Origin of the sequence: Clostridium sp. NSJ-49 (assembly GCF_014287725.1) — a bacterium.
GTDB classification, from domain to species: domain Bacteria; phylum Bacillota; class Clostridia; order Clostridiales; family Clostridiaceae; genus Clostridium; species Clostridium disporicum_B.
This window is the reverse complement of the sequence record NZ_JACOOP010000025.1, coordinates 1-55,167: the sequence shown is the minus strand read 5'-3', so window position 1 is coordinate 55,167 and position 55,167 is coordinate 1. Positions and strand designations below refer to the sequence as shown.

At 28.4% G+C, this 55,167-nt stretch carries 51 protein-coding genes, 1 pseudogene and 1 other annotated feature; of the genes and pseudogenes, 43 read left to right on the top strand and 9 right to left on the bottom strand.

The window, feature by feature from the left end:
• Nucleotides 1-521: 521 nt before the first annotated feature.
• Nucleotides 522-1,217: an AraC family ligand binding domain-containing protein gene (locus H8S10_RS10290; RefSeq protein ID WP_186838812.1), complete on the bottom strand. Its 696-nt coding sequence runs from the start codon at nucleotides 1,215-1,217 to the stop codon at nucleotides 522-524.
• A 225-nt stretch (nucleotides 1,218-1,442) separates the two neighbouring features.
• Between H8S10_RS10290 and H8S10_RS10285 the strand changes: the two genes are divergently transcribed.
• From H8S10_RS10285 to H8S10_RS10230, 12 genes are all read left to right on the top strand, one after another.
• The gene (locus H8S10_RS10285) at nucleotides 1,443-3,773 is read left to right on the top strand and encodes a family 78 glycoside hydrolase catalytic domain (protein WP_186838811.1); all 2,331 of its coding nucleotides are present in this window, start codon (nucleotides 1,443-1,445) and stop codon (nucleotides 3,771-3,773) included.
• Nucleotides 3,774-3,860: 87 nt separating this feature from the next.
• Entirely contained in the window at nucleotides 3,861-5,168 is a 1,308-nt protein-coding gene (locus H8S10_RS10280; RefSeq protein WP_055266864.1) for a PTS transporter subunit EIIC, read from the top strand.
• Nucleotides 5,169-5,209: 41 nt separating this feature from the next.
• Nucleotides 5,210-6,994 (top strand): PHB depolymerase family esterase, encoded by a 1,785-nt coding sequence (locus H8S10_RS10275; protein ID WP_186838810.1) that lies wholly within the window; start codon nucleotides 5,210-5,212, stop codon nucleotides 6,992-6,994.
• Nucleotides 6,995-7,156: 162 nt separating this feature from the next.
• Nucleotides 7,157-8,119: an AraC family transcriptional regulator gene (locus tag H8S10_RS10270; protein ID WP_186838809.1), complete on the top strand. Its 963-nt coding sequence runs from the start codon at nucleotides 7,157-7,159 to the stop codon at nucleotides 8,117-8,119.
• A 101-nt stretch (nucleotides 8,120-8,220) separates the two neighbouring features.
• On the top strand, nucleotides 8,221-8,385 hold the full coding sequence (locus tag H8S10_RS10265; RefSeq protein WP_148315771.1) for an aspartyl-phosphate phosphatase Spo0E family protein: 165 nt from the start codon (nucleotides 8,221-8,223) through the stop codon (nucleotides 8,383-8,385).
• Between the two features lie 30 nt (nucleotides 8,386-8,415).
• The gene (rhaB, locus tag H8S10_RS10260) at nucleotides 8,416-9,831 is read left to right on the top strand and encodes a rhamnulokinase (protein WP_186838808.1); all 1,416 of its coding nucleotides are present in this window, start codon (nucleotides 8,416-8,418) and stop codon (nucleotides 9,829-9,831) included.
• A 1-nt stretch (nucleotide 9,832) separates the two neighbouring features.
• The gene (rhaA, locus tag H8S10_RS10255) at nucleotides 9,833-11,089 is read left to right on the top strand and encodes an L-rhamnose isomerase (protein WP_186838807.1); all 1,257 of its coding nucleotides are present in this window, start codon (nucleotides 9,833-9,835) and stop codon (nucleotides 11,087-11,089) included.
• A gap of 68 nt (nucleotides 11,090-11,157) precedes the next feature.
• The gene (rhaD, locus tag H8S10_RS10250; protein WP_186838806.1) at nucleotides 11,158-11,976 is read left to right on the top strand and encodes a rhamnulose-1-phosphate aldolase; all 819 of its coding nucleotides are present in this window, start codon (nucleotides 11,158-11,160) and stop codon (nucleotides 11,974-11,976) included.
• Nucleotides 11,977-12,231: 255 nt separating this feature from the next.
• Complete coding sequence (locus H8S10_RS10245; RefSeq protein WP_186838805.1) at nucleotides 12,232-13,602, top strand: MATE family efflux transporter; 1,371 nt, start codon at nucleotides 12,232-12,234, stop codon at nucleotides 13,600-13,602.
• A 77-nt stretch (nucleotides 13,603-13,679) separates the two neighbouring features.
• Entirely contained in the window at nucleotides 13,680-14,108 is a 429-nt protein-coding gene (locus tag H8S10_RS10240; protein ID WP_186838804.1) for an N-acetyltransferase, read from the top strand.
• Between the two features lie 543 nt (nucleotides 14,109-14,651).
• Nucleotides 14,652-15,407, top strand: coding sequence for an AIM24 family protein (locus tag H8S10_RS10235; protein WP_055266878.1), 756 nt, complete (start codon nucleotides 14,652-14,654; stop codon nucleotides 15,405-15,407).
• A 362-nt stretch (nucleotides 15,408-15,769) separates the two neighbouring features.
• Complete coding sequence (locus H8S10_RS10230) at nucleotides 15,770-16,441, top strand: hemolysin III family protein (protein ID WP_055266888.1); 672 nt, start codon at nucleotides 15,770-15,772, stop codon at nucleotides 16,439-16,441.
• A gap of 90 nt (nucleotides 16,442-16,531) precedes the next feature.
• Here H8S10_RS10230 and H8S10_RS10225 read toward each other — a convergent pair whose 3' ends face one another.
• Nucleotides 16,532-17,308, bottom strand: coding sequence for a sulfite exporter TauE/SafE family protein (locus H8S10_RS10225; protein ID WP_186838803.1), 777 nt, complete (start codon nucleotides 17,306-17,308; stop codon nucleotides 16,532-16,534).
• Nucleotides 17,309-17,581: 273 nt separating this feature from the next.
• Between H8S10_RS10225 and H8S10_RS10220 the strand changes: the two genes are divergently transcribed.
• Complete coding sequence (locus H8S10_RS10220; RefSeq protein WP_186838802.1) at nucleotides 17,582-18,409, top strand: polysaccharide deacetylase family protein; 828 nt, start codon at nucleotides 17,582-17,584, stop codon at nucleotides 18,407-18,409.
• Nucleotides 18,410-18,576: 167 nt separating this feature from the next.
• On the opposite strand, the gene H8S10_RS10215 is transcribed toward H8S10_RS10220, so the two are convergent.
• Nucleotides 18,577-19,239 carry a hypothetical protein gene (locus H8S10_RS10215; RefSeq protein WP_055266896.1) on the bottom strand — a complete coding sequence of 221 codons (663 nt, stop codon included), beginning with the start codon at nucleotides 19,237-19,239 and terminating at the stop codon, nucleotides 18,577-18,579.
• Nucleotides 19,240-19,523: 284 nt separating this feature from the next.
• Here H8S10_RS10215 and H8S10_RS10210 point away from each other — a divergent pair, with 284 nt between their 5' ends.
• The 5 genes and pseudogenes from H8S10_RS10210 to H8S10_RS10190 form a co-directional block, all read left to right on the top strand.
• The gene (locus H8S10_RS10210; protein ID WP_186838801.1) at nucleotides 19,524-19,916 is read left to right on the top strand and encodes a DUF3887 domain-containing protein; all 393 of its coding nucleotides are present in this window, start codon (nucleotides 19,524-19,526) and stop codon (nucleotides 19,914-19,916) included.
• Nucleotides 19,917-20,068: 152 nt separating this feature from the next.
• A complete protein-coding gene (locus H8S10_RS10205) occupies nucleotides 20,069-20,674 on the top strand; it encodes a hypothetical protein (protein ID WP_055266900.1) in 606 nt (201 codons plus the stop codon).
• Nucleotides 20,675-20,872: 198 nt separating this feature from the next.
• Complete coding sequence (katG, locus tag H8S10_RS10200; protein ID WP_055266902.1) at nucleotides 20,873-23,068, top strand: catalase/peroxidase HPI; 2,196 nt, start codon at nucleotides 20,873-20,875, stop codon at nucleotides 23,066-23,068.
• A gap of 162 nt (nucleotides 23,069-23,230) precedes the next feature.
• Nucleotides 23,231-24,604 carry an MATE family efflux transporter gene (locus H8S10_RS10195; protein WP_186838800.1) on the top strand — a complete coding sequence of 458 codons (1,374 nt, stop codon included), beginning with the start codon at nucleotides 23,231-23,233 and terminating at the stop codon, nucleotides 24,602-24,604.
• 252 nt (nucleotides 24,605-24,856) lie between these two features.
• Nucleotides 24,857-25,015: pseudogene (locus H8S10_RS10190) on the top strand (FAD-binding protein); the annotation flags it as partial.
• A gap of 231 nt (nucleotides 25,016-25,246) precedes the next feature.
• On the opposite strand, the gene H8S10_RS10185 reads toward H8S10_RS10190, so the two are convergent.
• Both H8S10_RS10185 and H8S10_RS10180 read right to left on the bottom strand, forming a co-directional pair.
• Nucleotides 25,247-26,623: an MATE family efflux transporter gene (locus tag H8S10_RS10185; RefSeq protein ID WP_186838799.1), complete on the bottom strand. Its 1,377-nt coding sequence runs from the start codon at nucleotides 26,621-26,623 to the stop codon at nucleotides 25,247-25,249.
• Nucleotides 26,624-26,714: 91 nt separating this feature from the next.
• Entirely contained in the window at nucleotides 26,715-27,137 is a 423-nt protein-coding gene (locus tag H8S10_RS10180; RefSeq protein WP_055266906.1) for a MarR family transcriptional regulator, read from the bottom strand.
• Between the two features lie 253 nt (nucleotides 27,138-27,390).
• On the opposite strand from H8S10_RS10180, the gene H8S10_RS10175 reads away from it, so the two are divergent.
• Genes H8S10_RS10175 through H8S10_RS10165 form a run of 3 tightly spaced genes read left to right on the top strand, consistent with a single transcriptional unit; the run spans nucleotide 27,391 to nucleotide 29,300 of the window.
• Nucleotides 27,391-27,741 carry a cupin domain-containing protein gene (locus H8S10_RS10175; RefSeq protein WP_347707676.1) on the top strand — a complete coding sequence of 117 codons (351 nt, stop codon included), beginning with the start codon at nucleotides 27,391-27,393 and terminating at the stop codon, nucleotides 27,739-27,741.
• Nucleotides 27,742-27,772: 31 nt separating this feature from the next.
• Nucleotides 27,773-28,315, top strand: a complete 543-nt coding sequence (locus H8S10_RS10170) for a flavodoxin family protein (protein WP_186838797.1) — start codon at nucleotides 27,773-27,775, stop codon at nucleotides 28,313-28,315.
• A gap of 19 nt (nucleotides 28,316-28,334) precedes the next feature.
• Nucleotides 28,335-29,300 carry an aldo/keto reductase gene (locus H8S10_RS10165; protein WP_186838796.1) on the top strand — a complete coding sequence of 322 codons (966 nt, stop codon included), beginning with the start codon at nucleotides 28,335-28,337 and terminating at the stop codon, nucleotides 29,298-29,300.
• Nucleotides 29,301-29,581: 281 nt separating this feature from the next.
• Here H8S10_RS10165 and H8S10_RS10160 read toward each other — a convergent pair whose 3' ends face one another.
• The gene (locus tag H8S10_RS10160; RefSeq protein ID WP_186838795.1) at nucleotides 29,582-30,523 is read right to left on the bottom strand and encodes an alpha/beta hydrolase; all 942 of its coding nucleotides are present in this window, start codon (nucleotides 30,521-30,523) and stop codon (nucleotides 29,582-29,584) included.
• A 126-nt stretch (nucleotides 30,524-30,649) separates the two neighbouring features.
• Here H8S10_RS10160 and H8S10_RS10155 point away from each other — a divergent pair, with 126 nt between their 5' ends.
• The 17 genes from H8S10_RS10155 to H8S10_RS10075 all read left to right on the top strand — a co-directional run bounded on the left by H8S10_RS10155 (nucleotide 30,650) and on the right by H8S10_RS10075 (nucleotide 45,497).
• Nucleotides 30,650-31,156: a TetR/AcrR family transcriptional regulator gene (locus H8S10_RS10155; protein ID WP_186838794.1), complete on the top strand. Its 507-nt coding sequence runs from the start codon at nucleotides 30,650-30,652 to the stop codon at nucleotides 31,154-31,156.
• A 79-nt stretch (nucleotides 31,157-31,235) separates the two neighbouring features.
• Nucleotides 31,236-31,550 carry a nucleotide pyrophosphohydrolase gene (locus H8S10_RS10150; RefSeq protein WP_186838793.1) on the top strand — a complete coding sequence of 105 codons (315 nt, stop codon included), beginning with the start codon at nucleotides 31,236-31,238 and terminating at the stop codon, nucleotides 31,548-31,550.
• Between the two features lie 397 nt (nucleotides 31,551-31,947).
• Nucleotides 31,948-32,604 carry a leucyl/phenylalanyl-tRNA--protein transferase gene (gene aat, locus H8S10_RS10145; RefSeq protein WP_186838792.1) on the top strand — a complete coding sequence of 219 codons (657 nt, stop codon included), beginning with the start codon at nucleotides 31,948-31,950 and terminating at the stop codon, nucleotides 32,602-32,604.
• Between the two features lie 11 nt (nucleotides 32,605-32,615).
• The gene (locus H8S10_RS10140; protein ID WP_186838791.1) at nucleotides 32,616-33,377 is read left to right on the top strand and encodes a sugar phosphate isomerase/epimerase family protein; all 762 of its coding nucleotides are present in this window, start codon (nucleotides 32,616-32,618) and stop codon (nucleotides 33,375-33,377) included.
• A 266-nt stretch (nucleotides 33,378-33,643) separates the two neighbouring features.
• Nucleotides 33,644-33,826 carry a DUF4177 domain-containing protein gene (locus H8S10_RS10135; RefSeq protein ID WP_186838790.1) on the top strand — a complete coding sequence of 61 codons (183 nt, stop codon included), beginning with the start codon at nucleotides 33,644-33,646 and terminating at the stop codon, nucleotides 33,824-33,826.
• A gap of 187 nt (nucleotides 33,827-34,013) precedes the next feature.
• The gene (locus H8S10_RS10130; RefSeq protein WP_055266924.1) at nucleotides 34,014-35,117 is read left to right on the top strand and encodes a histidine kinase; all 1,104 of its coding nucleotides are present in this window, start codon (nucleotides 34,014-34,016) and stop codon (nucleotides 35,115-35,117) included.
• Nucleotides 35,118-35,127: 10 nt separating this feature from the next.
• Nucleotides 35,128-35,766 carry a response regulator transcription factor gene (locus tag H8S10_RS10125; protein WP_055266926.1) on the top strand — a complete coding sequence of 213 codons (639 nt, stop codon included), beginning with the start codon at nucleotides 35,128-35,130 and terminating at the stop codon, nucleotides 35,764-35,766.
• Nucleotides 35,767-35,818: 52 nt separating this feature from the next.
• On the top strand, nucleotides 35,819-35,971 hold the full coding sequence (locus tag H8S10_RS10120; protein ID WP_156334266.1) for a hypothetical protein: 153 nt from the start codon (nucleotides 35,819-35,821) through the stop codon (nucleotides 35,969-35,971).
• Between the two features lie 31 nt (nucleotides 35,972-36,002).
• Complete coding sequence (locus H8S10_RS10115) at nucleotides 36,003-36,707, top strand: class I SAM-dependent methyltransferase (RefSeq protein WP_186838789.1); 705 nt, start codon at nucleotides 36,003-36,005, stop codon at nucleotides 36,705-36,707.
• An 82-nt stretch (nucleotides 36,708-36,789) separates the two neighbouring features.
• Nucleotides 36,790-37,293, top strand: coding sequence for a GNAT family N-acetyltransferase (locus H8S10_RS10110; RefSeq protein WP_186838788.1), 504 nt, complete (start codon nucleotides 36,790-36,792; stop codon nucleotides 37,291-37,293).
• A 456-nt stretch (nucleotides 37,294-37,749) separates the two neighbouring features.
• Entirely contained in the window at nucleotides 37,750-38,685 is a 936-nt protein-coding gene (locus H8S10_RS10105) for an ABC transporter ATP-binding protein (RefSeq protein WP_186838787.1), read from the top strand.
• 8 nt (nucleotides 38,686-38,693) lie between these two features.
• Nucleotides 38,694-39,839, top strand: a complete 1,146-nt coding sequence (locus H8S10_RS10100; RefSeq protein ID WP_186838786.1) for an ABC transporter permease — start codon at nucleotides 38,694-38,696, stop codon at nucleotides 39,837-39,839.
• A complete protein-coding gene (locus H8S10_RS10095) occupies nucleotides 39,814-40,962 on the top strand; it encodes an ABC transporter permease (RefSeq protein WP_186838785.1) in 1,149 nt (382 codons plus the stop codon). Before H8S10_RS10100 ends, H8S10_RS10095 begins: the two co-directional genes overlap by 26 nt.
• Nucleotides 40,963-41,220: 258 nt before the next feature.
• Complete coding sequence (locus tag H8S10_RS10090) at nucleotides 41,221-42,477, top strand: DNA polymerase IV (RefSeq protein ID WP_186838784.1); 1,257 nt, start codon at nucleotides 41,221-41,223, stop codon at nucleotides 42,475-42,477.
• 9 nt (nucleotides 42,478-42,486) lie between these two features.
• Nucleotides 42,487-42,750: a hypothetical protein gene (locus tag H8S10_RS10085; protein WP_207731871.1), complete on the top strand. Its 264-nt coding sequence runs from the start codon at nucleotides 42,487-42,489 to the stop codon at nucleotides 42,748-42,750.
• 19 nt (nucleotides 42,751-42,769) lie between these two features.
• Nucleotides 42,770-43,066 (top strand): YciI family protein, encoded by a 297-nt coding sequence (locus H8S10_RS10080; protein ID WP_186838783.1) that lies wholly within the window; start codon nucleotides 42,770-42,772, stop codon nucleotides 43,064-43,066.
• Nucleotides 43,067-43,168: 102 nt separating this feature from the next.
• Nucleotides 43,169-43,439 (top strand) — a binding site (T-box leader).
• Nucleotides 43,440-43,529: 90 nt separating this feature from the next.
• A complete protein-coding gene (locus H8S10_RS10075; RefSeq protein WP_186838782.1) occupies nucleotides 43,530-45,497 on the top strand; it encodes a class I tRNA ligase family protein in 1,968 nt (655 codons plus the stop codon).
• Nucleotides 45,498-45,620: 123 nt separating this feature from the next.
• Here H8S10_RS10075 and H8S10_RS10070 read toward each other — a convergent pair whose 3' ends face one another.
• On the bottom strand, nucleotides 45,621-45,947 hold the full coding sequence (locus tag H8S10_RS10070; RefSeq protein WP_055266944.1) for a helix-turn-helix domain-containing protein: 327 nt from the start codon (nucleotides 45,945-45,947) through the stop codon (nucleotides 45,621-45,623).
• Between the two features lie 169 nt (nucleotides 45,948-46,116).
• Between H8S10_RS10070 and H8S10_RS10065 the strand changes: the two genes are divergently transcribed.
• Entirely contained in the window at nucleotides 46,117-46,710 is a 594-nt protein-coding gene (locus H8S10_RS10065; protein WP_186838781.1) for a nitroreductase family protein, read from the top strand.
• A gap of 133 nt (nucleotides 46,711-46,843) precedes the next feature.
• Here the strand turns inward: H8S10_RS10065 and H8S10_RS10060 are convergent, their stop codons facing one another.
• A complete protein-coding gene (locus H8S10_RS10060) occupies nucleotides 46,844-47,950 on the bottom strand; it encodes a DEAD/DEAH box helicase (RefSeq protein ID WP_186838780.1) in 1,107 nt (368 codons plus the stop codon).
• 208 nt (nucleotides 47,951-48,158) lie between these two features.
• Nucleotides 48,159-48,740, bottom strand: a complete 582-nt coding sequence (locus H8S10_RS10055; RefSeq protein WP_055266950.1) for a hypothetical protein — start codon at nucleotides 48,738-48,740, stop codon at nucleotides 48,159-48,161.
• A gap of 282 nt (nucleotides 48,741-49,022) precedes the next feature.
• Here H8S10_RS10055 and H8S10_RS10050 point away from each other — a divergent pair, with 282 nt between their 5' ends.
• The 4 genes from H8S10_RS10050 to H8S10_RS10035 all read left to right on the top strand — a co-directional run bounded on the left by H8S10_RS10050 (nucleotide 49,023) and on the right by H8S10_RS10035 (nucleotide 54,912).
• On the top strand, nucleotides 49,023-49,814 hold the full coding sequence (locus H8S10_RS10050; RefSeq protein WP_186838779.1) for a TIGR00266 family protein: 792 nt from the start codon (nucleotides 49,023-49,025) through the stop codon (nucleotides 49,812-49,814).
• Between the two features lie 507 nt (nucleotides 49,815-50,321).
• Nucleotides 50,322-52,310, top strand: coding sequence for a HAMP domain-containing sensor histidine kinase (locus H8S10_RS18360; RefSeq protein ID WP_207731870.1), 1,989 nt, complete (start codon nucleotides 50,322-50,324; stop codon nucleotides 52,308-52,310).
• Nucleotides 52,311-52,548: 238 nt separating this feature from the next.
• Nucleotides 52,549-53,565, top strand: a complete 1,017-nt coding sequence (locus H8S10_RS10040) for an alpha-hydroxy-acid oxidizing protein (protein WP_186838778.1) — start codon at nucleotides 52,549-52,551, stop codon at nucleotides 53,563-53,565.
• A gap of 321 nt (nucleotides 53,566-53,886) precedes the next feature.
• A complete protein-coding gene (locus tag H8S10_RS10035) occupies nucleotides 53,887-54,912 on the top strand; it encodes a pyruvate kinase (protein WP_186838777.1) in 1,026 nt (341 codons plus the stop codon).
• Nucleotides 54,913-55,167 lie beyond the last annotated feature (255 nt).

Sequence of the window (55,167 nt, the reverse complement as noted above, 5' to 3'; positions counted from 1 at the left end):
AATGCAAATCCTATTTGTTGCATAGGAATCACATTTTTTGTGAAGTTTTTCATATTATTACTATGCGCAAAAAAGGAAGTTCAAATTCGAACTTCCTTTTCTTTATCGGCAAATATCAAATTTTTTTTGATACAGCCCCATTTATTCATGTAATATGTAGCTTATTTTGGATAAATATATTTGTTTCTATACTCTACAGGAGTCATATTATATTATTTTTTAAATACACGATAAAAATGACTAGTATTAGAATAACCAACAATATCGATTATATTATTTATAGATATATCGGCGTTTCTAAGTAGTTCACAGGCTTTTTGAGTTTTTATATCTTGAATTATATTTATAAAGCTTTTCCCTATATAATCCTTTAAAATACGAGACATTTGACGTTCGCTATAGTTGAAATATACTGATAAATCTTTAAGTGTTATTGATTTATAATTACTTGAAATATAATTCATTATATTAACAATATTTGTATCAAGTGTATTACCTAGAGGATTAGGAACAATTACTGTTTATTCATAGCTTCTAAGTAAAGTTATAAATAACTTAGTTGTTAGTGTGTTTAACATACGTTCAGAATAACTTAAAGATAAGTTAAATTCGGAGTGCATCTCTAATATTAAAGATTGAATAATTATATCATTTCCAGTTGGAAATAATAAGTATGATTCAGAAGTGGGTGAATATAGTGCTCTAGAGAAGAAGGATGATAGGATATCCTTATTTCTAAGTGTACCAAAAAATGCACTTTCAAAGGTACTTGCTTTAATTAGTAAATTAAATACTATAGAGTCATCATTAAAAACGCTTATAGCATGAGAAGTACCAGGAGCTAAAATACAAAGATCACCTTTTTTCATATTGATTGATTGGTCAGAAATCTCATTTATACAACTGCCGTTTGCAACATAGATAACTTCAAAAAAGCTATGTGTATGAATAAAACAAGGACTGTAACGAAGATGTTTGCTAACCAATACATCATAAGGAGCAGGTATAATATTTTCTTCCATAAACTCTCTTGATGGATCATAAGAAGAATCAGAGCCACCTTTTTTACAATTACATAAACTATCTAATAAAGAAGATACATGTTTTACTGTTTTAGCTTTATCTAATGTAAATTCTGGATTGTTAATAAATATGTTTTTATACATCATTTCAGATGATGATAGAGATAGATATGTATCTAAATTTAAAAAGTTCATTTTAAGTTTCCCCCAAATAAAATAACTTTACATAATAATATTATATAACGATTACAATACATAAGCTATATGAAAGTATAAAATGTCAGAAATGGACTATAAGTAATGGCATTTATAAGCATAGTAGAGAGTGAGAAACTATAATATCATAAGAATATAGCTATGATAAATGATTAAACATCGATGTGTAAACAATTACTCAATATTAAGACTAGGAGGAAGTAGATGTCGACAGAGAGAATCAACTTGGAGGGACAGTGGATTTCTAAGTTTCCTAAAGAGTATAACTATGATGCATCAGATTATTATGATGACAATCCAAATACTTTAATAAGAAAAGAATTCAACATAAAAAAAACAAATAGTAACTATTACTTAAATGTAGGTTGTCTTGGATATTATATAGCTTATATCAATGGTAAGAGAGTTGGAGATTATGAACTTAACTCTGATTGGACTCAATATGATAAAACTATATATTACGACACCTATGAAGTAAGTGAATTATTAACTGATGGCAAAAATGTAATTTCATTTGAACTAGACAATGGTATGTATAATCCAGCACCTTTAAGATTGTTTGGAAAATATAATTTAAGAGAACGATTAAGATTAATAGGTGAGCCTTGTTTAATTGCAAGTATTCATGAGAATGAGATATGTATATTAAAAACAGATAAGTCATGGAAAGTAAGTGATGGCCCTCTACTATTTAATAATTTATATATTGGTGAGAGATTTGATGCTAGACAAGCTCAAGATCATTGGAAGCTAATAGGATTTGATGATCTTAATTGGAAAGAAGCAATTATAGATAATAATAAAAAAGGTAAATTAGTTAAAAGTAAAATTCCTAAGGTAAAGAGGAAAAAAATCCTTGAACCAATATCTATAAATATTAATAGTAAAGGAAATTTAATTATTGATTTTGGAGAGACCTTATCAGCTGTAATTAATATTTCATTTTTAGGAGTTAAAGATAAAAGCGTTAAGCTAGTTTATGCTGAAAATATTAATGAAGATAATACTGTTAATTGTGATTCTTCTTTAGCAGGAAATGTTGGAGTAGTACTTGAAGGCGTAAACATTAGGTTTGATGGAGGACCTGGAGCTCCAGAGCAGGCAATGCAAGTAGATGAAATTATATCTAAGGATGGAGAAAATCATTATACAAACAAGTTTACTTACCATTCATTTAGATATGTTGAAGTTTCAGGATTAAAGAAAGATGATTTAAAGAGTATAACAGCAACTTACGTTTATACAGATGTAGATGTAGTTGGTAAATTAGAAACAGATAATAGTTGGATTAATAAATTATATGATTTAGCTTTAAAGACTAAGTTAAATAATATTCATTCAGTTTTTGAAGATTGTGCAAGAGAACGTTTAGGTTATGGGGGAGATATAGTTGCATTAGCTACATCAAGTCTTTTTATGTTTGATTTAGATAAAATGTATGAAAAAACAGTTATAGATTTTAGACAAGATCAAACTAAAAAAGGGGGAGTACCTGAAACAGCTCCGTATATGGGGATTCAAACTAACGGTACAGGTGAAGGTGAGGGGCCTATATTATGGCAATTAGCTTATCCGTATCTAGTATATAAACATTATCAATATTACGGAGATAAAGAGTTAATATTAGATGAATATGAATATTTAAGAAAACAAATGTTGTATTTGAAGTCAATAGGAATTGAAGAATTACAAGATAAGTGCTTAGGAGACCATGGCAGTAGTGATACTAAGGTTAGCTTCAAAGTTGGAACTCCAGATAAGAAATTCTTAGCATGTTGTGCATATTATTTATTCCTACAGTATAACAGATATTTTGCTATGTTAGTAGAGGATATGATTTATAAAGAATATGAAGAAGAGTTAGTAAAGGTAAAAGCATTTATTGATGATAACTTTAAAAATGATGATGGAACATACGGCAATAAATCTCAAAGTAGCTTTGCATTTGCAATTTTTACCCATATTTCTGATGAACCAGAAAAGCTATGTAAAATGTATGTAGATAAAATAAAAGAAGATAATGGGTATTTACGTTCAGGTATTTTTGGAATGATGATGACTTTTGAAGTATTAAATAAATATGGATATGATGAGGTTATTGAAGAATGGTTGTTTAAAGATGAATATCCGAGTATAGGAAATATGATTAAAGAGGGAAAAACAGCTCTATCAGAACAATTTGATATGAAGAATTGCTCTCATAATCATGCAATGTTTTCAAGTTATGCTCAATGGTTTTATCAAGGATTAGCTGGAATAAGAGTTAATGATGAAGCTATAAAAGCTAATAAAATTACTTTAAAACCATATTTCTCAAAAAAAGTAAATCAAGTTGAATGTACCTTTAAAACATTATCAGGAGAGATAAGTAGTAATTGGAAAGTAGAAAATGGACAAGTAATATGGAAGTTTAATATTCCAGGAGATATTGAGAAGTTTGATGTTATACTTTCAAGTGATTATTCAGTTATAGAAACAAACTATAACGGGAAAAGAAGAGAAAATGGTCAGTATTATATGATAATAAAGCTTTAATTTAAACTTAATTAAAAAATGTAGATATTAAAGAGAGAAAGTTTTGATAAAAGTATTGAAGTCAAAAGTATGAGAGGAGAATTTAATATGAAAGAAAAAGTTGGGGGATTCGGAAATTTTATAGAGAGTAAGTTACTTCCAGTAGCTGATAAGTTTAGTAGACAAAGACATTTAACTGCATTAAGAGATGGTATGTTAGCATATCTTCCATTTACAATTATTTCATCAATATTCTTGATAATAGCATTTTTACCTATTCCGGGGTATTCAGAATTTATGACTAATTTATTTAATGATGGAGGAGCTTGGGTAGGAAAGCTTGTATATGTAACAAATTCCACTAATGATGTTGCAGGTTTCTTCGTGTTATTTGCCACTGCGTACAGCTTAGCTAAGTCATATAATGTTGACAAGCTACAAGCATCATTAACAGCATTAGCAGCATTTTTAGTAGTTACACCTTATATTTCAGGTGATGCTGGAACTGCAATTCCTATGGTTAAAGTAGGAGCACAAGCTATGTTCGTTGCATTTATAGTTGCAATGGTTTCTGTAGAGATATATAGAAGAATGGAACAAAAGGGAATAGTTATAAAGATGCCAGATGCGGTACCACCTGCAGTTGCAAAGCCATTTGCTTCTTTAGTACCAGCATTTGTTACAATCTTAGTTTTCTGGATTGTAAGAGTTATTTTTGATGTAGCACTTAATTCAGATTTATTTACTACTATTAATTTAATTATTGGAAAACCTTTATTATTATTAGGTGGAAGTTTAGGTGGATTTGTTTTTGCATTATTATTCGAGCAATTCTTATGGTTCTTTGGTATTCATGGTGGATCAATAGTTTCATCTGGAGCTATGAATCCTATCTGGACTATGTTAGAAGATGCCAATAGAGTAGCATCTATTGCAGGTGAAGCACCAGTAAATATTATCGGTTCAAGTTTTAGAACAGCTTTTGCAAGTATAGGTGTTGTTGGATGTGTAATTGCAATGGTTATAGTAGCAAAAAGTAAGCAATACAAAGAAGTTGGAAAAGTTGGTCTTGTACCATACTGCTTTAATATAGGTGAACCAGTTTTATTTGGGGTACCACTAATGTTAAACCCAATATACTTTATACCACTAGTAATAACACCAGCAGTATCATCACTAATAGCATATGCAGCACTAGCATTTAAATTAGTACCTATTCCAACAGGATTAGCACAATTACCTTGGACAACTCCACCAATAATAAGTGGATATCTAGTTACTGGAAGTATTTCAGGTTCTATTTTACAAATTGTATTATTAGTTGTAGCAACACTCATTTGGTTACCTTTCGTAAAGATTGCAGATAAACAAATTTATGTAGAAGAACAAAAAAGAGAAATGGAAATGAGTAAATAGATAATAATTATATGGTAAAAAGTTTAGGGTAGGAGAATAATATGAAAAGAAATTTTATTAGATATATATCAACGTTAGTTACAGTATTTTATATCTTTTCTATAACAGGATGTGCTAGCTCAAATAAAGAAAGTACAAGTGATAATGTTACCAATACTGTTACAGATGAAGTTAGTGAAGAACCAGTAGAAAATATATTAACTTTAACCAATAGTGAAGTTACAGAAGGTTATTCTTATTACATGTATAATGCACTTGTAGATGGATATACATCAATAAGAAGCGATGTATTAACTCCCAAATATTATATATTTGCTGGTAATAAGTCTGAAGAAGATGCTAATAATTTAATTGCTGATTTAGGGTTACTTGAAAATGTTAGAGAATGGGCTGGAGAAGTATATGTTATTAGTCCTTTAAGTGGTGAAGTATATGATGACAAGGATAAAGAAGCATTTATTGATTTAGTCGGAGGAGCAATTAATAATGTAAAAGTAATTGGGATAGATGATGGAGCTACATTTGTAAATAACTATATTTCACAATCATGCTATTTTATCGCTGGAATGATGATTTATGGTGGTCAAATGGATGATGGATTAGAAAAAAATGATGTAGTACCTGTCTATGCAAGTAATACATGTGATGTTGCAGTAGAGTTTTATCAAAATATAAATGATGCTACAAAGAAGAGTGAAAAAGATAATTATGTTTTATATGAAAATGAAGATAAGCCACTACAAAAGGTTGTTGTTGCTTCTAAGGAAGAAACATTAAAAGAAGCATTTAATAATGCATGGGAAAGTGTATTATCAAGAAATTATAGACAACATAATGATATTGCAGAATTTTATATGCTTAGTGCAAGATCTGCTACAGAAAATTATGATTTAATAGAAGCTCCTATATTTGAAGAGTTAGGAATAACTTATAATCAAGAGATTGATCAAAATATAACAGGTATGGATGGAAAGTATACATGGTTTGAATACGTACCTAATACAGTTGCATCAAGTAAGGAAAATACGGTGCCTTTAGTTGTATCTTTACATGGAAATCAAAATGATCCCAGATTACAAGGAGATTCGACAGGCTGGCCAGAGTTAGCTGCAAAGGAAAACTTTATTGTTGTATCACCAGAATGGCAAGAAAAAGAAGTTAACTTTTTCAAATGTGATGGTTTAGGTGGAGATGGAGTTATGAATTTAGTAGAGGATTTAAAAGTAAAATATCCTCAAATAGATCCATCTAGAATTTATGTGACAGGACTTTCAATTGGAGGGGCTGAATCATTTTTATTAGGAATGAAGTATAGTAATATATTTGCAGGAGTAGGTGTTGTTTCTGGAGTTAATGTATTTGCTAATGAAGTAATAGAAATAGCTAACAATTATACTGCTGGAGAAATTCCATTACTATATTTATGTGGAGATCACGATTTCTTCCAAATGATACCTGTAGATGGAAGCAGTGAGTATGGAACAGCGTTCTTATTTGGAAATCAGGTATGGGATGAAGATGAAAATGTCCATATATTCAGCTCACTTCAAGCGTATCAAAAGGTAAATGGATTAGAAGTAAGCGAAATGGATATGAGTGCTAATGAATATTACGGCATTGCATTAGATGACCAAAAGTGGACAACACTAGGCGATAAAGAAATGTATACAGGTACATTATCTAATGAAAATGGTGTAGTTATGGAGTTAGCAGCGATTAAAGATTTAGCACACTGGAACTACAAACCAGAGGCAGAGTACATGTGGAACTTCTTTAAAAGATATAGTAGAGACGTTGAAACAGGGGAGTTAATATTTAACAATTAGATATTAAAATTAAATTATAAATTATTTAGAGCTGGTACAGTAATGTATCAGCTCTAATATCATTTAAGTGAAATTATAATAAGTAAATTACATTGATAACAGGTAAGTATTTTAATATAATAGTTATAATTAAATAAAGAAAATTTAAGGATATAGAATTTTATGAGAGAAGATATATTAAAGAAGTTATTTGAATTGACAGAAGAGGAAAAACAGATATTAGAAGGAGAGGCTGATGTTGATAAGAGCATCTATACAGATGAGAGCCAGTTTATTATTGATAGCAATAAGATATTAGCAAAGGATCAACTTATAAATATTAGAAAACATACTAGATTTGTAGAATTTCCAGAACATAAACATAATTACATTGAGTTTAATTACGTATATAAAGGAAAACTAACAGAAGTTATTTATAATAAAGAGATAAATCTAAAAGAAGGAGAAATAATATTTTTAAATAAAGATATAACACATAAAATTAAGGAAAGTTCAAAAGATGATATAATAATTAATTTTATTATTAAGCCTGAATTTTTTGATTTTTTACTATCTTTATCTAATGAGGAAAATACTATTTTTAGCTTTTTATTAAAGTCAATATATATGAATAACAATAAAGGTGAATATCTCTATTTTAAAGTTAACGATGAAAGATATATTCAAGAAATATTAGAGAAAATAATTATAGAGATATATGAACCTAGTATGATAAGTAGTACAAGCATTAAACTATTGGTAGGCTTATTAATAGTTGAATTAATAAAGACACCAGATAAAATTGAAATGTATTCAGAAGATAATTATGATAGCCTTATGGTTATTGATGTATTTAAGTATATAGATAATAATTATGCTAAAGCCACTTTAACAGAAGTTTCTGAAAGGTTAAATCAGCCTAATTATAAAATAAGTAAGCTTATAAAAAAACATACAGATATGACATTTAAGGAATTGCTTCAAGAAAAAAGGCTTGATATAGCTAAGAAACTATTAAGTGATACAGAGTTACCAATAGTAGAAGTCATTACTTCAGTAGGTTATGAAAATCTTACATATTTCTATAAGATATTTAAAGAAAAATATGGATGCACACCAAATGAATTTAAAAGTTATGATATTTAAAAATGCAAATAAGGTTAATAAATTAGGCAACTTTGGTTATTAAGACCAAGGTTGTTTTTTTGTATACTTAAGATAATAAATAGCATATGAGAGGTAAAGGGATGAAGATACTTAGAGTTCTTATAAGAGCTATGAAAGAGTTGTTACATGAAACTATAGAAAGAAATGGATTATTGAGCTTAGAAACTATAAGTTTAAGTCAAAGGTTAGATAAGCTTATATACATAAAACAGAAGAGTATAGCTGAGAGCTATATTAACTGTTAACCAAATAGGATTAATTAAAGGGGGAGAGTTATGAGTTATCATTTAGCTATTGATATAGGGGCTTCTAGTGGGAGACATATACTTGGAAGTTTAAAAGATGGCAAGCTTCAATTAGAAGAGATATATAGATTCGATAATGGTATTCATAAAATTGATGATGAATATTGTTGGAATCTTAAAGCGTTATTTAAGGAAATAAAAAATGGTATCAAAAAGTGTAAGGAAGTTGGAAAGATACCTAAAACAATAGGAATAGATACATGGGCAGTAGATTTTGTTTTGTTAGATCAAAATGATGAGGTTTTAGGAAATACAGTATCTTACAGGGATGATAGAACAGAAGGGATTATGGAGAAAGCTTTTGAAGTTATTCCAAAGGATATGTTGTATTTACACACAGGGATACAATTTCAAAGGTTTAATACATTATATCAATTACTTGCAATTAAAGATAAAAAGCCAGAGATTCTTGATAATGCAAAAGCATTTTTGATGATACCAGATTATCTTAATTTATTGTTAACTGGGCAGAAGGTAAACGAGTATACAAATGCAACTTCAACTCAGCTAGTAAACTCTTTTGATAGAGTATGGGATGAAAATATCTTAAAAGAGTATGGAATAAATAAAGAAATCTTTGGAGAGATAAAAATGCCTAAAACAAGCTTAGGTAATTTAAGAGATGAATTAGTAGAAGAGTTCGGCTTTGACATGGAAGTTATACTTCCAGCTACTCATGATACAGGATCAGCCTTTATTTCTTCAGTTTGTAATGATTCAGATAGTATATATGTAAGTTCTGGTACGTGGTCATTAATTGGTGTGGAAAATAGGTTCCCAATATGTGTACCTCAAGCTATGGATTATAACTTTACAAACGAAGGGGGAATTGATTATAGATTTAGATTTTTAAAAAATATAATGGGTCTTTGGGTTATACAAGAGGTAAAAAGAAATTTATATCATAAATACTCTTTTGGTGAGTTAGTCCAAGAAGCAAATAAGCATAAAGATTTTCCTTCTATTATAGATGTAGATCATGATAGATTTTTAAATCCAAATAATATGATAGATGAAATAAAGCTTTACTGTATGGAAACAGGGCAAAGAGTACCAGAATTAGTTGGGGAAATTGCTTATTGTGTATTTAACAGCTTAGCTTATAGTTATAAAAAAGCAGTAGGAAACTTAGAAGAAATATTTGAAAAGAGCTTTGAAAGAATAAATATATTTGGTGGTGGCTGCCAAAATAATTTATTAAATCAATTAGTTGCAAATGCTACTGGCAAAGAAGTGTTAGCAGGACCAATAGAAGCAACAGCAATAGGAAATCTTGCAGCTCAATTAATAAGTACTGGAATTCTAGAAGATTTAGGACAAGCTAGAAATGTAATTAAAGAATCATTTGAGATAAATATATTTAAACCAAATAAAGGAGAGATTTAATATGAATGTTAAGGAAAAATATGAATTAGCAAAAGAGCAATATGAAAAATGGGGAATAGATGTAGACAAGGTTTTAGAAGAGCTTAATAAAGTAAAGGTATCGATACATTGTTGGCAAGGTGATGATGTAAAGGGATTTGAAGTAGTTCAAAATGCATTATCAGGAGGAATTCAATGTAATGGTAATTATCCAGGAGCTGCAAGAAATGCTGAAGAGTTAAGAGCAGATTTAGATAAAGCATTAAGCTTAATTCCTGGTAATCATAAGGTAAATCTTCACGCTATTTACTTAGAAAGCAATGGAGAAGTTGTTGAAAGAGACCAAATAAAGCCAGAACACTTTGCAAATTGGGTAAACTGGGCAAAAGAAAGAGGATTAGGATTAGATTTTAATCCAACAATATTCTCTCATCCTAAAGCTTCAGATGGATTAACATTATCTCACCCAGATAAAGAAATAAGAGATTTCTGGATAAGACATTCTATTGCATCAAGAAAAATTGGAGAATACTTTGGTAAAGAATTAGGACAAACTTGCTTAACAAATCTTTGGATTCCAGATGGATATAAGGATATTCCTGCAGATAGATTAGGGCCAAGAGCAAGACTTAAGGATTCTTTAGAACAAATATATGCAGTTGAAACTGATAAAAACTATAACTTAGACTGTGTAGAATCAAAAGTATTTGGAATTGGTGCAGAAAGCTATACTGTAGGTTCTAATGAGTTTTATTTAAAATTTGCAGCTGAAAATGGCATTCTTTCATTAATGGATACAGGACATTATCATCCAACAGAAGTAGTTTCAGATAAATTATCAGCAATGTTATTATTTGATGAAAAGGTTGCATTACATGTAAGTAGACCAGTTAGATGGGACAGTGATCATGTTGTAATTTATGATGATGAATTAAAGGAAATCGCAAAAGAAATAGTAAGAAATGATGCTTTAGATAGAGTTATTATTGGATTAGATTTTTTTGATGCAAGCATTAACAGAATAGCAGCATGGACTATTGGAACAAGAAACATGATTAAAGCATTATTAAATGCAATGTTAACACCAAATGAAGTATTAAGAAAGCTTCAAGATGAAGGAAACTTCACAGAAAGATTAGCTTTAATGGAAGAATTTAAAACTTATCCAATAGGAGATGTTTGGAATTATTACTGTGAAAAGAATAATGTACCAGTAGGTGAAACTTGGTTAAAAGAAGTTAAAGAATATGAAGAGAAAGTTTTATCAAAGAGAAACTAGTATATAAATAATTTAAGGTATAAATATAGCTCAAAATTGATGTGAAAACGTAGAAAGTAGGAGTAACTATGAGATTAAATAACGTGAATTTTATTAAAAACTTTATGAAGATAACTGAGGATGCTTGGGAAAAAGGATGGCATGAAAGAAATGGTGGAAATATTACTTATAGATTAACACCAGAAGATATTAAGGAAATCTCCCTATCAATTAAATACAATAATGGATGGAATAGAATAGGTGTAAAAGTACCTAACTTAGCTAATGAGTATTTTTTAGTAACTGGAAGTGGAAAGTTTATAAGAAATATATCAGTGGATTTAGAATCAAATATCGGAATAATTAAAATAGATGAAACAGGTGAAAAATATAAGATAGTTTGGGGCTTAATAAATGGAGCTAAGCCAACAAGTGAATTACCATCACATCTTATGAGTCATTCAATTAAATTTGATGTAACAGGTGGAAAGCATAGAGTAATAATGCATTCACATGCAACTAACTTAATAGCGTTAACATTTGTACTACCATTAGATGGAGCAGTATTTACAAGAGAGCTATGGGAAATGGCAACAGAGTGTCCAGTTGTATTTCCCACAGGAGTAGGCGTTGTTCCTTGGATGGTTCCAGGAGGAGCAGAAATAGCAGAAGCAACAAGTAAATTAATGAAGAAACATGACATAGTTCTTTGGGCTCATCATGGGGTATTCTGTTCAGGAGAAGATTTAGATTTAACTTTTGGTCTTATGGATACAGTAGAAAAATCAGCTGAAATACTTGTAAAAGTATTATCTATGGGTGGAAAGAGACAAACTATAACTTCAAATAATTTTAGAGAATTAGCTAAAGACTTTAATGTAACTATCTCTGAAGAGTATTTAAAATAAATATAAAGTTGAAGAAATCAAGTAGAAGAGTGTATAGACTTTTTTGAGAATGTCAATATTACAATTTGCTTGGTTTCTTTTTTATTTATTAGTGATTTTAATAAAATAGTAAATATTTAAAATGATTAAACAAGAATTTAATTATTCATTTTAAGGAAATAATTGAAATTTATATTGACTTAAAGTTAACTTTAAGTAGTAACATAGGAGAGAGAAAATTTTCAGTTGAAAAAATAATTATAAAGGGGAAAAATAATGGAAAATAAAATGGGAACAGAAGAGATTAGAAAGCTACTTATAAAAATGAGTTTGCCATTAATGATTAGTTTATTAATAAGCAATCTTTATAATCTAATAGACAGTATGTATGTATCAAGTTTAGGAGAAAGTGCCTTAAGTGCAGTTTCATTATCTGCACCTATAATGATGATGATGGCTGCATTTGGAAGTGGTAATGCAATAGGGTTAAATGCAGTATTATCAAAGGCTCTAGGTGAGAAGAATGATGATAAAGTTAAAAAGGCAATAAGAACAGCTTTATTTTTAGCATTAGCATCATATATAGTTATTGTTACATCAAGGCTTATAATAGTAGAACCGTATTTTAATTCACAGACTAATGATGCAGAAATTATAAGACAAGGAACAGAGTATTTAAATACAGTAATGTTTTTAGCCTTTGGAGTAATGTTTCAGTGGGTTCTTGAAAGACTTTTAATTTCAACAGGGAAGACAAAATTATTTATGATTACTTTATCATCAGGAGCAATTATAAATATAATTCTAGATCCAGTGTTCATATTTGGACTATCTGCCTTAGGTATTCCAGCATTAGGAGTTAAGGGTGCAGCAGTTGCAACAGTATTTGGACAAACATTTTCAGCATTTTTAGCATTATACTTTAACTACAAATTCAACAAAGATTTAGATATGAAGTTTAGTATAATACCAGATTGGCATACCTTTATTGAAATGTTGAAAACAGGGATACCAACAGCCTTTATGCAAGGTTTTGTATCAGTGGTGACAATGGGTGTAAATATGATTTTGATATCATTTAGTACTACAGCAGTTGCAATATATGGAGTTGTATTAAAAGTATTGAATATGATACTAATTATGCCTCATGGGATGGGACTTGGAGTTATACCAGTAGTTGCCTATAATTATGGTGCTAAAAAAAGAAGTAGAGTAAAAGAAGCAATAAAGTTTAGTGTGATATTTAGTATAGTAGTTGGAACTATAGGAATGATAATACTAAATATTATCCCAGCATTAATACTAAATATGTTTAATCCAACTGAAGAAATGCAATCAATTGGAATAACTGCTATTAGAATATTAAGCGTAACAATTCCACTTGGAGGAATAAGTATAGTCTTATCATCATTCTTCCAAGGGTTAGGATTAGCAAAGTATAGTATGTACTTATCTTTAGCAAGGCAAATTATATTATTGATGCCAATAGTATTTTTATTATCATTAACAGAAGTGCTACCATTAGTATGGTTAGGCTTTCCAATAGCTGAAGGATTAGCTATAATAATAGGATATATGTTGTATAAACGTTCAAATATAGAGGTAATAAGTAAAATTGAAGAAGAACTTGAAGAGAAGTGTATTTAGTATTATTAATTAAAATATAAAATTATAAATTGAGTAATAAAAAACAGCTTTTAATATTAAAAAATGGAGAGAAGAATATGATAAAAGAATTTAATATAAATCAATTAGATGAAGTGATGAAAATTTGGCTTGAAGTTAATGAAGATGCCCATAGTTTTATATCAAAAGAGTATTGGAATAATAATTATGAATTAGTTAAGAGTTTATTACCAGATGCAAATATTTATGTGTTTGAAGAAGATAATATTATAAAAGGATTTATAGGTATTATTGAGGATGGATATATTGCTGGAATTTTTATAAAGAATGAATATCAAAGAGAAGGAATAGGGCATAAATTGATAGAGTATAGCAAATCCAAATATAAAGAACTTTCATTGAATGTTTATGCTAAAAATGAAAATGCATTAAATTTTTATTATAAAAATAACTTCAAAGCATTAGGTAGTAAGATTAATGAAGAAACAAATGAACTTGAATATACTATGGTTTATAAGAATAATTAATCTTAGACATAAAATACTTTAACACTTTACAAATAAGAGAATTTAAGTATATATAAATGAAAACACTGTATTATTCAAAAAGGGAATAAGCGGTGTTTTTTATTAGCAATTCTAAAATAGTATGAGAGTTATATGTGCATATGAACTAAGGGGTTGACAGTTATAGTTACGGCATTAAATAGTTTAGTTATTAAAGAGTTACAAGTATAATTGAACAATATTACTTTTAAATAAAATACTCGTAAATGATGATAAAATAAAAAAACATAAACCAAACTGAGTATTAATAAAAGTTGTATAAATACTACAATCACAAAGGAGATAAATTATTAAATTAAAGAAAATGGTTGTTGAAATATCAGACGAAGATATAATCAATTTTATGAAACTACAAAATAAAGTAATAGTATATGTATTTAAATGGATTTAAAGGTAATGAAAAGAGTGGATTATTACTTTTGTAGAGTATATGCATAAAAATTATCTAAGTTTTTTTCTTATGGTATAATATTTATATGATTTTATTAAATGGAGGTAGGACTTATGGTGAAATGTAATAATTTATATGATAATAAAAATATAGATGTTATAGCATCAAAGGGTGGTGTTAAAGTACTTGAATATAAAAAAGATTTAAGTGTTAACACTGCAAATGCTATGGCTGCATATTATGCATCAGAGATGAACGTAAGAAGAAGACAAGTATTAATTGAATTAAATGGCAATGCATATACAATTAGTGCTGGGGCAATGCAATGGACTTCTGGGAATGTGAAAATGGCAGCGGATGTTAAAGGGATTGGAGACTTTTTTGGAAAAGCAATTTCTTCAAAGGTTACAAAGGAATCAGCCATTAAACCTAAATATGAAGGAACTGGATTACTAATGTTAGAGCCTACATATAAACATATTCTTCTTGAAGATGTTTCTGAGTGGAATGGATTAGTTCTAGATGATGGACTTTTTCTTGCTTGTGAATCAAGAATAAAACAGAAGGTAGTTGCAAGAACTAATTTATCTTCAGCAATGTTAGGAAATGAAGGTTTATTTAATTTATGTCTTGAAGGAGACGGTATTGCAATTCTTGAAAGTCCAGTGCCAAGAGATGAACTTATAGAATTTATATTAGAAAATGATGAAGTAAGAATTGATGGTAACTTTGCTATTGCATGGTCAAAATCTTTAGATTTTAGAGTAGAAAAGTCAAGTAAAAGCTTAGTAGGATCAGCAGTTTCAGGCGAAGGTTTTGTAAATGTGTATCGAGGAACAGGTAAAATCCTTATGGCACCTATAATTTAATACAAAATTAATTGTAACAAAAAGGATGTGTTTAAACACATCCTTTTATCATAAAGTCTTTACTTAAATAATTAACAATATTACTTTTAAATAAAATACTCGTAAATGATGATTAAATATAAAAAAACAAACCAAACTGATCATTTTACACAATAACAAGCAAAACAAAATTTAGGAATGAAATAGATAAATACGATGAAAGATAAATATAGGGTAAATTAAGTAAGGAAATAATTTGATGGTAAAAAATGTTTATATATAGTTTTTAATTATGTATAATTTATTTATAAAAACAATTATATTTAATATTTAGTATAGTATCTATAAATTATATAAAGTTAAATTAGGAGAGGAATATAGATATGAAGCAAGAAAAGGAAAAGAGAAAGAAACAAATTAAAGCGTTAAATGAACCTCCAAAGCTTACGATTTTAGAAGAGGTTGGTAATGCAGTTGTCCATGGTATAGGAGCAGGGCTTGCAATAGCGGGATTTATTCTACTTCTATTAAAATCAGATACAGGTCTTAAGGTGATGGCATCTTGTTTTTATGGGATAAGTTTATTTCTATTAATGATTATGAGTACCTTATATCATGCTTTTAAAAGTGGGTCTAAGGTAAAACGCTTATGGAGAAGGTTTGATTATTGTTCTATTTATCTTTTAATTGGAGGAACATTCGCACCGTTGTACCTAGTGTATTGGGGGAATACCCTTGGAATAATTATTTTCTCTATACAATGGGCCTTAATTGTTTTAGGGATAGTGATGATTAGCGTTTTTGGACCAGGAAGATTTAAATGGTTACATTTTTCTTTATATTTTATAATTGGATGGAGTGGATTAGTGTTCTTGCCAGACTGGTTTCATAATAATAGACCACTTATGTGGATGATTTTAATTGGTGGGGTTGTATATACTGTTGGAATGATTCCATTTACAAAAGATAAAAAGTATTCACATTTTATATGGCACTTTTTTGTGATGATAGGTGCAATTCTGCATTGGATTGGTATTTATTATTACATTTATTAAAATATAAAAAAGATAAGGAGCTTCGTGTTATATGATGCTCCTTTTGATATAAAGTATAAAGTTTAATGATTTTATTAATAAAAATACTTATTATATTAATTTTATTAAAATAGTTACTATTCCAAGAATTCCAAGACATGTACCTACAATTCTATTTAATTTTTTAATCTCACACTTATTTGCAAATTTTGCACTAACATATGCACCAATAAGACAAAAGATTGTAACTAATAACATAGGAATAGGTTGTAGTATAGCTCCCATAGAGATATGACTTATTGCACCGGTTAAAGCAATAAGAGTCATAATCATAGTGCTTGTCCCTACAGCAACTTTTAAATTATACCCAAGGAGTAATGTAAATACTGTAAGCATTAAAATTCCTCCGCCACTTCCAGTAAATCCACAAATCCAACCTATACCACATCCCAAAAACATTGCTTGTAGGATCTTTTTCTTACTTATTTGATTTATTCCAGATTTTGCATCATGACCTTTTTCAATAGGTTTTACTAAAAACTTTATCCCAAGAAAAATTGTAGTTGCCATAGAAATATAGCCTAGGCCATCGGGTTGTGACTGTGAGAAAAGATATCCGCTATAGCTACCAATGATAGATCCTATAAAAGCTGTTATTGTAACAAGCATTCCATTCTTTAAATCAATATTTCTATTTTTATAATAAGTGTACGCTGTCAATAGACTAGCAAGCACATCTGCTGAAAGTGCTACTGTTACAGCATCATAACTCTGCCATCCACATACACTAACAAGCAAAGGGGTAATAACTACTGCTGCAGAAAGACCAGCAAGTCCTGTTACAACACCTGACCCAATTCCTGCTAAAATATAAACAAGATATAACATGACATACTCTCCTTTTAATACTAATATTGTTTCAGTTTACATCTTAACATTTTACATTATATAACAATCGTTCGCAATTTAATTAATAATATATTAACAATTAATTTAGATTATAGTCTATAAACTCTTGTGCTAATGGTATTTTTAACTCAACTACCAATGGGTATTAATTATTGTAATAGGGAATCGGTTGAGGAAGATACAAAAGCTTTTTTACTTTAAATATATTTTGATATAATTTAATTAAAGATAGATATATATGAGGAGAATAATATGAGAAAAACAAGATTTTTATATCAGCATGGTAAAAGTAAAGCTTTAACAATAAGCTATGATGATGGTGTTCAATTTGATGAGAAATTAGTAAAAATACTTAATAGATATAAATTAAAGGCCACATTTAATGTTAATTCAGGTATTAAGCCAGGAACTACTTGGATAAATAAAGGTATAGATGTAACAAGAATAAATTTAGTGGAAAATAAAGATCTTTATAAAGAACATGAGATAGCAATTCATACTTTAACACATCCACATTTAGAGAAATTAAATGAAAATGAGATTCTTAAAGAAGTTTTAGAAGATAAAATTAACTTAGAAAGAATTTATGGAGGAGTAATTAGAGGAATGTCTTATCCTTTTGGAACATATAACTCAAAGGTTAAAGATATTATTAGAACATGCGGAGTTGACTATTCAAGAACTGTTGTTGAAAATGAGGATTTTACATTGCCAAATGATTTTCTAGAATGGCATTCAACTTGTAGACATGCTAATCCAAGATTAATGGAAATAACAAAGAGATTCTTAGAAAAAGAAGATGGTGAGTTAGATTTATTTTATATTTGGGGACATAGTTATGAATTTGAAGTTGATAATAATTGGGAGCTTATTGAAGAGTTTGCTGAGAAGGTCAGTAATAAAGAAGATATTTGGTACGCAACAAATATAGAAGTTTATGATTATATAACTGCTGTTAGGTCGCTTAAGTTTTCTGGAAATAAGTCAAGAGTTTACAATCCAAGTGCTTTAGACGTATGGATTAGTGTTGATGGAAAAACTGTAAAAATAGACTCAAGAGAAACAATTGAATTATTATAAAAGTAGAATCTTGATTTATTCTAGTAAGATTCTACTAAATTTTAAATATCAGTTACTGTTAGCAAACAAAAACAAGTTTTTATAGGATGTTTTATAAATAATAAAAAATAACCTAATAAAATAAACAAAAGGTTCTAAATGCTTATATTTAGAACCTTTTGTTTATTTTATTGATTTTCTTCTTCATGATTTTTAAGTATCAAATTAGATCTTCTATTATCTAGCGGATTATGATTCTTAAATTCTATATATTGATTTTCTTGAGGTTTCATAATAACCTTCCAAAGAGGAAGTCTACCTTCAGGAGTATTTGCAACAACTGAAACATTACCATGAGTTTTATGAAGAACCCAACTATAAGTATCGTTTATTACTAAAGCTAAGTCTTCTTTAGATATTAATGCATAGCCTTCTTTTTTATCAAGTTTATCCTTTAATATTATAGAAATAGTATTTTCGTCTTTTTCTTCGTATTCATTACCACTATTCTTTTTAGCTATATCTAAATTACATCTTCTATTATCTAAAGTGTCACCATTTAAATATTTTATAGGTGCCTTTGGACTAACCTTTAACAGTACGCTTGCTATGCTTTGCTTTAAAGGCTTATTTTTGCTATTTTTCTTAGTTTTACTTATATTTTGAGCTATATAATTGTTATAATCTTTATTCCATTCTGCAAACCAAGTTCCCATATCATTTATTAAAGCTAAATCATCCTCATCTATTTTTGTAATAAGTTCTGTTCCGTCTTTTTTTAGAATTGTAATGTAAACAACATTATCTTTTACTTCATAAGAGTTTCCTATATTTTTATATATCGGTTTCATTTTTACACCTCATAATATCTATATTTTATTAATTTTTTATTTGTCCACAAAATAATACTTTTAACTACTTACTTTATTATAGACTAAAATCTAATTATGTAAACTATATTATATAATATGTATTCAAATATTTTCCATAAGGTAATAACTAGTTAAAAAGTATGAAATTATAAAAAGTATTAATTTATTAGTAATTTCTTCATACAAAATTTTATTTAATGTATAATTGAAAATATATCATATAGCTTATGATAAAATTTAATATACAAAAGGGGAGATTTATTATGAAAAAGCTTATAAAGGTGATGTCATTAATTTTATGTTTAAGCTTATTAATAAGTTGTGGTACTGAGAAGCTTAGTGATAAGTATAATGAGGAAGAAATAAAGGGAGTATCAGAACAAATAATAAATAATTTGAATCATAATAATTATGAGGCAGTTTATGATATGAGTACAGATGCTTTAAAAGAAACCATTTCTGAAGGAACATTAGAAAGTATATGGACAGGCATTAGCGAACAGGTAGGAGCTTTTAAAAAAATATTAAATTATGAAGTAAGAGAAAAAGATGGAAATCCAGTAACTGCTGTTAAGACGGAATATCTTGAGAAAAATGTAAGATTTATCTTTGTATTTACAGAAGATTTAAAGCTAGATGCAATGGATATAAATTAGTAGAAAGATATTACTAAAAGATCATACAAATTATTGTGTGATAAATTTTGCTAAAAATGATAATGAAGAAGCTTTGGAAAAGTTAAATAATGCATTAGATAAGAGTAAGTGATATAATGTATTGACTAAAGAAAAAAAGGAGTAATTTTATAATGGAATTAAGCATAAATGAAATTAATGAATTAAGTGCAGTAGAACTTTTAGAAAGAGCTTATGGTAAAAAGTTAGAAAGTAAGAAAACTGTATTGGAATATATAGAAATAGTAAAATTTTTAAGAGATCCTGAAGTTAATCCAGAAAAGGTTCAAGAAACATACAATCTTATATACAACAGTATAGATAAAATGAATGATTCAGTAAAACCAAATACTATAATGTTCTTAATGAATGCTTTAAAGGCTCAGTTAGGTAAATTTGTAAGTGATAAAGATCCTAAAAAAGAACATGGATTTATCAAATACTTTAAGCTAGCATATCCAGCGAAGATGAGAGGTAAGGGATTTACAAGAGTTCTTATGAATATAAATAATATAACAGATGAGCAGATATGGACTACTATTACGTATATTAATAGAGGCTATATAAAGAGGGAAATATATCTTACTGGTGATGACAAAATAGCTATAAAAGAGATGGTAGGAAAGTTAGTTGCAAAGAATAATATTAAATATGTTAATCAAGTAAAGAGTATGGAAAAATTACTAAGTGCTTTAGGTATTAAAGTAATAAATGTAGATGGTAAGTTTAAAATAAAATAAATGTTAAATTACCCCAAAGGTTTGTAAAAATATAAGCCTTTGGGGCATTTTTATTTTCAAATTGTATTTTGGGTTAGAGAAATAAAAGCTTTTAATCATAACATTAATATTACGTATTAATTAAAATAATTAGTTAAATTATGAATATAATACAGTAACAGCATTAATTTGTTAAATTAAATATAAGGAGGATAATGTATGACAGAAAGCAAATGTCCAGTGACAGGAAGGAGTAGTAAAGATATGTCTGGTGAAGGATATACAACAAAAGATTGGTGGCCAGACCAATTAAATCTTCAAATTCTTCATCAAAATTCAGATTTAAGTAATCCAATGTCTAAATGTTTTGACTATGCTGAAGAATTCAAAAAACTAGACCTTAAAGAGATAAAAAATGATTTGTATAAGTTAATGACAGATTCTCAAGACTGGTGGCCTGCTGATTACGGTCACTATGGCCCATTATTTATTCGTATGGCATGGCATAGTGCAGGAACATATAGGATTGGAGATGGTAGAGGTGGTGCTGGTAAAGGAACACAACGTTTTGCACCTCTTAATAGTTGGCCAGATAACGTTAATCTAGATAAAGCACGTCGTTTACTTTGGCCTATTAAAAAGAAATATGGAAATAAAATATCTTGGGCGGATCTTATGATATTGGCAGGTAACTGTGCATTTGAATCTATGGGAATAAAACTGATAGGTTTTGGTGGTGGACGTGAAGATGTATGGGAGCCACAAGAAGAGATTTATTGGGGAAGTGCAAAAAAATGGCTTGGAGATAATAAAATGTCAAGTGATGGAGAATTAGAAAATCCACTTGCGGCTGTCCAAATGGGATTAATTTATGTAAATCCGGAAGGGCCAAATGGAAAACCAGATCCAATGGCATCAGCTAAAGATGTTAGAGAAACTTTCTCACGTATGGCTATGAATGACGAGGAAACTGTTGCACTTATAGCAGGGGGACATACCTTTGGTAAGTGTCATGGTGCAGGTCCTGCTACATATGTTGGTCCTGCACCAGAGGCTGCACCTATTGAGGAACAAGGACTAGGATGGAAGAATAGTTATGGAAGTGGTAATGGTGAATATACTATAGGTAGTGGAATAGAAGGTGCATGGAAAGCAAATCCTACACAGTGGAATATGGGTTATCTAAAAACATTATTTAAATATAAATGGGAGTTAGTTAAAAGTCCTGCAGGAGCATATCAATGGTTAGCGATTAATGTTGATGAAGAGGATATGGTAGTTGATGCACACGATCCTTTAAAGAAACATAGACCTATGATGACTACAGCAGATTTATCACTTATTACTGATCCTAAATATAAAGCAATAGCATTAGATTATTTAGAAAATCCAGAGAAATTTGCTGATGCTTTCGCACGTGCATGGTTTAAATTAACTCATAGAGATATGGGGCCAATATCAAGATATCTTGGACCAGATGTTCCAACTGAAAGGTTTATTTGGCAAGATCCTGTGCCAGTAGTTAATCATAAATTGATTAATAAAAAGGATATCATACATCTTAAGAAAAAGATTCTATCATCTGGATTATCTATATGTGAGCTTGTTAAAGTAGCTTGGGAATCTGCATCAACATTCCGTGGTTCAGATAAACGTGGTGGTGCAAACGGTGCAAGAATACGTCTTGAACCACAAAAAAATTGGGAAGTAAATGAGCCAGAAGAGCTTAATAATGTTCTAAATGTATTAGAAGAAATCCAGGTAAAGTTTAATAAATCACAATCTGGAAATAAGAAGGTTTCTCTAGCAGATATTATTGTACTTGCTGGATGTGCTGGTATTGAACAAGCTGCAAAAAATGCAGGATATGATATTATTGTTCCTTTTACTCCAGGCCGTACTGATGCAACTCAAGATCAAACAGATATAAATTCATTCAGCGTACTTGAACCTAAAGCAGACGGATTTAGAAACTATATAAAAAGTGAAATTTCAGCAAAACCAGAAGAAATGTTAATTGACCGTGCACAACTATTAACACTAACTGCTCCTGAAATGACAGTATTAATTGGTGGGATGCGTGTGTTAAATATAAATTATAAGCAGTCTAAAGATGGTGTATTTACAAATAAAACTGAATGTCTTACAAATGATTTCTTCCAAAATCTCCTTGATATGAATACAGTATGGAAACCAATAGATGAAGATAAGCAAAGATTTGAAGGTTGTGATAGAGAGACAGGAAAGGTAAAATGGACAGCAACAAGAGTTGATCTTATTTTTGGTTCTAATTCGCAACTTCGTGCAATAGCTGAAGTATATGCATGTGATGATAATAAAGAAAAGTTTTTGCAAGATTTCGTAAATGCTTGGAATAAAGTTATGAATGCAGACCGTTTTGATATAAAAAGATAAAAACTAGACCTTGAAGGTCCAGTAAATTTCCAGTGGCAAGCAGTTGCTTGTCACTTTTCTAGAAACCAATGTATCTTATTGACTTATACTGTATCAAATTATATAATTATTTCCAATTGATAAAATAAATAGAAATATAAGTAATTTGGGGATGGTATAAAAATGACAAACGAAAAGATAAGTTTGACAGAAGGAAATGCAAAGATTGGTATGTTAAAGTTCGCTCTTCCAATATTTTTAGGACAAGTATGCCAACAGCTATATAATGTTGTAGATGCCATAGTTGTAGGGAATTATGTTGGGCAAAATGCTTTAGCAGCAGTTACTAGTACTGGAGCATTAATATTTTTACTTGTAGGTTTTTTTGGAGGAATGTTTTCAGGAGCAGGTGTAATTATTTCTAGATACTTTGGAGCAAAGGATGAGAAAAAGATTAAAAAAGCCGTTGGAACTGCAGTATCATTTGGATTTATTAGCGGTACAATCCTTACTATAATAGGCACTTTATTAACACCGACTATTCTAAGACTTATGGGAACTCCTGATAATGTATTTCAAGATTCATCAATATATATAAGAACATATTTTACAGGTATTATTTTTGTTGTTATGTATAATACAGCTTGTGGTATTTTTCAAGCTGTAGGAGATAGCAAACGTCCTTTATACTATCTTGTTATATCCGCTATAATTAATGTCATTTTGGATATAGTATTTGTAGGATTTTTTAATATGGGAGTTATAGGAGCTGCAATAGCTACAGTAATATCACAAGGTACAAGTGCATTTTTAGCTTTTTTTAGATTAGCTCGTATTGATAGCACATACAAAGTAACCATAAAAGGTATTTGTATAGAAAAAAGTATTCTTAAAAGTATGATAAATATAGGATTACCTTCAGGTATACAAAATTCAGTGATTGCTTTTGCTAATGTAGTTGTTCAATCAAGTGTCAATTCATTTGGTGCAGTTGTTATGGCTGGAAATGGTGCATATATAAAATTAGAAGGCTTTGCTTTTATACCAGTTACAGCATTCTCAATGGCAATTACTACATTTGTAAGTCAAAATATTGGTGCTAAAAATTTTGATAGAGTAAAAGAAGGAGCAAGATTTGGAATTTTATTTTCTTGTATTTGCGCTGAAGTAATTGGGCTAGTTATATTTGTCTTGGCTCCATATCTTATTAGTATATTTGGAAATAATCCAGATGTTATAGCTGTAGGGGCACAAAGAGCACATCTAAATGCATTATTTTACTTCTTATTATCATTTTCACATTGTGTATCTGGTGTTTTAAGAGGGGCTGGTAGGTCAAAGATACCTATGTTAACAATGCTGATTTGTTGGTGCGTAATACGTGTTTCATATATACAAATTGCAACACATTTAATAAATGATATAGCAGTAGTATTCTGGGCATATCCTATTACGTGGTTCTTAAGTACAACTGTATTTTTAATATATTATAAAAAATCAAATTGGCTTGAAGAGTGTAAAAAGAAAGCATTAAGTATAGAGATTAAAAGTATTTAAATAAATATAGCAAGAGTGTTTTTGCATTATAAAATATTAGTATAATTTTAGTGGTAGGCTTTAGCTTTCCACTTTTTTTGTATATGAAAGTTCAAAATTTAATGCATGTAGGGTTTTTAGAAGTTTTGACTTTTCACTTAAGGAGTGTAATGAGATACTTCAATGGAATTCAATCTCTGAAGTGAAAACTAAATTTGAAGAAAATATCAAGCTTCAAAATTATAAGTTAGAGTTTCAAAAGATAAAGAGATAGAAGTTATTGATGAAGAAGGAAATGTTATAGAGGGTTTATATGCTGCTGGAGAAGTTACAGGTGGAATTCATGGCGGTAATAGAGTAGGTGGAAACTCATTATCAGATATATTTACATTTGGTAGAATTGCAGGTAAGAGTGCTGCTAATAATAAGTAATATGAAATAGTAATAGATTATATTGAAAGTCCAGTAGATTTTCAGGTGGAAAGCTCTATGTTTAAATACACAGAGCTTTTTTATCTTTCTTATACAATAATAAGTATATTCTTAGGCAATGATTAAGTTCTTGTCGTAGATATAATTATTATCCATGAAATCATAAATTTTGATTTTCATAGGATTTTATCTATATTTATAAATAACAAACTAAATTTATTACAATGATTATTAGCATTTCTCTAAGACAACTTTTGAATCTACATTGTCTTTCATAAGTTTCTGGGAAGTAATAACATATAAAATAATAGCTAGGCAAATAGAGAGAATATCTGCTACTGGTTGAGCCCATACAAGTCCATTTATTCCAAGTATAGCTTTTAGAATAAATAGTGCAGGGATATATATAATTACTTGACGACTAATATTTATTATTAGTGAAGAAACTGCAGCTCCTGTAGCTTGCAATGCATTAATTAAAACATAAAATACTCCAAATAGTGCACTTGTTGAAAGAAGGATTCTAGAAAACTCAACTCCATAGTCAAAAGCACTAACTTCAGTTAAAAATGCACTTACAATTTGATTAGTAAATAAATAGCATATAGCTGTTAATGATACACCAAGAATTAGAGCAAACCAAAGGGAGAATTTTAATATTTTTTTATATCTATCCCAATTCTTTGATCCTACACAAAAACCAAGTAGTGGTTGAATTCCTTGCCCAAGACCTATACAAACCATACCAGTAATCATAATTACCTTCATAGCAACACCGATTCCAGCTAAAGCCATATCACCATAAGAAGCCATTTGACTATTCATTATAATTTGAGAAACACTCATAAGAATAGAACCTAGAGAAGCGGGTATACCAATGGCTAGTACGCTACTACATACCTTATCTTTTATAGTGAAATCTTTAATATTTATGCTAAGCATAGATTTTCCCTTCATAAAGTATGCAATATAGTAAAGAGCTCCAATTATATTACCAATAACTGTAGCAATAGCAGCTCTAGTAATGTTCCAACCAAAACCAAGAATCATTATTGGGTCAAGAATAATGTTTAAAAGATTACCTATTAACATACCCATCATAGCCTTATTAGATTGACCTTCAGCTCTTAAAACATTTGAGTAACAGTTTGAAATTAGAACAAAAGGACCAGAACAAATAACTATAATAAGATAGCTACGTGTTAATTCAATAGTATCTGAGCTTGCACCAATAAATACAAGAATTTGATCCATAAATATAAAGAAAAGTAGTGATATAATAATCCCAACTATAACACAAGACCACATACAGAATGAACATACTTTTTTTGCATAATCTTTTCGCCCTTCTCCCATAGAACGAGATATAACTGAAGTTCCTCCTATACCGAAAATAGTACCTATAGCCATAAAGATTAAAAAAACTGGAGTAGCTAGAGATACAGCAGCTACTTGAAACGGATCGTGGGTCTGTCCAATAAAGAAAGTATCTGCTAGGTTATAAATTAGAACCATTATCATAGCTGCGATTGCAGGAACAGCATTTTTAAATATAGCCTTTGAGACAGGCATTGAGTTAAATACATCTAGAGATTTTTTGTTTTCCATAGTTATTTCTCCTTTAAAATATTCGTTAGCACAATATTAATAGTGTGCTATTAATTTGATTTTATTAAAAGCTCGAAATAGTATCGAGCTTTTATTTCATGTTATTATTTACTTTTTCTAATAGGTCATTGAAGATTAATTTTTCTTCTTCACTTAATCCAGATAAAAGTCTTTTTTCAGCATCATCCATACTTTTCTCAGCATCTAAGCAACATTCTTCGCCTCGATGAGTAAGCTTAACCATTTTTATACGTTTATCTGATGGATCACTAAAACCTTCTACAAACCCTTTTTGCTCTAATCTTGAAATGACCCCAGCAGCAGTAGATTGAGCTACTTGAAGAACTTTTTCCAGTTCCTTTAAAGAATACTTTTTATCAGGAGCATCATTTAAAAGAAGTAGAACAGTAACTTGAGTCATAGTTAAATCTTTGCTACGTAATTCATTATTAGATTGCTTTTCTAAAGAATCATGAATTTGTTTAATTAATAGTCCACATGGATTATGTTTCATTACTTAAAGGCCTCCTTAGTTACTTCTTAATAAGAGTAACATATTTACTTTTTAAAAACAATAGCATGCTTTTAAAAATCAGAAGTTTTTATTAAAAAATCATTTTAGAGTATTGACTTCGAGTTAACTCTAAGGAGTAAGCTTATTTTATAGAGAATAATTTAATAAAATTAGAGGAGCAATATAAATGAATAAATATAGTCTAAAAAATATTAATACTATATTTCCTATATGAGATGAACTTCCAGAACAAATTTCAAAATATTTTATTGGCACTGCATATCTAAATATGCTTACTACAAGTGGTGTTGGAATTGGAAATGTTACATTTGAACCAGGCTGTCGTAATAATTGGCATATCCATCATAAGGGTGGTCAAACTCTTCTTGTTATATCTGGCCGTGGCTGGTATCAGGCAGAAGGTGAAGAACCAAAAGAGTTATATCCAGGAGATATAGTTAATATACCTGCTGAAGTAAAGCATTGGCATGGTGCAGCAAAAGATAGTGCTTTTTCACATCTTGCTATTGAAGTCCCAGCTGATGGTGCATCAAATGAGTGGTGTGAGCCTGTTTTTGATGAAGAGTATTTAAAATTGAAATAGTAAAATAAATTAAGAGTAAGGGGTTATATTAATGAGTAAAAAAGTATTGATTTTATCTTCAAGTCCACGAAAAGGTGGAAATTCTGATTTACTTTGTGATGAATTTATGAAAGGGACACAAGAAAGTGGTAATTATGTAGAAAAGATTTTTATAGCTCAGAAAAATATAAATTACTGTAGAGGTTGTGGAGTTTGTAATTCAATTCATAAATGTGTTCAAAATGATGATATGGCAGAAATTCTTGATAAGATGGTATCTGCTGATGTAATTGTATTAGCAACACCTGTATATTTCTATTCAATGGATGGACAACTAAAAACTCTTATTGATAGAACTGTACCAAGATATACAGAGATATCTAATAAAGATTTCTATTATATAATGACTGCTGCAGATACAGATAAAAATATGCTTGAGCGCACTATAGAAGGATTACGTGGATTTACAGAAGATTGTCTTAGTGGAGCAAAAGAAAAAGGAATTATTTATGGAACTGGAGCCTGGGAAAAGGGAGAGATTAAAAATACTTCAGCATTTTTACAAGCTTATGAAATGGGAAAAGGTATAAAATAAAACTTTAGGGGAAGATAAAATGAAGAAAAGAACTTTAGGTAGAGATTTAGAAGTATCAGCTATTGGATTTGGATGTATGGGGATGGACCATGCATATGGAGCTCCTGCTGATCGTAATGAAATGATAAAGCTTATAAGAAAAGCTGTAGATTTAGGCTGCAATTTCTTTGATACTGCAGTTGTATATGGTGAAAGCAATGAGGAGTTATTAGGAAATGCTTTAGAAATATACAATAGAGAAGAGGTAGTAATAGCAACAAAATTTGGAATTATAGGCCAATCAGTAATAGATGGTAAACCACTAAATATATTGGATAGTAAGCCAGAATCTATAAGAAACCAGTTAGAAGGATCTTTAAAAAGATTAAAGGTTGATTATATAGACCTTTATTATCAACATCGTATTGATCCAGAAGTTGAGCCTGAAGATGTAGCAAAGGTTATGAAAGAATTAATAGAAGAAGGAAAGATAAAATACTGGGGAGTGTCTAATGCACCAATTGATTATATAAGACGTGCTCATGCTATATGTCCAATTACTTGTGTTGAAAATCAATATTCTATGGTATTTAGAGAAGCAGAAAATGAACTATTTAATGTTTTAGAAGAGTTAAATATAGGTTTTGTAGCTTACTCTCCATTAGGAAATGGATTTTTAAGTGGTAAATATAATAAGGATACAAAATATCAAGAAGGCGATTTTAGAAATAATATGAAAAGATTTAGTCTAGAAGTAATGGAGCGTAATCAAGTATTATTAGATCTTCTTAAAGAAATTGCAGAAAGAAAAAATGCCACAAGTGCTCAAATTGTTTTAGCATGGGAATTAGCTCAAAAAGAATATATAGTACCAATTCCAGGAACAACGAAATTACATCGTTTAGAGGAAAACCTTGGAGGAGTAGCAATTAATCTAACTCGTGAAGAAGTGCAGGAAATTAATGAGGCTTTAGATAGCATAGAAATTGATGAAAGTCATTTCTAATAGAAGTTAATACAAATCAAATAATGAAATAATATGAAAACAAAGAATAAACTTAATAGTCAACAAAAAAGATAGCATTACAGCTTTTTAAAGCGGTAAAATGTAGCTTAAAAGATTATGAGGGGTTAAAAGGTAGTTGAAGTAGTATTACAAAGTGGTGAGCATATAACTATTATAATATAGTATAATGTATGTCCATTAAATAAGAGATTAGCAAATATAAAATAGAAGTACGTAAGGATAGTTGAAAAATATTTATCAACTATTTCTTACGTACTTTTTTAGTCTAAGTTTTTACTTTGTACATCTTGCCAATTATCTACGTTTTGGAATATTTCAGGTGAAGCTCCAGAAAAAACTCCAAGTGCTTCATTGTCATTCATCAATGTATATCTAAACCAAGCGGTCATATAACCATCAGCATATATTAACATATCTCCGTGGTCAATATTTTTTCGTCTTGCCATAATTGCTTTTATATTATCATTTAATGATTCAAAGTTCCTAATCAAAGAATCAAGTGGTGCAATAGTTTCAGCATCAGCTTTACCTGTGCCAGCCACCATAAAATAAGGAATATTAACTTTAGTTATATCATAGTTCCACTCTAGTGCATTTGCAAGCTCTAGAGAAGTGGTGCTTGCAGTATAAATTGACTTAAACATACTGCTGTTATTAAAGTTTGTTATAGCATTGATTGCACCGACTCCCCCTTGTGAATGTCCTGATATACCTATATTTTCTATATCTAGCTTATTGTAAAATATGCTTTTTTCATTATTATTTAACGATAGAATATAGCTTAATGTAATTGAAGAAGATTCACCAGATGCAGTATTTTCATCATCATTTCCTATAACAACAAATCCCCATGAAGCTAAATGATCAAATGTTGCTCCGTATTTTGAATAAGGTACACCAGTTCCATTTACAAATAATACGATTGGATATTTTTTGTTACTATTGTGGACTAGTTCAGTTGGATACCATATCTTATATTTACTAAATAACTCTTCGTTACTGTCAATCTCTAAAGAAGTAACATCATATTCTCCATAAGCTATATATTTTTCTTCAAGAACTCCACCAGCGACAACATTATTGAAATATTCACTATTAATAGGTTTTGATGCAAAGTATTTCAATAGTATTAAAAAAGCAATTATTAAGAAAAGAATAATTACAAATACAATTAAAATGGTTTTTATAAATTTTTTTACCATTAATATTTCCCCCTTTACAATATGATGAGACAGCTGTATCATAAGTTCGAGACAAGTGTATCATACACTTTATTGCAAAAACAATAGTTTATAAAAAATGAGACAAGTTGAGAGGTTTTGTATCATATGAAAAAAGAAGAAAATAATACGTATGTAAAGAAGCAGATTACACAGGCACTTTTGAAGTTAATGGAGACTCATGTGTTCGAAGAAATTAAAATAACTAATATAGTTAAAGAAGCAATGGTTGGAAGAGCTTCGTTTTATAGAAATTTTACGAATAAAGAGGATGTAATAAAACAATATCTTATACAACTGATTAAAGAATGGGAAGAGAAACTTAAACTAGAACAAAGAGAAGAGTCAGATTGGATAGAAAACTTATTTGGTCTTTATAAAAATTATAGTGAAGTTTACAAATTGTTATATCGCTCTAATTTATCATATTTAGTATTAGAGAATATTAAAGAAGTCTGTGGACCTAAAGCAGAACAAGATGATTTACAAGCATATTTTAATTCGTGGTTAGCTCATGGATTATTTGGTTGGATTAATGAATGGATTGTAAGAGGAATGAAGGAATCTCCTAAAGAAATGGCACAATTAATTAAGGCAGCGGAACAGCGATCTTAAAATTATTAGTTATAGAATAATAAAGTTATTAAATAATACTATATGTAGATATGTAATTAAATTTAAAAGGAGTAAATAAATGAATAAAACAATAGAAAGAATAAGAAAATTTAGAGAAGATAGAGATTGGTCACAATTTCATACACCAGAAAATTTAGCAAAGGCTATAAATATAGAAGCTGGTGAGTTATTAGAGCATTTTTTATGGGACAATAATTTTAATAAAAAAGAAGTATGTGAAGAACTAGCTGATGTTATGGTTTATTGCTTACATATGGCAGATTCATTAGGTGTTGATATTGAAGACATTATAAATAAGAAGATGGATAAGAACGAAAAGAAATATCCAGTAGAAAAAGCTAAAGGAAATAGTAAGAAATATACTGAATTATAGTATAGAAAAGTATATAGAAAGTGGAGCATCTGCACTAGCCTTTAACTATGGCGATTTAGTAAAGATTAAAGAGTTAAATGCTAAGAATCAAAATATAGGAATAGCATGCAGAATTAAATTTATAATAGTATAAAATATGATATAATATATGATATTATGTCTAAAATTGGTTTGATATACATAAGAGTATGTAAGAGGGAATTTTGTGGATTAAAAGATGAGTGATAATTATGTTAAATTTAAGAGAGATTATACAAATGTAAAAAAGTTTAATGTAGAATTCTCAGATATTTATAATTAATTTTAAATTGTTAATTTATATATTTCAGAAAATATATAATCTCTAATTAAATGATAATTGCTAGATAGTAAAAATTTAAGAAAGAGGGAGTAAAAAATGCCTGTATATAGATTAAGTAAAGAAATAATATTTCCAAATCCAGACTTAGCGGAAGAGGATGGATTGCTAGCTGTAGGAGGAGATTTAAAGTTTGAAAGACTTATATTGGCTTATTGTAATGGTATTTTCCCGTGGTATAGTGATGGAGAACCAATACTTTGGTGGTGTCCAAAGCCAAGATTTATTATAAAACCTAATGAAGTTAATGTATCAAAGTCTATGAAAAGAGTTTTTAATAAAGGTAAGTTTACTGTTACTTTTGATAAAGATTTTAAAGCGGTAATACAAAACTGCAAAGAGCTTAGAGAAAATAAAGAAGGCACTTGGATAACTGATGAAATGATGGATGCGTATATAAACTTACATAAAAGAGGTTTTGCATCAAGTGTCGAAGTGTATAATAATGAAAAGCTCGTAGGTGGTCTTTATGGAGTTAAGATAGGAAAGTGCTTTTTTGGAGAAAGTATGTTTTCAATAGAATCAAATGCATCTAAAGTAGCATTGATTAGTATGTGTAAAAAGCTTGAAGAAGAAGGCTTTATATTTTTAGATTGTCAAATGCATACTAACCACTTAGAAAGTATGGGTGGGAGGTTTATAGATTGGGAAGAGTTTAAATTAATGCTAAAAGAAGGCATCGAATTTGTAAACTAGATAGGAGTAGTATGGGAAAGATTTATGTATCACAGCTTTTTTCAGATGTAGAAGTATTTGAATTGCTTAAAGATAAAGATATAGGTCTTGAAATTATCGAGTTCGGTATTGGAAGCGTACTTGATAAAGAGGATAACGGATTAAGTGATTATTTAAGTAGGATGGGAGATAGTATAAAGAATAGAAACTTATCGTTACATGGACCATTCCTTGATTTAAATCCAGCTAGCTTTGATAGCTTAGTAAGAAGTGCAACTATGCAGAGATTTAATCAAGTATATTCTGTTGCAAAGAAACTTAATGCTGATAGAATAATTTTTCACTCATGTTTTTATGAAGATATTTATTTCAAAGAAATCTATGTTACCAACTCTATAGAATTCTGGAAAGAATTTTTAGCTGATAAGGATGAGTCTATTAAAATACATATAGAGAATGTGTTGGAAAAGTCTATGGACCATTTAGTAGAAGTTGTAGAAGGAGTAAATAATGACAACTTAACGATATGCTTAGATATTGGACATGCAAATTGCTATTCAGATGTACCAGTAGAAGAGTGGATTAAATCTTTAGGAAATAAGATAGGTCATATTCATCTCCATAATAATTATGGAATTAAAGATACACATGAAGGCTTAAATAAAGGCAATATGGATATTTGTTATTTGCTTCATAAAATTAATGAATACTGTTACAATCCATCAATGACTATTGAAATTAATGATTACTCTGAAATAAATAGCTCTATAGAAGTGTTAAATAAGTTTTTGTAGATATTTTCAGTAGAGGGTTTAGTTTAGGCTAAACTCTCTACTGAGTTATTCTTCTTTCTATTAAGTTTTATTGATTTTTAATAAATTCTTTTGGTAGATTTTTTTATGTTTAAAGGCTTCTGTCTAAAGAAAACATTATTTGTAATTATATTTACTATCTCCTTTTTTGTTGTAATTAATAACATAAAACAGTAAAATTATACTGTAATAAGGTGTTTTATCTAGAATAAGCATAGTAAAAAAATATAGATTAAGGGGATGGATTTATGTATAAGTATAGATATGAAAAATCATCAGGGGGAACGTTTTTTACAGAACCGGATCATAGAGAGGTGATAGATAAATTAGCTAGAGAAGGATGGAGATTTGTAACTGCAATACCTACTTATAAAACTGGAGAAGGTAAAGTTAAGGAATTTGATTTAGTATTTGAAAAAAAGGTCGATTAATAATAGTTTAATGGGCAGTAGTATAAAATTTATATTTAGTTATTTATTAAAGCTATAGAGTAATCTATAGCTTTTTATAATATCTTCTGTTAAAAAATGATATTATTTATCATAAAAATAATAATATAATTTACTAAATTATACAATTTATGGTAAAATATTTTTGTGAACATTTGGGGGTGGGTGAATGGAACTAAAACATATTTCAATAAAAGTAAAATTAATAATATTTGTATATATGTTATTATCAATAACAAAAATGCAAAAAATAGATAAGTCATTAATAATTTTAATGCTTTTATATTTAATATCAATATTTTCAAATGGAATAGTAAAAGAGAAATATAGAATTATACTAAGTGCTTTTGAAGGTTTATGTGCTTTGTTTATAGGAATAAAGTTTATTCCTATAGCTATGGTTTTATTAATAATTACAATGCTAGAGCTTGCTCTAGGAAAGATAAAAGATAAAGGTATTTTATTTGCTTTAATTGCTTTACCTTTATTATTAATAAGAGACTATTTATTAAATAGTGAAATTATAGTATTGGTTTTAGTTATAGCATTATTCTTTTCATATTATTTTAAGGAACAACATAACTTATTTAAAATGGAGAGAGAAAATGAACAAAGAAGAAAAGAAATATATAAACTTCAAAGCAGATTAAAAGAAGAACAGAATTTTAAAGAGCAATTTCTGTATACAATGCAATTAGAAGAAAGAAATAAGCTTTCTGGAAAGCTTCACGATAGAATAGGTCACACAATATCGGGAACGTTGCTTCAGTTAGAAGCTATTAAACTAACTATTGATAATAACAAGGAGCAAGGAAAAAAACTATTAGATATGTCTATTGATAACTTAAGAAAAGGTATGAATGATATTAGAATGATTTTAAGAGAAATTAGACCACAGCAAGAAGAATTAGGAATTAATAGAATCAAATTAATATTAGAAGAAAAGACTAAAAATACAAGATTTAAATATAGTATAAGACATTCAGGTGATTTAGAAAAAATATCAGCATCTAATTGGATTATTTTTGTACAAGCTGTAAAGGAATTAAGCACAAATTCAATTAAATATTCTAAGGGTACAGAAATAGATGTAAACATAACAATCTTAAATAAAATTATCAAGTTAGAAGTTAGAGATAATGGTATAGGCTCAATGGAAGTTAAAAAGGGCATTGGTTTATCTAATTTAGAAGAGAAGATTGCAGAAATCAATGGACAGCTGATAGTTGATGGTACAGATGGATTTTCTGTAATTTTAATAATTCCATTTTAAAGGAGGCTATATGGAAAAGATTAAAATCTTAATAGTAGATGATGATTCCTTAATAAGGGAGAGTTTAAAAATAATATTAAGCTCTGATGACAAAATAGAAGTTTTATCTACAGCTAGTAATGGACAAGAAGCAGTGGATTATTGTATTAAAAACTCAGTTGATATTGCTTTAGTAGATATAAGAATGCCTTTAGTTAATGGAGTAAAAGCTACAAAAGAAATAACTAAGAGAACTAACACTAAGGTAATTATTTTAACTACTTTTGATGAAGATGAATATATAAAAGAAGCATTGAACTATGGAGCTAAGGGATACTTATTAAAAAATACATCACCTAGAAAGATAATAGAAACTATAAAAGTAGTGAGCAGTGGAAATTGCGTCATTCAAGAAGAGGTATTAAATAAGATAACAGATAAGCTACTTAAAGTTAACAATAAATCAGAAAAGAAAATAGATACAAGTTTATTTACAGAAAGAGAATTAAATATTATGGAAGCCATAGCAGATGGATTAACTAATAAAGAAATATCAAAAAAACTATTTATATCAGAAGGAACTGTAAAAAACTATATTACATCTATTTTAGATAAGACAGATTTAGAACATAGAACACAAATAGCAATTTACTATATAAAAGGTAAGTAAACCCAAAGAATTAAATATATAGTGGTAACTAAGAGACAGGGGGAGAGTTTAATTGAAGTTTGATCTTTGGAGATCAGTAGAAGTTTTTGTAATTGGATTAATAGTATGCTTTACTACAACTATGCTTCTTGGGGATGAGGCATTTACTGGTATAGCAATAATTTATTTAGCTGCAGTTATTGCAGGAAAAGTCAGCAATAAATAAGTTAGGTTATTAAATTAAAGGGGTGATTGAAATGAAGGCATATGAGAAATTATCTAAATTTTACAAAAAGGATTGGGGTAATGATAGTATTAGATATATTGATTTAATTACAAATGTAATTAATACATTAGATTTAAAGATAACTTCTATCTTAGATGTTGGGTGTGGTACAGGGATACTTGCAAATGAGTTGAAGAAAATGAACTTTGAAGTTAGCGGAATGGATATTTCAGAGGACATGATTAATGTAGCTAAAGAAACTACAACAGAAATTGAATTTATAGTAGCAGACATGAGAAATTTTGATATGAAGAAGAAATTTGATATGATTACATGTGCTTTTGATGCTATTAATTATATAACTACTGATGAGGATATGGAAAATGCTATGAGTAGTATTTATAATAACTTAAATGAAAATGGATTTTTTATATTTGATGTTAACACACCTTATTTATATGAGGATAAGCATTTTGGTGTAATCAATAGGGTATTTGATAATATACATTTTAAGCAAATATTAGAATATGATAAAACAACTCAAATAGCTACTACACTTTTTGATTTTGGAAATAATGAGTTAGAAAATCATATTCAAAGGGCATATTCAGTTGAAAAAATGGATGAATATCTTTTGAAATCTGGATTTGAAATAGTTGGTAGATATAAAAACTTTAGAATGTTTCCTATAGAAGATAGAACATACAAGGTTTTTTATGTAGCAAAAAAGAGGTAAGCTAGAAATAATATAGCTTTACAAAAGGTAGGTTAAGGAGATTTAGAGTCTCAGTTAAATTCCAAGTTAGAGGTGAATTCAGATGAATTTAAGATTAGCTAATATGTATGACTTACCCAAAATCAAAGTTATATACGGAAAAATAATTGATAACATGAATAAAAATAACATACAGATTTGGAATGAGATTTATCCATGTGAGGTTTTCTATGATGATATTGTAAATAATCGTCTTTATGTTTTAACGGAAAACGATGAGATAGTTTCAGCTTTTGCTTTAAGCAATTCAAATTTAGGAGAAGAGTATATGAAATGGGGAAATAAAAATGCTAAAGCATTATATATTGATAGGTTTGGAGTTAATGTCAATTATTTAAGAAAAGGAATTGGCAGCGTAATGATTAATAAAGCAATTGCCATTGCAAGAGATAGCAGTGCTAAATATATACGGCTTTTTGTTGTGGATATAAATAAACCTGCAATAAATTTTTATTTAAAGAATGGCTTTAAGCAAGTTGATGGAATCTATGAAGAAAGAATTGATGATTTTGTGTTAAGTGAATATGGCTTTGAGATAAAAGTATAAATGAACATGTATAATTTTATTATTAAATTAAGAGATATTGAATAGGTGCCAGTAGGTGTTTTGTTTTTGCACAAATATACCTACTGGCACTAGTTTATTTATTTCTTTTTAAATATCTCATTATTATAATACCCTCTTCAACAACATAATATCGAAGAGTTTTGATTTCGTATTTAGAGTCAAATCACCATCTCAAATTATCTAGTCGAATCCATCATTTTCATCTGCTATATAGCAATCTAAGCCTATTGTTAAATTTAATATTATTTTCCCATCCATATTAGTAATACTCCAGGTAACCTTTTTTATAGTATTTATAAAAATTTATCCCCTTAATATAAAGGCGAAGCAATTAAATATGACTTTTGTCATATGCAATTTATGACTTTGTATAGTAGGTTGATTTTTATATATTTCCTATAATGATGGTATAAGATAAAACTTGGGGGTATTTAAATGAAGGTTATTGAAATAAGAGATTTAGTGAAGAAGTATGGTAATAACATTGCTGTTGATAATATTAACTTATCTATAGATGAAGGTGAAATATATGGTCTACTTGGGCCAAATGGGGCTGGTAAAAGCACAACTATAAATATGCTTTGCTCTTTATTAAAGCCAAACTCTGGTTCTTTAAAGATATTTGGGGTAGATGTGCAAGAGCATAACATGGATGTTAAGAAAAAGATTGGGCTAGTTCCTCAAAATGTTGCTGTATACAAAGACTTTACTGCTTATGAAAATGTTAAATTTTTTGGAGAGTTATATGGTTTAAGAGGAAATAAGCTTAAGGAAAGTGTTAATAAAGCACTAGAATTTGTTGGATTACTAGATGTAGCTAAAGACCAAGCAAAAAGTTTTTCAGGTGGAATGGTCAGAAGATTAAATATAGCTTGTGCGATAGTTCATGAACCAAAATTGATTATAATGGATGAACCTACTGTAGGAATCGATCCTCAATCAAGAAATCATATTTTAAATGCTGTAAAGACTTTAAATAAAAATGGGACTACTATAATTTATACTACTCACTATATGGAAGAAGCAGAGAATCTTTGTAGCAAGATAGGAATTATAGATAAAGGAAAGATAATAGTTGAAGGAAGTACTGATGAGTTAAAGTCTATGGTAAGTGATAAGAAAACTTTACAGATACGTGTTGATGATGTTTATAAGCTTGAAATAGAAAATATTAAAAAGATAAAAGGTGTATCAGAAATTATCATTGACCAAAACTGTTTAACAATAAATACTCAAAAGGAAATAAACAACCTAGATATATTAATAAAAAGTATAACTGATTCAAATGTAAAAATATTAGATTTAGGCTTTAAGGAAATAACACTTGAAACTGTATTTTTAACTTTAACAGGTAGAAGTTTAAGAGATTAGGAGGAGTTATGATATCAATAATTAAAGGGATAATATTAAATCAAATAAGAAAGAAAAATAGTACACTCTTTAAGATATTTTTTCCAGTATTCTTAATTCTTGTTCTAGGTTTTACTCTTTCAAATGATTTTGAAACAGGTAGAGATACATCTTTAGATAAATTAGATGTCTTATATATTGATAATGGAGACGATTATTCAAAAGAAGTATTAAAGGCTTTTAAGAAAATAGATTCGGGGTTAGAAATAGAATTTAAAGAAGCAACTTCAATAGAAGAAGCTAAACAAAGAGTTAGAATTGAAAAATCAGTGTTTCTCTATTTAAATAAAGGAATAATAGAGATATATTCTAACGATAAGTATATTACTAATTCATCTATAGTATATGGAATGTTGAAGGGGATAAGCAATGGTTTAAATGCCACTTTAGAGATGTATAATGTTAATCCACAAAGAGATTTTACAATAACTCCTATAGAAAAAAATGAAATTTTAGATGTAGAAACTATAGCAAGTACTAAGTCACCATCATCAATGGATTATTATGGTGTGGCAGAGATTGGGCTTATGATATTTTATTACTTTTCAATGCCAATTTATTATATGAAGGAAGAAAGAAAAAGAAATATAAAGGACAGGATTTTACTTTCTGGAATTTCAAATAGAAAATATTATTTTGCATCTTTTATAGGTTATTCTGTATTTGCATTTTCAACTACTACGCTAGCATATCTAATATCTAAATTTATCTTAGGCATTAACTATGGAAATAATATTTTAATCCTTCCTATTGCATCATTACCTTTTATTACGTTAGTGATATCTTTAAGTATGTTTTTATCAATAGTACTAAAGGATGAAGATAGAGGTGAAATAATAGGATCTTCAGTAGTAATTCCAATTTTATGTTTCTTAGGGGGAGGATATATAGCTTTAGGTGATGATGTAAATGTTCTATTCAATATTGTTACAAAGATATCACCATTAAGATGGTTTAATAATGGACTATTTAGATATATCTATAACGGTGACAGCTCTATGTTAATTACATGGGTTATTATAGGTTCTTTAGCAACAATAATATTATTAGCATTAATATACTATATACTTGGAAAGGAAGATTTTATTGATGGCAAATGTATCGATTCTATTTAAGAATAATTTATATATTTCAGTAGTAAAGAAAAAGGTTAATTTTATTTTAACCTTAGTAGCTCCTATTCTAATTTTATTGCTTATGGGTAAAATACTTAGCTTTGGTGGTGGAAATTCTTTGAATATTGGGATAGTAGATAATGATAATACAAAGACTACAGAAGCTTTAGTAGAATTTTTACAAGACACAAATTTTATTAATGTTATAAATACGGATAAAAATGATATAAATAATAAGTTAGCAGAAAGAACTATATTCGGTGTTATATCTTTTAAAGAAGGATATGAAGAAGCATTATTTACTGGAAATGAAGATAAGATTTTAATAACAACTACTGATAATGATGTTGATATTAAAGATATTATTAGTGACATGCTGTACCCTGAAGTTGTAAATGTTAGAAATTTAGCTAATGTATGTGAAAGTAAACAAGAGTATATAGAGGTTTTAGATAATTATAAAAATGACGGAGAAGTTAAAATTGAGAGAAAACCACTTTCAGATTTGAGAGAAGATTACTTAAAATCAAGTATATTTGTTGGTTTTATTATATTCTTTATGTTACTTAGAGGAAGTAGTGGATCATTACATTATTATGAAGAAAAAGATGAAAATGTATTTAATAGACTTTTTATGGCACCAGTAGAATCATATCAGTACTATTTAGCTGACCTTTTAAGCAACTATTTAGTAGTTTTTATACAAGCTATTATAGGAATACTAGGAATGAAAATTTTAGGTACTAACATTGGTGTTAGTAGTGGAATGCTATTGCTAATAATGGGTGTCGTTGGGCTAGTGTCAGTATCACTAGCTATATGTATTAGAGCTTTTTGTAATACCTATAGTGAGTTTAATATGATTTTTAATTTTTTAAATATTATTCTAATAATTGTTGGAGGATGTTTCGTACCATTAGATATAATGCCAAAGCTGGTAAATAATATTTCATATTTGACACCAACTAGATGGGCAATAGAAGCAATAAGTGATTTACAATTAGGATTAGGATTTAAAGATATAGTACCACATATATTCATTATTATATTATTTGCAGTAGTTTTCTTTGTTATTGGTTCATACAAAACAACAAAATCAGAAAAAGAGTTTTCTATAATTTAAATATTAGATACTTTATGTTTAACAAATTTAAATGAATATATGTATATAAATCTAAATCTATCTAAAGAGCCTAATAGGAATTTTTTTATTAAAAGTCACAGGGGAATCTGTGACTTTTTTGTTGGATAAAAATACCGATACTAGGTTTTAATTAGATAAAAATATAATTTTTGAAAAAATAAATGAAAAAATCTTTACAACAGAACATATGTTCTTTATAATTAAAAGTAGCATTTATTTATTAAGGAAGTGGTATAAATGGATTCTTGTCCAGAGAGAATAATATTTCATATTGATGTTAATTCTGCATACTTATCTTGGACTGCAGTTAAACAATTGCAGTATGGTGAAAATGATATAGATATTAGAACTATACCTTCTATTATTGGTGGAGATGGAGAAAATAGGCATGGAATAGTGTTGGCAAAATCAATACCAGCTAAAAAGTATAATATTCAAACAGGAGAATCAATAGCAGAATCTTTAAAAAAATGTCCTAACTTAAAGATATATCCCCCAGATTATAATTTATATATGAGGTGTAGCAATGCTATGGTTGAGCTGTTAAAGGAATATACCCCAGTAATACAAAGATATTCAGTAGATGAAGTATTTATGGATGTAAGTCATTTTAAAGATAAGTATATGGAAAAAGCTTATGAAATAAAACTTAGGATAAAGGAAGAGTTAGGATTTGCAGTAAATATAGGTATTAGCCATAATAAATTACTTGCTAAAATGGCTAGTGACTTTAAAGAAAAGGACTCTGTTCACACCCTTTTTAAAAATGAGATTAAGGATAAAATGTGGTCACTAAATATACGGGATTTGTTTATGGTTGGAAAAGCTACAGAAGCCAAGTTACTTAAGTTGAATATTAATACAATAGGAGAGCTTGCTCAATATAATCTAGAGTTTCTTAAACCTATTTTTAAAAGCTATGCAAGTGTAATTCATAATTATGCCAATGGCATTGAAAATTCAGAGGTTAGAGCTAGTAATTATATAGAAGTTAAGGGGATAGGTAATTCAACTACTACTAGTAAAGATATATATACAAGAGAAGAAGCATTGAAAATATTATTATCATTAACAGAAACAGCATCTATGAGATTAAGAAAAAATAATAGTATGTGTAGTTTAATTGCAGTATCAATAAAAACTAATGGATTTTTTAAGTTTTCACATCAAAGAACTTTGAATAATATTACAGATTCAACAGAAGAAATATTTCATCAAGTTACTAGTGTTTTTGATGAAATGTGGAATAATCAACCTATTAGGCAATTAGGAGTACGCTTTAGTCATTTATGTAGCAATGAATTTTATCAAAGAACATTTTTTGATGATAAAAATATAGATAAGAAACGATCTTTAGATAGGGCTATAGATAACATAAGAGAGCGATTTGGAGATAAAGCAGTATTTAGGTCTGTATTTATTAGTTCGGATATAAAACCTTTAAGTGGAGGTAATGGAGAAGACGATTACCCTATGATGGGAAGTATATTATAGGAGATGATTATGGTGAAAGGATTAGCAAAAACTATACAGATGATAGCTTGGTTTGACGAAAACGGTAAGATAAATCCTATAAAGTTTAAATACGAAGAAGAGAATGAAGGGACTAAGGTAATCTGTATAAATAATATTTTGAATAGAAGTTTTGAAAAATTAGCAGGAAATCTTATGTGGAAATTTACTTGTACCAGTATTGTTGATGATACAGAATATATCTATAATATAAAATATGATTTAATAAATTGTAGATGGCTATTACTAAGTTAATTAAAGGAGGTTATGAAAAATGAGATATTTTATAGTAGAGGGAACAATAATAAATGCGGATTTAATGAATGATAATATTATGAAAAACCATATTGAGTATTCACAAAAAGCAATGAATGAAGGATTAATATTAATGTCCGGTCTTAAAGAAGATATGAGTGGTGGATTATTTATTATGAAATCAGAGTCTATTGAAAAAGTAGATAACTATTTATGTAATGAACCATTAAAAGTTAATGGAATACAGGTGTACAAGATAGTAGAGTTTTCGCCACATTATTTTAATCAATATCCTAATGACTGGTTTAATAAATAATTAAAAAACTATAAACATATATATTAATTAGAAATAAGAAGTTTCAAAATTATTAATGTATATAATTGACAGGTAATATTTAAAGTTATATAATTATGACAAATAAAGGCTATGAAGAGAAGAGTAGTTATGAAGTAATATACAGAGAGTTTCCGTTTGGTGGAAGGAAATTATGAAATCATAATGAAACAAGGCTTGGAGCTGCATATGGGATCTTATAAAATTGTTTATAAGTGATAATATGACGTTTGTTCACGTTACAGAACTAGAGTATGATTTGACCTTTTAGGAAGATGGTGTACTTGATGAGATTAAAATGGTGACATTTTAAGAATAAAGGGTGGTACCGCGAAATTGAACTTTCGCCCCTGTGGAATTTACGTTCTACAGGGGCTTTTTTGACGTTAAAAATACTATACTCGAATAACTTATAAAATTTAGAAATCTTAAAGGAGAGATTATTATGATAAGTAAAAGATTAGATAGAAATGAAAGACCAATATTTCCTAAAAAAGCTGTTATTACTGCTGGAATGCCATATGGAAATAAAAATCTTCATTTTGGTCATGTAGGAGGAATGTTTGTCCATGCAGACATATTTGCAAGATTTTTAAGAGATAGAATAGGAAAAGAAAATGTAATCTTTATATCAGGTACAGATTGCTATGGTTCTCCAATTCTTGAAAGCTATAGAAAATTAAAAGAAGAAGGCTACGAAAATACTATAGAATATTATGTTAGAGGAAATCATTTAAGTCAAAAGAAAACCTTAGAAGACTACAATATTAGTCTAAATATTTTTGGTGCTTCGGCTCTTGGAAGAACAGGAGAAATTCATGAGGAAGTATCAGAATATATCTTTAACACTTTATTTGAGAATGGATATATAAAAAAGATGTCAGCATTGCAATTTTATGATGAAGAAAAGAAAACTTTTCTTAATGGAAGACAAGTAGTTGGTAAATGTCCAATTGCTGGGTGTAACTCTGATAAGGCCTATGCGGAAGAATGTTCATTAGGACATCAATATATGGCATCGGAATTAATTAATCCAATTAGCACGTTGTCAGGTAAAAAACCAGTACTAAAAAGTGTAGATAATTGGTATTTTACTTTAGATGATTCAATGGATGTTATGCAAGAGCTTAATGAGTTTTTAAAGAAAAATACTAATAGAAGAAAATATGAAATAAAAGCTATAGAAGAATTTTTAAAGAAACCAGTGATTTATGTTCCTAGAAAATATATTGACAATTTAGCCGAACTGGAAGCTAAATTCCCAAATCATGAAACTATTGATGAAGAGAAAAAGTCATCAATAACTTTTGTTTTTGAACATTTAGAAGATAGAGATAGAGCTAAGGAAGTATTGGAAAATTTAAGTATTAACTACACTAGTGGTAAGACTTTAGTACCTTTTAGATTATCAGGGAATATTTCATGGGGAGTAAAGGTTCCAGATAGAGATGATTTAAAGAATTTAACATTCTGGGTGTGGCCTGAATCTTTATGGGCGCCAATATCATTTTTAAAAACTTACTTAGAATCAAAAGGTAAGGATGCAGAAGAATGGCGTAATTGGTGGGAATCAGATGATTCAATGGTTTATCAATTTATAGGTGAAGATAATATTTATTTTTACTCTATTGCAGAAATGGCAATGTTTATAGGTTTAAAAATAGCCAAAGGAGAAAGTGTGGATGTTACTAAAGTAAATCTACCACATATAGTTGCTAATAAGCATATTTTATTTATGGATAAAAAAGCAAGTAGTAGTTCGGAAATAAAGCCTCCAATGGCAGATGAATTATTAAAATATTATACTAAAGATCAATTACGTATGCACTTTATGAGTTTAGGCTTATCATCAAAGAGTGTTGGATTTAAACCACAAGTTTATATGAAGGAAGAGGAAAAAGTAGGAACGGATCCAGTATTAAAAGAAGGAAACCTTTTAACAAACGTATTTAATAGACTTATTCGTTCATGCTTCTATACATTGCAAAGCTTAAATGAAGATATACCTACTGAAGAAGTAAGTATAAAAATAAAAGAAATAACAGAGAAGGCAGTTTTTGAATACGAAAGACATATGTACAATCAAGATTTTCATAGAATAGCATATGTTTTAGACGAATATATAAGAGAAATAAATAAGTATTGGACTAACAATATAAAAAATGATGAATTAAAAAGACAAGTAGTTTCAGATTGCTTCTATGCTTGTAAAGTTATAGCTATGCTAATACATCCAATAGCTCCAGAAGGATGTGAAATGTTTAAGGATTATCTAAATATTGGTGATGAAATATGGAATTGGGATAATATATTTGAACCTATTAATTTCTATTTTAAAGATAGTGAAAATCACAAATTTAAATTCCTAGAACCAAAAGTAGATTTCTTTAAGAAAATGGATTATCAATATTAAAAATTATGTTTTAGAATGTTAATATATTTTTCTGTTAATTTCCATTAGAGTAAAGTGTTGATATGTTATACTTACACAGATAAATATTAAGTATAATATATCAACAGTATCTAATAAAGAAAGTTATTTATAATTAGCTTGATAGTTTTTTCCCCAAGCTTCCATTACATTAATAACAGGTCTTAATGAGTTTCCAAGAGCACTTAAACTATATTCAACTCTAGGGGGTACTTCAGGATATGCAGTTCTGATTACAATACCATCTTCAACCATAGACTTTAAAGATTGAGTTAATACTTTTTGGCTAATTTCTGGTATACTTTTTTGAAAATCACTATATCGTCTAGTATCAGCTAAAAGATCTCTTAATATTAATAGCTTCCATTTACTATCTATAAGTCTAACAGTTGTTGCAACTGGACAAAGGGGTAGTTCTTTTTTTGTCTTCATAAAATTTTTCCTCCAAAGTAAGTAAAATATCAATTCATACCAAAAGGTGCGTAGCGAACATAAAAGTGCCTACTTTCCAAGCTTTTACACCTAATGATATTATAATTACAGTTAAGAATGCATGCAACTATTAATAAATTTATGATTTAAATATAAGGGGAAGATAAAAGTGAATGAAGTAATTAAATGTATAAAGGAAAGACGTTCAATTCGTAAATATTTAAAGAAACAAATAGAAGAAGATAAACTAGACGAAATTTTAGAAGCTGGTATTTATGCTCCTAATGCAGGTGGGAGACAATCGGCATTAGTTGTAGTATCACAAAATGAAGAAGTTAATGAAAGGCTTGGAAAGATTAATCGTGGAGCTTTTTATGAAAGTGTTCCGAAGAATGCAAAATTAGGAGTATCTAAAGACCAACCTAGTATTGCAGATGATAGAAATATAAAAAGTGCTTTTTATGGAGCACCAACAGTTATAACATTATTCGCACCTAATAACTATCTATACACATATGCTGACTGTGCTGTTGTAGCACAAAATATTATGATATCAGCACATTCATTAGGAATTGGATCTTGTATGGTTGGACGAGCTGATAAAACTTTTGAGGGTGAGTATGGGAATGATATTCTGAAAGAGTGGGGAGTAGAAGAGGGATATATTCCAACATATCATATTGCTCTTGGATATTATGAGTGTGAATTACCACAGGGGAAGGAGAGAAAAGAAGGGAGAATAAAGAAAATCTTAAATAAATAAGAAAATTTAAAAAGAGAGTAACAAAGTTATATTTTAGTTACTCTCCTTTAATTATAATAAACGAAGTTATTACTAACACAAGCTGTCTATTATTTTTAAAAATAGGCTATAATTTTCAGTTATTAGATAATAACTATTCTAAAGTTCTTCTAGGAATTCTAAGCTTAATTTCATTTTCAATTTGTGAAAGCATTTTAGAATCCTTAGGATCTACAAATAGACATGTATAACCTTCATTTCCAGCTCTTCCGGTCCTGCCAATACGATGAATATAAGTTTCAACAGATTCAGGAATATCATAATTATAAATATGACTAGCCCCACTAATATCTAATCCACGAGAGGCTACATCAGTTGCAATTAAATATTGTATATCAGCATTTTTAAAAGATTTCATTATTCTTTCCCTTTTAGATTGTTGAATATCACTATGAATTACTTTACAGTTATATCCACGTCTATGCATAACAATTTCAAGCTCATCAGCTCTTCTTTTTGTTCTGCAGAATATTATGGCCATAAAAGGATTATCTTGATCTAAAACTTTGCATAAAGTTTCTCTTTTTTCTCTATCAATTGTTTCAACAACTTCTTGCTTAATATTAGTTAAAGTTACTTCTTCTTTTTTTACAGTTACAAGTACAGGGTCTTGCATATATCTATAAGCAAGTTTTTTTACAGAAGCATTCATAGTAGCAGAGAAGCATAACGTTTGCTTCTTTTTAGGAGTTTCCTTCATTATAGTATCAATTTCATTTCTAAATCCCATTAAAAGTATTTGGTCAGCTTCATCTAATACTATAGTTTTTAAAGTACTTAAATTTACAGTTTTTCTTTTAAGATGATCTAAAAGTCTTCCAGGAGTTGCAATTATAATCCTTATATTTCCTTTTAACTTTTTCATTTGGGACCCAATATCTTTACCACCATACATAGATAAAACACCTATATCCTTAGCAAGACTTAATTTATTTGCCTCTTCAGTTATTTGAATTGCAAGTTCTCTTGTAGGAGAGATTATTAAAGCTTGAATGCCATCAGAAGTTAATGATATATTTTCAAATATAGGTAATAAAAAGGCTAAGGTCTTTCCAGTACCTGTTTGAGCTTCAGCTATAACATCTTTTTTATTTAAAATATGTATTATACTATCCTGTTGAATTGGTGTTGGAGTTTTAATTCCAGATTTCTTTAATATATTTTCTATATCGTTACTAATTCCTAAATCTTTAAAGTTCATATTATTATACCTTCCATTTTTCTTAAGTTTCATATCATTATAACATATTAACGTAGGATATATGTAAAGATAGATTATTTATTAATCCACAATAGAAAAATTTATTTATGACATTATTCACTAGTTACTGAAAAAATTAAAGAAAGAAACTAATATGTTTAGCTTCTTTCTTTAATTTAATAATAACCTTATAATTTAATATAATTAGTTATCTTGTACATTTAGCACAATTTGAAACTTTTAAAGTGTTAAGTGCTTCATCGATTGGGGTAGCTTGAAAATATAAACCATTAGTTGTTGATGGGTATGCGGCATTTACCTGTGCATTTCTTTGTAATGCACAATAAAGATTTGCTAGATTTACTCTTGAATTCCTTGTTGAAGTTACCTTGAAAATTGCGTCGTCTAGATAGCTAATATCAAGGGTTGATAATATAGATTTAGCAACTTGAATATCTGTAAGTTTTTGACAATTATCAGAACCAACAACAAATCTAAATACTGAACAGTGATCACATATTGCTTGAATTTCAAAACCATCAATTTTAATTTTTTGATTACAAAGTTCTTGTAAAACATTACAAATAGTTTGTGGTGATTCTTTTATGATTAGTTCAGTTCTTAAATCAACATCAAAATTAGAATTGTTAGTACAATCGCTAGCAAAATTAGTATTTAATATATCTTCACACCTGTTACACTCATCGTCAAAGTTGTCATAAGATGAAAAGTCAGAGAAATCTGAACAACCACAACAATCATCATCTAAAATATTACTATAATCAACCATATTAATTTCCTCCTAAGTTAAAATATAAAAAATAATTTATCTGTTAAAGATATTTATAATTCATTCTATGAAAGAATGTCGAAAATGTGTAAAGAAAAGTATTTTTTTGATAAATTCAAGGTAATATATTATTAATTGATTTGAGTTTTTTCTAAAATAAATAAAGTTTTAATATATATTTAGATGCGATAAATAATCAGATAAAGGGGTAAAGGTGGTATGTGTAGAATATAAATAGATATATGAATTTACAGTAAATAATTGTTTTTAAGGAGTAGTTAAATGGTACATGATATTGATTATAAAATTCACGGTAATGAGATGCAGTTTGTAGAAATAGTTTTAGATCCAAGAGAAACAGTAGTAGCTGAAGCAGGGGCTATGATGATGATGGATAATAGTATTACTATGGAGACTATATTTGGAGATGGTAGTGAAAAGAGTAAAAATAGTGGACTTTTTGGTAAGCTAGGAGGAGCTGCAAAAAGAGTAATAACTGGAGAAAGTTTATTTATGACAGCATTTACAAACCAGGGATATGAAAGAGAAAGTGTTGCTTTTGCTGCACCTTATCCTGGAAAGATATTACCAATGGACTTAAAAGCTTTAGGCGGATCATTAATTTGTCAGAAAGATGCATTTTTATGTTGTGCAAAGGGAATTAGTTTAGGAATTGCCTTCACTAAAAGATTAGGAGCAGGATTCTTTGGAGGCGAAGGTTTTATACTTCAAAAACTTGAGGGGGATGGATTAGCTTTTATACATGGTGGAGGAACTATAGTTAGAAAAACGTTGATACCAGGACAGATATTAAAAATAGATACTGGATGTTTAGTTGCTATGACTAAAAATGTAAGTTATGATATTCAATTTGTAGGAGGACTTAAGAATACTGTTTTTGGCGGGGAGGGATTATTCTTTGCTACATTAACAGGGCCAGGGGATGTATGGATTCAAAGTTTACCATTTAGCAAACTTGCAGATAGAGTTATATCAGCAGCTCCACAATTAGCTGGTAGATCAAAAGATGAAGGAAGTATTCTTGGAGGAATAAGCAATTTATTTGAGAATTAGAGGAAGCTATAAATATATAAAAGAACAAAGAAATTAACAAAAAGTAAAAGAATTCATAGTGACATAAAGTTCATTAAATGTTTAAGTACATTTTGAACTTGATAAAGCCTTATATTATTAAATTAAATATACCATCATTACTAGCAGTAGATGAAATATATAGTAATGATGGGTCCAATCTTTTAGATGAGCTAAGAGTATACTATTTATTGTATAGACTATAAACTAGAAATAATTCAGTGCTGATTATAAAACACCAAAGGTTTTAGGATGAAATGATATTAGAGAAATTTCAAGAGGAAAAGTAACTGATTTATTTATGATAGATATAAATAGGATAGATATTGTTGGAATTAGTTATTTTATGTTATATAAATTTATAAAAAATACTTGACATTACAAATGAGTGTAATATAATAGAAAATTACATGGATATTTGTTTAATAAAAAGAAAAATAAGTAAATTGAGTCTAAGGGTAGTATTTGGAAAAGTAGGGTGTATGAAGAGTGATCTTAAAACAAAGTTTAAAAAATAAGTATTTAGAAGAGAGAGAAACTAAGTTCTTTATCTATATAGCTGTAATTATGATATTAATATTAAGTTCTTTAATTGGTAATATTTTTATTAATAGAAATAATGATTATACATATTTAGAATCAACATTGGTGTTTATTAAAACTTTTAATATTATATTATCTGCTTTGGCATTTATAAGTTGTTTAATATCATATAATAGAGTGAAAAAAGATAACATATTTATTATATCGTTAATGTACTTAGGACTAGCTATAGGTATAGCATTAGGACATATAGACTATCTTACTTTTTATCATGAAGAAATAAATATATCAAATTATATTGTTGTATCAACTTCTTTATTAAGGATACTTTTACTTATTATTACGATTTCTCCTAAATCTAAACTAAGGAGTTTAATAGTTAATAATAAAAAGAAATCAATGATATTTATAGTACTGTACACAATAGTATTTGGTTTTTTAGAATATAATTATAATAGCGTTAGTATATACTATAGCAATTATTTTTTCATATTATATAATATGTTTTTAATGGTAGTATATATTGTAGTATCAGTAAGGTTATTTATAGTAGGACTAAAAGAAAAAGAATATTTATACATAGTTTTAAGTTCAAGTATTTTTGTGCTTGCATTAAAGGCTCTATACGCAATATATGGAATAAGAGTTGCATCATTTTATGTAAAATTAATGTCTGTTTCAATAACATATATATGTTTCTGTATAGTTATTGTAGGTAGCTTTATAGAATTGTATTTGTACATAAGTAGAACTAAAATATTAAATGACAATCTAAGTGTATTTTATAAGTTAGCAGATAATAATAAGCATAGTTTTATGTTTATATGTACTGAAGATGGTAAAGTAATATATGCAAATAGAAAGCTTAAGGAATTTTATTTTGGAACAAACGATATACAAAATAATTGTCTTGATGATTTATTAAAAGCTAAAATGAAAGCAACAGGTAAAAGGAATGAAATATTAAATTCTTTAAATGAAACTGGGCTTTGGAGAGGAATTATAAATAATAAAGAAGAAAATAAAACAATTGATTGTACAGTCCAATTAATTAGCACGTATAGAAATAATAAAGAAATAGCAGTATCATATATGGATATTTCTGATGAAATAAAGAGAGAGTTAGAATTAGAAAAACTTAAGATTTATGATAAAGAAAAAAGTGATTTTATCTCTAATATATCTCATGAACTAAAAACACCTTTAAATATTTTTTACTCAACTGTACAATTATTAGATAGTGCAGCAGATAAAGAGTGTATAAGTTTTAAATCAACTTATAAAAAATATAATAAGAGTTTACATATTAATTGCAAAAGAATGTTACGATTAATAAACAATATAATGGATATATCAATGATAGATATGGGGATTTTAAAAGCTGATTTTAGAAATTATGATATAGTGTTTTTGATTGAAGAAGTAACTTTATCTGTTGTTAATTATGCATTATCTAAGTCAATTGTGCTGCAGTTTGATACTAATGTGGAAGAACATATAATTAAATGTGATGCTTCTATGATTGAAAGAGCAATACTTAATTTATTGTCAAATGCAATTAAATTTTCTAAGGAAAATAAAAGTATATATGTTAATGTATTAGTAGAAGATGAATTTGTTAGAATAGACATTAAGGATGAAGGAATAGGAATCTCTGATGAGAGTAAAGAATTTATATTTGATAGATTTGTTCAAGTTGATAAGTCATTTAGTCGTATGAATGAGGGGTGTGGGATTGGGCTTAGTATAGTAAAAGCACTAGTAAATCTTCATGGTGGACAAGTATTTGTAGATAGTACAGTAAATGAAGGAAGTACTTTTACAGTATTGTTACCGAATGAACTTTTAAATAATACAGAGATGAATTTATATGATAATGATATAAACAATACTGAATTAGAATTATCAGATATCTACGAATTGTTAAATAAATAAAAGTAATATTAATAGTTAAATCCTCAAGAAATTTAAAAAATACCTCTTGAGGGTTTTTATTTTTATAAGTGTTGGATATAGCTTTATTGAAGCAATAGGTTTTATGTTTGATATTAATAATTTAAATAAAGATACGTTAATATTTTTAACTAATCAATAGTACTTTATGTTAATTAAGTAATAAGATATAATTATATATTATTACTTAGTATAAATATAAGGAAAAGGTGTTATTATTATGGATTATCAAGAAGTATTAAAAAATGCAAGAGATTGTATAGGTGAGTATTGTAAAGTTTGTAATGAATGTAATGGGAAAGTGTGTAAGAACCAAATACCAGGGCCAGGGGCTAAAGGTGTTGGTGATACAGCTATAAGAAATTATGATAAATGGAAAGAAATTCGTGTTAATATGGATACTTTAACTGAAAATAAAAAAGTTGATATGAGTATAGAGTTGTTTGGACAAACTTTTAAATATCCTTTCTTTGCTGGACCTGTAGGAGCAGTAAACTTACATTATGGAGATAAATATAATGATATGACGTACAATAATATACTTGTATCTACTTGTGCAAAAGAAGGAATATTAGCTTTTACAGGTGATGGAGTAAATCAAGATGTAATGAAAGCTGCTACTACTGCAATAAAAAATGTAGGTGGATTTGGTATACCAACAGTAAAGCCATGGAATATTGACACTATTGAAGAAAAAATGAATTTAGTAAAAGAGTCTGGGGCTATTGCTGTAGCTATGGATATTGATGCAGCGGGACTTCCTTTTTTAAAGAATATGAATCCACCAGCAGGAGCAAAATCTGTTAGTGAACTCAAAGAGATTATTAATTTTGCAGGAATCCCATTTATAGTAAAGGGGGTAATGACAGTAAGAGGAGCATTAAAAGCAAAAGAAGCAGGAGCTGCTGCAATAGTTGTATCTAATCATGGGGGAAGAGTATTAGATCAATGTCCAGCAACAGCAGAGGTATTAGCTGAAATAGTTGCTGCAGTTGGAGATTCCATGAAAGTTTTTGTGGATGGTGGAATACGTTCAGGAGTAGATGTTTTTAAAGCTTTAGCTCTAGGTGCTGATGGAGTGCTTATTTGTAGAACCTTTGTTACTGCTCTTTATGGTGGTGAAGAAGAGGGGATTAAAACATATATAAATAAATTAGCATCTGAGTTAGAAGATACAATGGCGATGTGTGGAGCATATTCAATTAAAGATATTACTAGAGAAATGATTAAAATATAATAAAAATATTTTAATGAAGTAAGGCGAACAAATTAAAAGTTCGCCTTTTTTAATATCAACTTTAAATAATTACTTAAGTTTATTTTTAGTAATTATTCTGTTAAGTAAATATATTGGTTTAATAATAGTTAAGTATAATATGTAAAAGCTATGAGAATCTTATATTTTTACATATAAATAAAATAGTTTTATGATAATAAAACTAGCAATAATAGCATAGTATTTTATAGAAGAAACATCGTAGTAACATATAGTTAGAGTATAACAAAAGAGTAAAAAGAGGGCTTATAAGAAAATAAAATAGAGTTAATAGGAGGTAGTATGGATTTAATTTGTTCAATTGGCCCTACTGTAAAAAATATAGAAGACATAAAAAAATTTGTACAAGCTGGTATGACAATGCCACGTTTTAATTTTTCACATATTGATTATGATAAGTTTAAAACATTAATAAATGAAATACATATAGAATTTCCAAATATGAAAATATTACAAGACTTACAAGGGAACAAGTTAAGAATTTCAAAGCTTTTTGTCGGAGAGTATAAAGTAAATATAAATGATAGAGTGATATTTTGTCTAGAAAAAGATTATAAGGACTTATACGAAAAGAATAGATATAAAAATATTAAGATAATTCCAATAATATATTATGGTTCACTGACTGATTTTATAAATGTTAAAGAATTGTATATGAAAGATGCTACAATGAGGTTTAAAATTATAAAAAAAGGAAGTTTATATATACAAGCTATAACGATAAAAGGTGGCATATTAAGAGCAGAGAAAGGTATAAACGCACCAGGGTTGATTAGAGAGAAGTTATCTTTGACTAGTAAAGATAAGCAAGATATAGAGATTGGTATTCAAAATAATATAGATTTTATATGTCTATCTTATGTTACTAAAGCCGATGATATAATAGAATTAAAACAATATGTAAAAGCATTAGTTAAACATTATAAAAGTAAATCTCCTAAAGTATGGGCAAAGATTGAATGTAGAGAAGGAATAGATAATTTTGAAGAAATTTTAAAGGTAAGTGATGGAATAATGTTAGGGCGAGGAGATTTAAAAGCAGAAATTCCAATAGAAGATACTCCTTATGTAGAAGAGAAAATTATAACAAGAATGAAGAAAAGTAAGAAAAAACTAATTGTAGCTACATATATTTTGGAATCAATGAGACGACAAGATACACCTACTATTTCAGAGGTAAATGATATATATAAATTTATTAAAAATAATGTAGATGGTTTAATGCTATCTACTGAAGTAGCTGTTACAAGAGAACCTGTAATGGTAATAAGATGTTTAAATAATTTATATAGCAAATATTGCAAGTAAAAATCCAAAAATATTTATTTAGTCAGATAAACAAATTATATCTATCTGGCTTTTTATTTATAAATTATAAACTTAACTGGATACTATTAACTTAAATAAGTGATATAATTAAAATACAGTAATTAAATTATATTAGGAATCTGTTAAGTTGATATGAAAAAATAGCTTGATTTTTCATAGAATTGCTCGCTCTTTGAAAATTATATAAGTTTGAATTTTTTATTGTATGGTAAACAAACCTACAATAAAATTGAT

Bases quoted from the DNA above. Each gene is read 5' to 3' on its own strand.
- H8S10_RS10290 (WP_186838812.1), bottom strand. From the start codon at position 1,217: ATGAACTTTTTAAATTTAGATACATATCTATCTCTATCATCATCTGAA.
- H8S10_RS10285 (WP_186838811.1), top strand. From the start codon at position 1,443: ATGTCGACAGAGAGAATCAACTTGGAGGGACAGTGGATTTCTAAGTTT.
- H8S10_RS10280 (WP_055266864.1), top strand. From the start codon at position 3,861: ATGAAAGAAAAAGTTGGGGGATTCGGAAATTTTATAGAGAGTAAGTTA.
- H8S10_RS10275 (WP_186838810.1), top strand. From the start codon at position 5,210: ATGAAAAGAAATTTTATTAGATATATATCAACGTTAGTTACAGTATTT.
- H8S10_RS10270 (WP_186838809.1), top strand. From the start codon at position 7,157: ATGAGAGAAGATATATTAAAGAAGTTATTTGAATTGACAGAAGAGGAA.
- H8S10_RS10265 (WP_148315771.1), top strand. From the start codon at position 8,221: ATGAAGATACTTAGAGTTCTTATAAGAGCTATGAAAGAGTTGTTACAT.
- rhaB (WP_186838808.1), top strand. From the start codon at position 8,416: ATGAGTTATCATTTAGCTATTGATATAGGGGCTTCTAGTGGGAGACAT.
- rhaA (WP_186838807.1), top strand. From the start codon at position 9,833: ATGAATGTTAAGGAAAAATATGAATTAGCAAAAGAGCAATATGAAAAA.
- rhaD (WP_186838806.1), top strand. From the start codon at position 11,158: ATGAGATTAAATAACGTGAATTTTATTAAAAACTTTATGAAGATAACT.
- H8S10_RS10245 (WP_186838805.1), top strand. From the start codon at position 12,232: ATGGAAAATAAAATGGGAACAGAAGAGATTAGAAAGCTACTTATAAAA.
- H8S10_RS10240 (WP_186838804.1), top strand. From the start codon at position 13,680: ATGATAAAAGAATTTAATATAAATCAATTAGATGAAGTGATGAAAATT.
- H8S10_RS10235 (WP_055266878.1), top strand. From the start codon at position 14,652: ATGGTGAAATGTAATAATTTATATGATAATAAAAATATAGATGTTATA.
- H8S10_RS10230 (WP_055266888.1), top strand. From the start codon at position 15,770: ATGAAGCAAGAAAAGGAAAAGAGAAAGAAACAAATTAAAGCGTTAAAT.
- H8S10_RS10225 (WP_186838803.1), bottom strand. From the start codon at position 17,308: ATGTTATATCTTGTTTATATTTTAGCAGGAATTGGGTCAGGTGTTGTA.
- H8S10_RS10220 (WP_186838802.1), top strand. From the start codon at position 17,582: ATGAGAAAAACAAGATTTTTATATCAGCATGGTAAAAGTAAAGCTTTA.
- H8S10_RS10215 (WP_055266896.1), bottom strand. From the start codon at position 19,239: ATGAAACCGATATATAAAAATATAGGAAACTCTTATGAAGTAAAAGAT.
- H8S10_RS10210 (WP_186838801.1), top strand. From the start codon at position 19,524: ATGAAAAAGCTTATAAAGGTGATGTCATTAATTTTATGTTTAAGCTTA.
- H8S10_RS10205 (WP_055266900.1), top strand. From the start codon at position 20,069: ATGGAATTAAGCATAAATGAAATTAATGAATTAAGTGCAGTAGAACTT.
- katG (WP_055266902.1), top strand. From the start codon at position 20,873: ATGACAGAAAGCAAATGTCCAGTGACAGGAAGGAGTAGTAAAGATATG.
- H8S10_RS10195 (WP_186838800.1), top strand. From the start codon at position 23,231: ATGACAAACGAAAAGATAAGTTTGACAGAAGGAAATGCAAAGATTGGT.
- H8S10_RS10185 (WP_186838799.1), bottom strand. From the start codon at position 26,623: ATGGAAAACAAAAAATCTCTAGATGTATTTAACTCAATGCCTGTCTCA.
- H8S10_RS10180 (WP_055266906.1), bottom strand. From the start codon at position 27,137: ATGAAACATAATCCATGTGGACTATTAATTAAACAAATTCATGATTCT.
- H8S10_RS10170 (WP_186838797.1), top strand. From the start codon at position 27,773: ATGAGTAAAAAAGTATTGATTTTATCTTCAAGTCCACGAAAAGGTGGA.
- H8S10_RS10165 (WP_186838796.1), top strand. From the start codon at position 28,335: ATGAAGAAAAGAACTTTAGGTAGAGATTTAGAAGTATCAGCTATTGGA.
- H8S10_RS10160 (WP_186838795.1), bottom strand. From the start codon at position 30,523: ATGGTAAAAAAATTTATAAAAACCATTTTAATTGTATTTGTAATTATT.
- H8S10_RS10155 (WP_186838794.1), top strand. From the start codon at position 30,650: ATGAAAAAAGAAGAAAATAATACGTATGTAAAGAAGCAGATTACACAG.
- H8S10_RS10150 (WP_186838793.1), top strand. From the start codon at position 31,236: ATGAATAAAACAATAGAAAGAATAAGAAAATTTAGAGAAGATAGAGAT.
- aat (WP_186838792.1), top strand. From the start codon at position 31,948: ATGCCTGTATATAGATTAAGTAAAGAAATAATATTTCCAAATCCAGAC.
- H8S10_RS10140 (WP_186838791.1), top strand. From the start codon at position 32,616: ATGGGAAAGATTTATGTATCACAGCTTTTTTCAGATGTAGAAGTATTT.
- H8S10_RS10135 (WP_186838790.1), top strand. From the start codon at position 33,644: ATGTATAAGTATAGATATGAAAAATCATCAGGGGGAACGTTTTTTACA.
- H8S10_RS10130 (WP_055266924.1), top strand. From the start codon at position 34,014: ATGGAACTAAAACATATTTCAATAAAAGTAAAATTAATAATATTTGTA.
- H8S10_RS10125 (WP_055266926.1), top strand. From the start codon at position 35,128: ATGGAAAAGATTAAAATCTTAATAGTAGATGATGATTCCTTAATAAGG.
- H8S10_RS10115 (WP_186838789.1), top strand. From the start codon at position 36,003: ATGAAGGCATATGAGAAATTATCTAAATTTTACAAAAAGGATTGGGGT.
- H8S10_RS10110 (WP_186838788.1), top strand. From the start codon at position 36,790: ATGAATTTAAGATTAGCTAATATGTATGACTTACCCAAAATCAAAGTT.
- H8S10_RS10105 (WP_186838787.1), top strand. From the start codon at position 37,750: ATGAAGGTTATTGAAATAAGAGATTTAGTGAAGAAGTATGGTAATAAC.
- H8S10_RS10100 (WP_186838786.1), top strand. From the start codon at position 38,694: ATGATATCAATAATTAAAGGGATAATATTAAATCAAATAAGAAAGAAA.
- H8S10_RS10095 (WP_186838785.1), top strand. From the start codon at position 39,814: ATGGCAAATGTATCGATTCTATTTAAGAATAATTTATATATTTCAGTA.
- H8S10_RS10090 (WP_186838784.1), top strand. From the start codon at position 41,221: ATGGATTCTTGTCCAGAGAGAATAATATTTCATATTGATGTTAATTCT.
- H8S10_RS10085 (WP_207731871.1), top strand. From the start codon at position 42,487: ATGGTGAAAGGATTAGCAAAAACTATACAGATGATAGCTTGGTTTGAC.
- H8S10_RS10080 (WP_186838783.1), top strand. From the start codon at position 42,770: ATGAGATATTTTATAGTAGAGGGAACAATAATAAATGCGGATTTAATG.
- H8S10_RS10075 (WP_186838782.1), top strand. From the start codon at position 43,530: ATGATAAGTAAAAGATTAGATAGAAATGAAAGACCAATATTTCCTAAA.
- H8S10_RS10070 (WP_055266944.1), bottom strand. From the start codon at position 45,947: ATGAAGACAAAAAAAGAACTACCCCTTTGTCCAGTTGCAACAACTGTT.
- H8S10_RS10060 (WP_186838780.1), bottom strand. From the start codon at position 47,950: ATGAACTTTAAAGATTTAGGAATTAGTAACGATATAGAAAATATATTA.
- H8S10_RS10055 (WP_055266950.1), bottom strand. From the start codon at position 48,740: ATGGTTGATTATAGTAATATTTTAGATGATGATTGTTGTGGTTGTTCA.
- H8S10_RS10050 (WP_186838779.1), top strand. From the start codon at position 49,023: ATGGTACATGATATTGATTATAAAATTCACGGTAATGAGATGCAGTTT.
- H8S10_RS10040 (WP_186838778.1), top strand. From the start codon at position 52,549: ATGGATTATCAAGAAGTATTAAAAAATGCAAGAGATTGTATAGGTGAG.
- H8S10_RS10035 (WP_186838777.1), top strand. From the start codon at position 53,887: ATGGATTTAATTTGTTCAATTGGCCCTACTGTAAAAAATATAGAAGAC.